We start from the raw sequence: 57279 nt of genomic DNA on the forward strand, positions 1-57279 counted from the left end.
GGATGCATGTCGTAAGGAGAAGGTGAAAGCGCTGTTCCTCACGCCCACCATTCACAATCCCACAACTGGTATAATGCCGGAGCAGCGCAGGAGGGATTTGGCAACGATAGCGCGAAAGTACGGGGTGTCGATTATCGAGGACGACGTTTATGGATTGCTTCCTCCGCAAGCTCCACCGCCGTTCGCATCTATAGCGCCCGATATCACCTGGTACGCTACCGGCCTCGCTAAATGTGTGTCGCCTGGTCTAAGGACGGGATATCTTGTCCCTCCAGACGATGACGCCCATCAGCGATTGTCGAATAGGTTCCAGGTTACGACAACATGGCAGGTCGCACCGCTTTCGGCCATGCTTTCCAACCGCTGGATTGAAAACGGTGTGGCGAAGCGTATCCTCACTGCGGTTCGTCAAGAGGCGCAGGCACGACAGAACCTAGCTGCCGAACTTCTCGCAAATGCGTCGTTTCGGACTAATGAGAGCGGGCTACATATCTGGCTTGATCTTCCTGGACACCTGACAGAGTCGAACTTCATCGACGCTGCTTTGCAAAAGGGCGTTACGCTGCGTCCAGGTTCCATGTTCTCGGTGGTTGGAGAAAGGGCACCTCATTGCATTCGAGTTGTTCTCGGCAGTCCCGAAACACGGGATGAGCTGGCATTGGCGCTTGGCTGCCTCTCAGAAATCATAGGTGTGGGCGCGCAGGCGTCCGCTCATTGAGAGCAGAGACGAAAAGCTATCGCTTTACATCAGACGCGTTGAATACACAGGCGCCAAGAACTGCCATTCGGGACTATCGAACGGCGGAGCGGGTGATTGCGTCCGGTTAAATAAGCAGGATCAATCAATTCTGAGCTAAAGGAAGAGGAGAATGAATATGCCGATTATGGAAGACTTCAGTATGATCGATAATAGTGGATTCGGCGCCGATTTGAGTGATCACTATGCACGTGATCTTCTTCAGAGAAATGAAAACGATGCCAGGCGCTCTCTACGATCGTTGCTGGATCGTTTTCTTCTTGTGAGGGTCGTTCAATCGACGTTCACGTCCGAGGAAGCAATTCAGTTTGCTGCTATCGTCGGTGACATACTCGGCGACCGCGAGGTCGGCTCCACTTCGATCGGAACGAAAAGTACCGAGATGAAGGTACTGTCGAGTGCGCGCACCAAAAGTGGCACCTCTATCGGTGACAAGGGTGCGGACGCTCAAGTATGGCACACCGACGGATCGCAGAGAAACCAACCGAACTTGTATACGATCCTGTTTGCAAAAAAGATTCCCCCGACCCCACCAAAGACATCCTTCCTGAGCGCCTATTCGCTATACGAGACGCTGCCATTGGAGCTCAAACGCACCATCTGGAAACTTAAGGCTGTGCATAGCTTGCACAACCGTTCGCAAAGCGTCGAGTCGTTCTTCGAAGGAGTGGTCGCACCGCTTGAGCAGAGGTCGGAAGGGCCGCGCCATCCGCTCGTTCGGCGGCATCCCAACACAAATCGCCCGCTTCTCTACATGCCGCGCCGGCGCGATGCGCTTATCGAAGGGATGAGTGAGGCTCAAAGCCGAGAGCTCTTAGAACGCCTGTGGGCCCACGTGCTCGTCCGCACCGATTTCCATTCGATCGCCCTCGAAGAAAATGATCTCGTGCTCTTCGATAATTGCGCACTTCTCCACAACCGCGAGGGCTGGGATCCAAAGTACGATCGAACAGTGTTGCACTTGGCTATCGAAGGTCAAGGTCCCGAACCGATGTACGGGTGATGTGCAAAGGATCCTGACAACAGCCGATTGTGGGCATGACGCCGCGCAGAAGCGAGGAGGTAGGGGCCTTGCTGTAACACTGGTAGCGCTCCAGCGTTCCGGCGAGCTGAATCATACGGCCGGCCGTACGGACCGCGTGTCACCTGGCCGCGTCATCTGAAGCAATAGGCTGATTGCTGCCGACAAAAACAACAGAGAAGCTATTCCAACGAGGCGATATTCGAGAAGTCCCGCCAAAACTGCGAATAAGCTTCCTGTTGCCATTTGCACGGCTCCATATGATCCTGCGGCCAGGCCGACGTGTCCTTCTGCCGTCCCGATCGCCGAAGCCAATACCATTGGTGACACAAAACCGACTGTGCAGGCGAATGCAAACAAAAGCGCCATGGCGACTTCGGGCGAGTGCAATAGAAGGGAACATGCCAACAAGAGGGAGGAGATCACTAATATCATGATCGTCCCGCCAACAATTGCTCGGTGCCGCGGCCACCTCGTGGCTTGGCGAGCAGTAAACACACTGCCGAGCATCATTGCCCCCACAAAGCCAGAGAGCACGAATGGCGGGACCACCTTATCCATGGAGTACTCCTCCAGCAAAAGGGTCGGAAGCGAGACATTCACTGCGTATATGGACCTGAAGCTCTGTGAGCTTTGCAGCGCGACATTGCGCATTTCTTCTGACGGTTCGATAGCAATAATGCGCGCCTGGGCCGGCAACACTGCGGCGAGTAGGCGTGTAAAAATACCGGTTCCCGCCCCGATTTCCACAACCGTCGGGTCTCGCGAACCCGAGTCCTCCAGGAGTTGCGCGACATCAACTATCATCTCGTCTGGATACTTGGGACGAGAGTTGTACTCGCCTGCCAAGACACCAAACTCTGACCATTGATCGCTGTGTTCCGCGGTGCCAAAAGGACGTGAGCTGGACATTTCTTGCCTCCTTTTCACGCCATGAGCCGGTCATGGCAAAGCCTGCGATGCGATTGTCTCTGATAGCACCAACAAGGCATGCTCAAGGTCATCTCGGTTCTCTGGGCTTCCGATGACGACACGAAAGCAATCAGTGGTCGTTTTCGGGTTGACAAAAAACATGTCACCGGGCCGCAGGAGAATTCCCCTGCTCTGCGATACTTCCAGAACCCGATCGGCAGATACGCCCTGCGGCATACGCAGCCACTGGTAGACGGATTCGTGATGTGTAGAGGCAATCCAAGGTTCGAGAATACGCTTCGCTATTGCCTGCCGAATCACAATCTCTTCCCTCACGGCCACAAGGATGCGGGCGAGAACTCTTCGCCTGATCCAATCGGCCATAATTGCAGAAGATAGGGGGCTGGCGTGCCAGGTTGAGATTGTCTCGAAAACCTTGATGGCTCGCGCTGCATCCTGGGGAGTTGGAGCCACGAGGTACCCGATCCGCAAGCCGGGCCCCATGCACTTTGCGGGACCGGTAGCGTACCATGTGATGTCCGGTGCAATAGCAGCAATTGGAGCCGGCGCGTCTGACGGTAGCACGCCATACACGTCGTCTTCGATAATAGCCACTCGCTTCCGCCGCGCGATTTCCGCAAGTTCTCTTCTTCGCGGTGTCGACATCGTTATTGAGGTTGGATTATGGAGCGTGGGTTGTAGAAAAACCGCTCCTGCCTTGAATTGATCGCAACGATCGACGAACTCTTGGGGTGAAGCTCCGTCTTCGTCAATCTCAATAGCTTTGACGTCGATGTTCAACATCGAGGCAATGCGTCGTAAGCCATAGTAACTGATGGACTCGGTCAGTAACGTGCCGTTCGTGCCGCAGATCGACCGTAGTGCGATGTACATCGCGTTCTGCGTCCCGTTGGTGATAATGATCCGATCTGGATGCGGACGGCTGCCGAGTCGTTCTGCCAACCAGTCTGCAGCAACTTCCCTGTCAGCCTTTGAACCGTGAAAGGTGTGACTTCGAAGAATATTTTGGTAGCTTGGATTGGTAACGATGTGTCGTAAGGACGTTTCCAGTTCTTGGTCCATCCACAGCGGTGTCGGTGGGGTGCTGCGAATGAGGCTCACCTCTCGAAAGTTCTGTGGGTTTTTCCGCTGGAAACGTGAATCAATGTTCATTGCACTTCTCCGCGCTGAGGAGAGATGTCCGCAAGAAATGCCAAATCGGCAGCCTCTCCGAGTGTTAATCGATACTATTTGCAGCAATCGCGTCGTTCTTCTTGGTCCCTGTGCATTGTTATGTGCATGCAGTTAAGCCCCCATCGACATGGAGGATCTGGCCGGTCGCAAAGCGGGAAGAAGAAGAAGCAAAGAAAAGCACCGCCCCGGCCACGTCTGAGGGAGTGGCCAGCCGTCCCAGCGGTATATCTGCAACCGTACGTTCCCAAACTTCAGGCGATTCGAATGACTTTTCGTTCTTTCGGGTGAGTACGAGACCCGGCACCACCCCATTTACCGTGATGCCGTGTGGCGCAAGTTCGGTCGCCTGCTGCTTAATCAGCGCCGCCAAACCGCCTTTGGCGGCGCAAAACGAGCTATATCCACGATTTCGGAATCCTAAGAATGATCGAATCGAGAGAAGGTGGATCTGGCTGCCTCCCTTACCGGTGCGAACTTGTTCTGCCCCGACAGCTTGGGACAAAAACATCCCCGGCCGTAGGGTCCGCGAGTAGACTTCGTCAAATGCCTCCTCTGTCACTTCGAGGAACGGCTGCTCCTTGTTGTATCCAACGCAGTTGACGAGAATGTCGACAGAGCCAAAATGCTTCGCGATCCTTGCGACGCCATCGCGTACATTGGCCACGTTGGAAGCGTCGAGTCCAAGACCCTCGGCCCTATTCCCCTCACGCGCTATCTGGTTCGAGAGCTCGCTTGCCAGCTTTTCATCACGCCCCGCAATTACAGTCACAGCGCCGGCCCTTGCCAGGGTCTCGGAAATCGTAGTTCCGATCGCACCATATCCGCCGACAACCAAGGCAACGCTGCCCGCGAGCGACGTAAAGCCAAGAGGCATTTGTCCGTTAGCTTCGTTCATCTTGACCTCCCGAGCAGCGGGTTGTTCTTGCCGCTTCTGCCCCCTGCCGCATTCGACTTGCATCCCAATCAGCGCAACCAAACTGTCCTTTGAAAACCGGCCCAAGATGCTCCTTGGCGGTGCCACCTAAACGGACGGTGCCGATGAGCGATCCGTCGTCAGAGACTTCACCGTCGAAGCTGTAGAACAGCCAGATCGGTATCCGCTCATGGGTGGCCTCGAACCGGACCCGGCGCCCGCGGACTTCTCCCGAAATGATGCCAGTCGTCTCGTTGGTCCTATGAGTCCCCTGGAGCAGGTTTCCGGTTTGGCGAATGTCAATTTGTTGGGTGGTCGCCCCATGGAGGAACCTCATATCCAGGTGCCAAGCCCCGGAAATGTCTACGGCCGCTTCCAGTGGGGTATCCTGCGTCGCGATCGAGGCCGGGCGCCGGAACGCTTCTGCGAGCGCTCGCCCGACTATCTCCGCCTCATCGTCCGTGAGGTTCACCGGATCGACGATGATGGATGTCGGCGTCGACCAGAAATCGTGGAGAAGGATTCTCGGGCGTTGAGCGAGCAAAGCGAGACGGAGCATCTCAGCATCGAATGGGGTGGTCGCAAGGTCCCAGGCGATCTTCAAGCGGATTGCGGTGACCGATCCAGCCCAGGACATGACCTCGGTTGTTATGTCAGAGATCTCCGCTAAATGTCGTTCTATGATGCGCAGACGCGGCAGCCACTGGTCGCGTTCTTCCTTTGCCGATTGGGCATTGATCCATCTGTCGAGCGCGACAACCGCCCCAACGACCTCCTCCTTCCCGACCTTCATGGACCGGCCGAAGGCCTGGTGTGGAGCGCCATTCCACCAGATCGCCTGGCACAGGTTCTTTCTGCCTAAAACGACCGCTGTGGATTGTGGGGCCCGGAGGTATTTCCCGCCTGCATAGACGACAAGATCTGCGCCGCTTTCGGTCCACCGATCTGGCTTGGCCGGCGACAGCCCGGCGGCGTCGACCAGTATAGGGACACCGGCCGCGCCAGCGATCGGGGCGATCTCTCGGAGCGGTAGCGGCGATTTTCCGTCCAACCGGCCAACCAGGCAGATCATCGCGACGCTGCCATCAAGCGCGGCCGACAGTTCTTCCATCGTTGCCACGCTCACGATTTCCGCGCCAGCAATCCGGATGGACTGCTCGTAGGCGAACCGCTGATCGGCTGGTACGATCACCTTGTTGGCCAAGCCCGTGGTATCCGGCAGACGGAGCATCAGCTCCGGGTTATTGCCAGCAATGCAGGCGGCCGTTGCTAAGGCGAGGGTCGCTGCCGTCCCGGCGGTGACGACGCCCCATTCCGCGCCCGTGAGCGCAGCCATTCTTGCTCCGACAGCATCGGCGAGTTCATCCATGTCGACGAAGGCTTCAGCCGCCGCATTCATGGCGGCAATGACTTCCTCGCTTGGGTTGCTTGCGCCATAAATAGTGCGGACCCCGGCACATTGAATAAAGGGCTCTACGCCGAGTTCACGGTAAATCCAGCCGACCTCTCTCAGGCTCGCTGAGGGTTCCCGATTTGAACTGCGAGACGGTTCTGCGCTCATGACAGCCCCCTGGAAGCTAGAATGACGGACAAGGCCACGCAAAACAGCGTAACCACGATGTACATGACACCCGCAGTCTTCGGGACGCGGAATGGGGCGACGTGGAGAACCGCGATCGCGCCAATCCCGAGAGCCAAGGCAAATGGAAAGGTCTGATCTGGAAAAAGGGGACGGACCAGGAAAAGGATTGCGGTTAGCGGAACAGCATAGGTTGTCGGTACGCCGATGAAGCGCCCCCCTGGCGAGCCGAACACATTGAAATAGCTCAGGCGAAGAGCGCTCGCGGCGGCTAGGAGTGCAGCGACCGCAACGAACAGGGCTGCACTGCCCCCCACAACGAGCAAAACGATACCCGGAAAAACACCAGCGCTCACAAGGTCAGCCAAAGAGTCTAGGTTCTTGCCGACCTCCCCTGCCCTCTCCGCGCGGGTCGTCAAACGTTGCGCCACGACTCCATCGAGATGATCTGCCAGCAGAGCCCATAGCGCGACCGCAACACCAAGTTCGACACGACCTGAAAGCGCAAGGCTGATCGCGATCACGGAAAGCACAAGGCCGGCTGCCGTGACCGCATTCGCCGGATCAAACAATTGACGGATCATCGCGTTCCTCCTCCCTGCGTGTGCCTTTAGTGAGCCACCCGGAGCTGCAGCCCGCGTTCTTCAGCAAAAATCCCCTCGGCGATCCGGAGATCATCGGCGCTGTCGATCTCGTACCAGCGCAGCTCATCACAACGGACTGCGGCTAGCTGCAGTCCGTGACGATCGATCAGATGACCGAGAAGCTCCTCTGTGTAGGCCTTGGTCGCGCCTGAGCCGATCATGTCGTTCAGCACGGGAACGATGACACCGCGAAGAGCGGTCGCTGAGAACCGGAGCAGGTTCATCGTCTTAAAAAGGGCAGGACCCGGAACGAGAAGGCTCTCGGCGGTCTGCTTGAGCCGGACCTCCGAGATGAGGCCCTCGTCCGACAGGATGACAGCGGAGCCCTCCATGGCGGCATCGAACGGTGCTACGGCAGCCGCGTTGGGCGCTGGGCAGCGCGCCAGTTCCCGCAGCGCCTGCTCTTCGAAGAAGACGTCTCCTTCAAGAAGATAGCAGTCCCCGGAAATCAGCGTGTCGCGGGCGAGCCAGAGCGAATAGGCGCTCCCCGTGCGGTCGAATACGTTGGATTCGACATAGTTGATTTGGAGATTGCCGAACTGGCTGCCGCAGGCATATTCAATGGCGTCCTTGCGATAGCCAACAACGATCGTCACCTCTGTCACGCCGATCGCGTCCAGGTTTCGGAGCGCGTTATGAAGGATTGGCGTTCCGTTGACCTCCACCAGAGGCTTCGGGCGGAGGTCCGTGAACGGACGCAGTCGGGAGCCGAAGCCGGCGGCAAGAATTACTGCACGTGTAGGCATCATTGTCATCACAAGTCTCCACGCAAAGGGCGCCAGCGCCCGCTCAAATAGCCTTGTTCAAAGTGTCGACGAGCTCGCGAAGTCCGCGCTCGAGCTTGTCCCGATCGGCTCCATAGGAGAGGCGCATTCCGAACGGATCGCCGAAGGCGCTCCCTGACACGGCGGCCACCCCAGCCGAACCGAGTAAGGTCGTGACGACGTCATCGGCCGTACGCGGCGGACCGCCATTGGTTGCCGCCGCCAGAACCTCATGCAGATCCAGATAGAAATAGAAGCCGCCCATCGCGGTGGGAAATGGCACGCGCTTGAGATCGCCGAGAATTTCGAGTCCCGCCTGTCGGGACGCGATCAATCGCGATTTCAGTCCGGCTTCGTAGGAGCCGTCACCGGCCTGAAGGTGATGAAGCACGGCGTATTGCGCAATGACGTTCGGATTCGATGTCGAATGCGACTGCAGCGCCTTGACTGCGGAAATCACCTCCCTGGGTGCAGCGAGGTAGCCGATACGCCATCCAGTGAGCGCCAGGCTCTTGCTGAATGCATTGATGATGATGGTTCGCGATCTGACTTCAGGCACCAACGAGACGATTGGATGGTGCCCGCGACCGTCATAGGTGAAAGGGCCATAGCATTCGTCGAAGATCACCCAGAGGTCATGTTCGATCGCGAGGCCTGCAATTCCGATGAGCGTGGCGTCATCATAAACAACGCCTGTGGGATTGCCTGGTGTGTTGACCACGATTGCCCGCGTGCGGCTAGTAATCGCGTCTCGGATATCCTCGATGCGGGGAACATAGCCATTTTGCCGTGTGTCGACGTGGATCGGGGCACCGCCAGCCACGAGCACCTGCGCGGGAAAGGTCGTCCAATAGGGTGCGGGAATGATCACCTCGTCGCCCGGATCGAATAACACCAGAGCGGTATTGAACAGTGCCTGCTTGGCACCGGTGGTCACGGCGATCTCGTCAAGGCTCCAGCTTTGCACCGTTTCGGACGCAACCTTCATTGCGATCGCTTCCCGGAGTTCCGACAGACCGACTGTATCGGTGTAGCGATTGACGCCACGCTGGATTGCTTCGATGGCGCCGTCGCGGATGGTCGGGGCGAGGTCAGCCCAGATTTCTCCGGCGGTCAGGTCGATGATTTCCTTACCGGCATCCGCGGCTGCTTTTGCCGCGGCACGGGCTGCAGCAGTTCCCGATGACTTGAACAGACTCGTCCTGTGCGCAAGCATGTGCGCCTCCTTGTCGACCCGACTGGTAGCGTGTTCTGGCGGCCCTTTCGGGATCAGCCGTGTTTGGGCAGATATCGCTCTTCCGCGGCCGCCAACTCGTCATATCCGAGAAGGCGGAAAACCTCGTCGAGCGTTGCAACATCCGGTTCGATACCGGCGATGCTTTCCTCGGCGATGATCCGGCCGCAAATCTGGCGCATGCCGGCGACGGCCGCGCGCATTGCATGGTTCGCCCAGATAACTGTCGAGATGGCGGCGTCGCGGTAGGCTGCGACTGGCGTCTTGTAATATTTCGTCGGGACGATCACGACCGGCAGCTTGTTCTGCCACTGGTCGGCGAAGGCCAGGATCTCGTCGGGAACACTCTTGCGCGAATGGATCAGGATCGCATCAGCGCCGGCTGCCGCATAGGCCTCGGCGCGCGTGAGTGCTTCCTCGAGGCCGTAGCCCGCGATCAGCGCCTCGATCCTGGCAACCAGTATGAGATCGTCTCCGGTCGTATCCTTCACCGCCTTGAGGCGTCCCGAAAACTCGTCAATGTCCGCGAGGGGATGACGATCGCCGACGAACGAATTCATCTTCGGGAAGCCCTTGTCTTCCAGGCATACGCCGGCCGCACCCCGCTGGAGGAGCTTTGCCGCCAGCAGACGGGCATTGTTGAAATTGCCAAAGCCGCTGTCGCCATCGACAAGAATCGGCAATCCGCTGGCATCGGCCATGCGACTGACCACCTCGACGACATCGGTCCAGCTCGCCTCATTGGCGTCCCGGTAGCCAAGGCTCGCCGAAATCGAAAGTCCAGACGCCCAGAGCCCGGGAAACCCCGCCTGTCGTGCAATCGCGGCCGACAGACCATCGTGCGCTTCCATCAGGAATGACAGGTCCGGCGATGTGATCAGCTGACGCAACGCGTCGGTTGGATCGTCCACGCGGCCGACGCTCTTCGGAATAAACGCAGCGATCCCCGATGCTGCTCGCGCATGCCGTTCCTCCTCGGCAAGCGCGCCCTTCGTTCCCTGTGGCGGAACCTCTCCTGTTGAAGAATTCAGCATTGTCACACCTCCTTCATAGAGAGAGGTTCTAATAAAACATTGAGATAATCAAGAGGAACTGGAATATATCGCGAAATGTATTCCGTGTACAGCGTGAGTAAAGTCGATGTTATTGCTATTGCTGGTTAATCAATCTGTATTTCAGAATATAAGGCGGAGTATATTTATCGATATATTCAGATGTGGCGTTTTCTTCGTGTTAAGCACTGTCCGCGCGATGGCGGAGGCGGGGTCAGTGGAAGATGCGAGGAGGCTTTTGTATGCTTGAGGAAGGACCTGATGCGCGTGATAGTGACACGGGGCAGAACAGTAAGGCCGGTCAGCTATACGGGCAGCTGAAGTCGTTGTTCGTTCTTCAGAAGCTTCCTCCAGGCACACGATTGGAAATGGCGAGCGTCGCAAAGCGGTTCGGGGTCAGCATCACCCCCGTCCGGGAAGCGCTCATCCTGCTGGCCAATGAGAGAATTATCGCGAAGGAATCCAACAGAAGCTACGTCACCCGTCCGCTGGTGGCCCAGGAAGTCCGGGACGACTATGAGGCTGCGTTCATGACCGCCCGCTACTGTATCGAGAACCGGACAGCGCACTTCGAGGCGACGGGCCTGAGAATTGGAGGTGCGCAGGCGGCCTCACAATGGGGTGTGTCCGACAGATTGCGCTCAATATGCCAAACGATCGAATTGCTCTACGAGCGCATCGCCGGCCTCACCGGCAACGAGCGCCTGGTGCGGCAAATGATGGAGTTCAACGATCGTACGCATTACGTGAGGCAGCTCGACATGCGTAACGAGGAACGGCATCAGGAAACAGCGGCAGCAATGAATGAACTGGTCACGCTGCTTGAAGCCGGAGACGCCCAGACAGCCGTCCACAACCTCAAGCAACAGTTCCATCGGAAACATGAATTGATCCCCACTCTCGTAAGAGAAGGGAACCTTGCTGCCCTGGAGAGTGTTAATTTGTTCGCCGAGTAACTGGAAATACCGAGCTCGACAACGAAAGTACAAGGAACTTCTATCGCGATGAATAGCGAAACTGACCCGATGCCCAGACCACTGGCCACCTGTCTCCGGGACGAGTTCGGGATGGCGCGGGCCATTCTCGAACATAGCCTCCGCGAGAATATAGCCGGGTTCACGTTGTCCGGGCTGAAGATACCACGCATTCTCCAAACTTGGGGGCCGGATTCAGACTTGCCCCCTGCGGATGAGTTCGCCCTTGAGGTTGCCATCTACCAGGAGCATCTGGTGGATCGGATCGCGGCCCTTTCCTGCAATCGGAAAATGCTCCAGGAGATTTGGCGCTTCAATGAGGTCACGCGAGAGTTCCGCGAACTCGAGTTGACGATGCCTGAGGCTGCCCGGGACATTCTGGATCAGCTCGCGAATCTCGTGAATGCGCTTTTTGATCAGGATAAGCCGGCCGCACTCAAGTCCCTCGCACATTGTCAGAACCGCCGATATGATCTTGCCGAGGACATCGCTCATAGACTGTCTCCCGCAGAGGCCATGCACGCGTGACAAATTAGAGCTCGGCCTGCGGGGCGGGCCGATTTACATGTGCGAGAAACGGAAAAGCGCGGCGCTCGTTGAGCGATATGGGTATTCTGTAGATATTGTCGCCGACGGGGACGATGCCTTTTATGACGACAGGTCCGATCTCCCTTGTGTTTCGTACATGAAGACCATCGCACGTCAGCCTGCCGAAATTGCCGATCTGAACCATTCGAAGAACGCCGGGCCGCCCCGGCCATGAAAAGGGCTGCGATCGCTCATCGAGTTTGATTTCTTGGGCAGCCGCCCAGCTACTCTCGACCGGAAGGTGCTTGTCCACCAATCTTTGCACCTGGTGCTGCAGCAACGAAGTACTCATAGCCGTGCTGTCGACCAGGAAATCGATGGTGCCTTCGCCAGGCCCGACGCGTCCTCCGACAATTCTGAACGGAAAGGCTGCCGAAACGGCGTGCAAGGCCGTATGGGTTCGCATGATCGTGTGACGGCGCGACCAATCGATTCTGACAACCACATTGTCCCCGTGAGCCAGACCATGCCTTTCGTCCGAAAGGACGTGGCCCAATTCGAGGGCATCGGACTGCGTCCAAACACCGCCGACAATGGAAAATGAAACGCCGTCAGATCGGATTAGCGAGGCACAGTCGCCCGGCGTCACGCCGATCCCGGGATAAAACACGGTTCGGTCAAGGACGATGAGATTGCCGAGGATCGATTTTATCGTCCCACGAATTTCTGTTTGATAGGCATCCGTGAGAAATCGCAACTCCGTGGCCATCCTGTCCCCTCCCGACAACCGACCACAATGCTCCACCGCGTCCACAGGACGCTTTCCGACGACAAGGAAGCGATCCGGATTCGTATGACGGCATTCAGTCAGACCTACAACGCTAAGGCATCAATCTGCCTTCGAACAAGTCCGGTTCCCAGCACCATTGATGCACGTTCCTCAAATCGCCGTGATGGGAATCGGCATATCGATGACGCCTGAGTCATGGCTGATCGCCGCACTGAGCCCCGTCGGGGCAGAGTAGCTGACGAAACCGCGGTAGGACAACCTGTGGTTTTTCACAGATTGACAATCGGGGCTTGATCCGCCGTTTCATGAGTCGGTGCCCGTTGCCGTTCTGCTCGAGAGGCGAGCAAGATCATGCACCGGTTCTGGGCCTTGCTGCGGGCTTCCGTCAGCGTCACCAGATCGACCTGACTATGCGAGACCCTCTGAGCCTGCCAATACGTCCTTCTCGGTGATGCGCAGCGAAAGGTCTTTCATGTCTTGCGAAGACGCGAGAAAATGTCCCGAGCGGGTCGAAGCTCCTGCTTTCGCAACTGTGCTACGAACAAAGATCCCGCTCGGGACGTCTTTGATGTCTCTGCCCTTTCCGACTGCTGTGCCGGTTAATCAGTTCCCGATCCTTGGCCTCGCCCCTGTCTGGCAATGACCGCATAGAGACTTTCATCGTCCTGGCCCGGATACCGGCCCAGATTCGCATAGTACCGGCCATATCCGGTTTCGAGCGAGATCGAGAAATACGGCTTGTCCTCCCGGTTGAGGTTCTGCCACAGCGCACCGACTTCGATGCTGCGGCCCCGCGGGCTCTTGGCGACGAGCCGGAACTTCGGTGCATCTGGATTGTCGCTCGAGACAGGCTCCCCCTTGAAATCGATGTCGAAAGCAAGCGTTGCCACATTGCCAGACAATTTGTCGCCATCGATGCTGACGTAGTTGGTAAGGTCCTTCATATCGGTCTCCTTGTTTTGACAGCCGTGCAGGAAGGTGGATGTGCACCACGGCCTAGTGCGACGCTCCCGGAAAAATGATGTCCTGTTCGACGAGGACGTTGAAACGGTAGCCGGGCCGGATCTCCAGGGTTGGCTGGACATTGAGATTTCTCGAGACGGTCTGTTCGGCCATCTGGCCAAACGTCTCCGCAAAACTCCTGCGGGCCGCGTCCTCGGCGCTGTTGGATTGGCCGAAGGCGTTGCGATCCTGTGGGATCAGCATTTCGGTTCCCGCGCCGATCAACGCGACCAGGATCGCCGAGCCGAACGTGCGCAGATAATGATTGTCGACCCGATCACTGAATCCGCCATAGCCGGCGGCGTCGACGCCAGGCATGCCGCCAATCTGCAGCGTCGAGCCGTTGGGGAAAATGAGGTCGGTCCAGATCACCAACACACGGCTCTGACCAAACACCACCTTGGAGTCATAGCGCCCGAGAAGCTTCGACCCTTGCGGGATCAAAACGTGGCGACCCGTGGCGCTGTCATAGACATTTTGGGAAACCTGCGCGGTGATGCGGCCGGGAAGATCCGAATTGATGCCGGTGACGAGTGTTGCCGGGATGACAGACCCGCGCTTGAGCTCGTAGGGCGATTGCTGTGGTACGATCGGGTTCGGCAGGTAGCCGAGATCCCGGATGTCCTGATTGAAGAAATTCTCCTTGGCCGCCTGCCCGTTCGGATCGTTGTTTTGTCCCAGCATGCCCGACTGCATCGCTGCGGCATAAAGATCCAGCGCGCCCGCGGGTCGGGCGGCACTGCCAGAAGACGGCAACCCTGCGGTTTGCGGGTTCTGGCCCTGGGCGTTCAGGTCCTGCAGACTGACGGCGATCGGGGAGTTGAACGCGGCCTCATCGGCCTGGATACTCGCCATGCGCTGGCGATGAAGTTCACGCAGTATCTGTTCTTGCTGCTCACGCTCGATGCGCGCCCGCCAGACCGCTTCCGGCTCAAGGCCTGTGGCCTCGTCGCGAACCGCGCTCTGTTGCTCCGTCATCGATGACGGGGCGGAGTCTTCGGTAATACGCGTTTCCACCGGTGTCGGCTGCAGCGGCGTTGCCCGCACCGGTTCACCGATAATCCCGTCCGACACACCTTGCTTCAACTGATCGGCATAGGTCGATGCCGGCCGGGAGCCCGAATTGGTATCACCTCCTTGTCGATCACCAAACACCAGTCCGCGGTTGGCCAACCCATAGATGATGACCCCGAAGAACAGCACCACGAGCCCAATCGCGCCGAAGATCGGCAGCCGGTTCAATCGCCGGATGTTGGAGTTCTTTGCCGACGGCCGTTCTCCACCGAGCTTGAGGGCTTCGCTCACATCAGCCCCCCTGCCCTGCCGTCATGACGGACAAAGGGCTCGTTGGCATCGCACCCGTCGAGGTGATCGCATAGATGCGCGTCAGCGTGAGGCTTTCGGTCGACAAACGGGCCAGGACGCCGTTGTCGAAGCTGTCTACGACATAGGCGAGCGGGACGACGTTGGTCCCCTCGGCTTTCTGATCCGTCGCCACGGCGTATCCCCACCCCTTCAGCGAATGCTCGAGTGTTTGGCCAAACACCGAACCATCGGGTCGCAACTGGATCGTGGTGGTTCCCGGCCCAACATGCTCGGCCAGCCGTCCGACCATGTCACCAGCGATCGCATTGGCGGCTTCCGGCGACAGGCCGCCATAGGCCGAGCTGGCGATCAGTCCCGAACCGCCAAGTGTCTGGCAGCCGGCGAGGGCCACTACGCAGAAAAGTGCTGCCAGAAAGCGCCGGCCGGGTATGGTGACCGCCATGCTCAGCTCCTCCGCCTGATGATGATCTTTTCCTGGGAGCGGCCGACACCTGAGACGAGGATGGCGTGATCGATGTGGTAATCCACCACCATCATCGTCCCGTTGATCCGGTAGTTGACGATGCGGTTCTCGCCGCCCGAAACGACGAACAGCACCGGCGCGTCCCGGCCGGCCAGCGAACTCGGAAACTGGATGTAGGTCTTGAGCCCATCCGAGTAGATGCGGGTCGGCCTCCAACCGGCACTGCCACTCACCGAGAAATTGAAGTTCAGCTGATCGGCCGGCACGCCGGCGCCTGGCACGATGCTCGCCTCCATGCGCGCATTGATCTCGGCCAGGCGGGCATTCACGTCCTCCGGATACTCGAACCCCACGCGCGCCATATACTGACTGTGATGGGATTTAAGCTGGATATGGTAGGTCCGCCGCGATGTGGTCACCACCATTGAGGTCACAAGACCGGCTTCTGCCGGTTTTACGATCAGATGAACCGCCTGCCCGCCCGGGGCGCCGGATGTGGCGGGCTCCACCTTCCATCTGACTGTATCGCCGACCAGCACGTCGCGGACGACTTCGCCAGCCTGGAGCTCGATGTCGCAGACATGCAGAGGCGAGCACACGATGGAAGGCTGCACCTGCCCGTAGAGGAACACGACCTGTCCGTCCGGGCCGCGTGTTACGACGCCGGTGCTTTGCTGCCATTGGGTCGAAAGCGAAGTGCCGCGTGTCTCATTGGCCGTCAGCTGCTGTGCGATCGCTCTATCGCAGAGGGCCAGCCCGCCCGCCGCGACGATCAGGGCAAGCAGCGCCCCCCGGCTTGTTCCAGCCGTCATTATTGTTGCCCTCCACTCCATTACAATTGGGCCGTCCACTCGAAGTCGGTCAGATAGAGCCCGAGGGGGTTGAGCCGGATGACGGCTTCGTCCTGAGGCGGCGTCAGGGTCACGGTGGCAATCCCGCGAAACCGCCGCGTCGCCAGTTCCCTACCCTGCCGATCACGTTCGAATTCGGTCCAGTCGATCTGATAACTCTGGTTCGACAGCGGCACGATGTTGGTGACCTCGACCGATACGGTCATCGTGCGCGCGCGATCGAACGGCGAGCTGCCCCGGAACCAATTGTTGATCTTTTCGGTTCCCGGATCGGAGGTGCGCAGCATCGCGTAGGTGCGGTCGATATATTGTTTTTGCACCACGGCGTCGGGTGTTACGGACCGGAAGTTGGAAACAAAGGTTCCGAGCGTAGCGCGCACTACACGGGGATCGGCATATTCGATCTGTTGCGGAAAGCCGACATTGGCCGCTGTGCCGAGCCGGTCGACCTCCACGATATAGGGAACGAGCTTGACCTGGGTGCTCAGATAAAGCGCGTAAGAGAACCCGATCACCGCCATTACCATCCCGGTAATACCGACGATCTTCCATGAGCGAGCGGCATGAATAGCCGAGCCGTACCGCTCGTTCCACTCCTGACGCGCTGCGATATAGGGGTTGTCCGGTGCCGTCTGCCTCGCCATGCTTTCCCCTTACGCCTTATCGTCTTGCGAGGGTTTGCTGGACGGCCGTCCCTGGCTTGCATCGAGCTTGGCATTGGCCAGCCCGAGGGTCGAAGCGCCCCACGTGCCTGGCACGCCGATGGCCTTGTCTCGCGCGGCGGATGCGGCGGCTCCGCCAGCGGCGCCAGCCCCAGCAGCCATGCCCTTGAGTGCCGCGGCTCCGAACGAGCTGCCCGAGGCGCGCGCATCGGAATAGGCCGCAGCCCCTGCCCGCGCGCCACCCACCGCCAAAGCCGCGCCGCCTGCGGCAAAGCTTGCGGCCTGGGCACCGTGCCGGATGGTTTCCATGCCGCCCGTCACCGAGACGCCCTGCACCACACCCTGAATGATGTTGGGGACGTACATGGCGATCACGAAGACCACGACCGAGATCCCGCCAATCGCGAGCGTCGTGAGAAATTCCTCATTCTCCGATGTCGTGTCGGCCAGATTGATCAGAACCTCGGATCCGATTCGCGCGATCATCACCAGCGCCATCAGCTTCATGCCGACGCTGAAGGCATAGACGAGATAGCGAACCGCAAAATCCTTGGTGAAACTGCTGCCGCCGAGGCCGAGCATGATCATGCCGGCCAAAAGGCCCACATACATCTCGACCATCACCGAAACGAAGATCGCAGCCACGAGCGAAAAGCAGATAACGACGATCACCATCGCGAACACGGCCGCGATCGCCAGCGCATTGTCTTCCCATATGCCGAACTTGGCTTTTTCCGACATCGAAGCGGCGACGTTGATCCCGGCATTGAAGACGTTCGCTGGCGACGCTGATCCGCCATCCGCGCCGATCTGGAAGAGACTGTCGACGACTGCCCGCGCAAAGTCGGGCCCCTGCTCGAGAATGAAAACGAACAGTCCAATGAACAGGATGCGTCGAACCAGCTCAGCGAACCATGTATCGAGCGAGGCTGCAGCCAAAGCCAGCCAGACGGCGGCAATCCCCACCTCGATGCCTGCCAGAATCCAGAACAGCGACCGCGCCGCCTGCATGATCGTGGCTTCCCAGCCTTGCGCGGCCGCGGAAACCTCGTTTTCAAGTGATGTCAGGAGAGAGCCATCCTGGGCAAGCGCTGGAGCGGCAACGCTCAAGGTTGCCGTCAGCGTGGCAAGGAGAAGACCAAAGGGGCGCGTCATTCCCCCTCCCCGGCCGGTTCGGACCAGCGTGGCTGCATCTGCTGGCCGCCTGTCGTGTCCAGCGGCTGTCGCGCCGGCACCTCCGGGGCAGCCGCATAGGGCGCAGGCACGTCCCGGATCACCCAGATCACCACACAGGTCGCGAGGACAAAACTGAGAGCGATGATGACGAGCAGGTTCCTGTTCACCAGCGAGGCTCCATGACTTGACCGCCTGAGGTGGAGGGCGCGTTCGAATTGAAGAACTGCTCACGCTGGGTCTGGGTGAGATCGCGAGCGGCCTGCTCGGATTGGTACCATGTGGCCATCATAGTGACTTGCTGGGAGACGAGACCACGCAGCTTTTGCGATTGTGCGACCTGTTGGGCTGCGATCTGATGGCCGACCTGAAGAGCCTTCATCTGCCCATCCGCCGATTGCGACATGGAGCGAAGTTGATCCATCGTCGCCTCCTCGCTGGAAAACTGGTCGGCGGTGAGACCCGCCGCCCGAAGGGTCGAGGCGATGGTGTCGCGGTTGGTGTCCGACCAGCTTTGGTAACTGGTCGAAAAACTCTCTCCATTGGCGAGACCGGTCTTCAATTCGGAGAAACTGGCAAAGCGCGATTTGAGCACGTCATCGATATTGCCCATCGAAAACGCCATCCCCTGCCCTTGCTGGACAAGTCCGCGCAATCGGTTGAGGTCGTTTTCCACCTGACCCCAGATATGATTGGGCAACTGCGCCGTGTTCTGGAGCATATTTTCATAGATGCGCAGCTGGTTCTGAATCTGTTCAGCCAGTTGCGTGATCTGGGTCACCTGGTTCCGGATCTGCTCGGCCGACTGCCCGGTGAGCGCGATCAATTCGCTGTTGTTGAGCAGCTGCGTCCACTCGGTGGCCTGGCCCGTTACCGCTCCGGCCTGAAGCTGGGTCGGAAGCAGGGTCAGGGCGACGAGCGCGCCGGCCGCCACTTTCTGCCTGGGCGAGAATCTGAGAGGCATTGCCGATCCCCCTTTCATGAAGCCAGTGGACAGGCCATTCACGATCGAACTGGCCTTCGAGCTGGCGGATGCGCTTGAGGTCCTCTTTTCCCGATGCCCCGACAAATGACAGGGTGACCGGACCAAGCGCCATGTCGAACAATCGTCTGCCTTCAGGACTTGCGACGTAATACTCACGCTTGGCCGTGGCCGATGCGACGATCTCGATTTGACGCTCGTTGAAGCCAATGCGCTCGTAAAACGTCCGCGTATCCGGTTCGCGCGCCGACCCGTTCGGCAGACAGATCTTGGTCGGGCAGCTCTCCTTTAGGACGTCGATAATGCCGGAGCGCTCGGCGTCGGAAATCGACTGGGTGGCGAGCACGACAGCGCAGTTTGCCTTGCGCAGCACCTTGAGCCACTCGCGGATCTTGTCCCGAAAGGTCGGGTGACCCAGCATCAGCCAGGCCTCATCGAGGACGATCAGGCTCGGCGCGCCGGTCAGGCGCTTTTCGATCCGGCGGAAGAGATAGAGGAGGACCGGCACGAGATTGCGCTCGCCCATATTCATCAACTGCTCGATCTCGAAGGTCTGAAACGACCCGAGCGACAAGCCATCCTCTTCCGCGTCCAGCAACTGCCCCATCGGGCCGTCGACCGTGTAGTGGTGAAGCGCCGTCTTTATATCGCGCAGCTGGACACCTGATACGAAATCGGAAAGCGACCGTCCCTTCGATTGCGCGAGCAGGCTGATCTGGCGAGAAATCGCATTGCGGTGATCGGCCGTAATCTGCGTGCCTTGCATGGCCACCAGCGTTTCGATCCACCCACTTGCCCAGGCCCGGTCGCCCTCGCTGTCGAGCTCGGCCAGGGGGCAAAAGGCCAACGATGCCCCCTCCCCGCCGACATCATAGTGATCGCCACCTGCCGCAAGCGTCAGCGGAAGCATGGCGGCGCCCTTGTCGAAGACGAAGATCTGGGCATTTTGATACCGCCGGAACTGGGCGACGATCAGCGCCAGAAGCGTGGATTTACCCGATCCTGTCGGACCGAACACCAGCGTGTGTCCGACATCGTCGACATGGAGGTTCAACCGGAAGGGGGTGGAACCGGAGGCAACCTGCATCAGGGGCGGTGCCGCGGGCGGATAATAGGGGCATGGCGCCGTCGGGCTACCGGACCAGACGGAATTGAGCGGGACGAGATCGGCGACGTTACGCGTGTTGATCAGCGGTTCGCGGATGTTTGCGTACCAGTTTCCCGGCATAGAGCCGAGATAGGCTTCGGTGGCGTTGAGCGTCTCGATACGAGCGCCGAACCCTTCAGCCTGAACCAGCCGGCGGACCGCCTCGGCCTTGTCCTGCAGACGCGTATGATCCTCGTCGAACAAGATGATGACTGGCGTGTAATAGCCATAGGCAACCAGTTGTGAGGCCGCCTGGGCGATCGCATCTTCGGTTTCGGCGACCATGGCCATCGCGTCCTGATCGAGCGACCGGCTTTGGGTCTGGAATAGTTGATCGAAGAACGGCCGGACCTTCTGCTGCCATTTCTTGCGCGTGCGCTCGAGCTTCTGGCGGGCCTCCTGCTCGTCGAGGAAGATGAAACGGCTCGACCAGCGATAGGTCAGCGGCATCAGATCGAGCGAGTTGAGGATACCTGGCCAGCTTGCAGCAGGAAATCCGTCGATTGCGACAACGGCAAGATACTTGCCGTCGACCATCGGCGACAGGCCGTGCTGGTATTGCGCCGTTGCCAGCCAATCAAGATACATCGGCACATCGGGCAGTTGCACCGGATGGTTCTCGCCGCAGATGCAGAACCGCACGAATTGGAAGAGTTCGTCATAGCGGGCAAGGCGGAAGCCGTTTTCGTCCTCTGCCTCGCGCGTTACCATGCGCCGGATCGACAACACATTGCCGAGATATTGCTCGATCTCGCGGATCGAGTTCCTGAAACTGTCCAGCACGGTATCGGCATAGTCGGCGCGGCGGCTTTCATCGTCGGAATAGATGTAGCGGACTAGGCCTGCCCGGCGCCGCTCCGGCGGCCGATAGGTCAGGATCAGCGCGTGCTCGCTTTCGTAATGCCCCCTCTCGCGCTCGAAATGATCTCTGCGCTCTTTGTCGATCGCGCGCGTGACCGGATCGGGGAAGTGGCAGTCCTCTTCGGGGGGATAGGCCGTGCTCGGAACACGCACCGCTTCCACCTGGATCATCCAGCCGGAACCGAGCCGCGCAAAGATCGCGTTGATCTGGCGCACGACGTCGTTGCGTTCGAGATTGGTCGAGCTCTCGCTATCCGGCCCGGCAAAATACCATCCCGCCATCAGGCTCCCGTCCTTGAGCAACATGATGCCGTTGTCGACCAGGCCGGCATAGGGAAGCAGGTCGGAGAATGAAGGGCCCGCGTGGCGGAAGGAGCGAAGCGCGACCATAAGTGCTTACACCTTTCGCCAAGGCGTGGACGTCGCGCGATAGATCGGCCGGTAGCGGATATGTCGGACGTAGACTTTCCGCATGAGAGGATCGGCTTTTGCCATCATGCGCAGTGCCGCCACGACGCCGATCCAGATCGCTGCCCCAAACAAAGCCGAGAACCAGGTCAGCACGACGAAGATCAGGATCACCGCGGCCAGCGCTGTGAGCAGCACGAGCTCGCGATCCGCGCCCATCAGCAGGTTTGGTCGCGACAGGGCACGATGAATCATCGACATCGCGAGAGGGGATGATGTCTCAGCCATGCCCCCTCCCCTCCTCGACGATTGAAGGTGTCGACGGGAGTCTGGCTTCCATATCGCCGATCGAGGCGCCCGAGGCTCCAAACAAGCCAACAATCTGGGTCGCGCCGAGCAGGATGCCGGCAACCAGCACCACATACATCAGCCGGCGCGCGAAATCGTTGAGTTCGCCGCCGAAGATCAGCATGCCGCCGGCAACCGCGACGGCCGCCAAGGCGATGAACCCGGCGACCGGCCCGGTGATCGACTGCTGGATCTGCTGCAGCGGTCCCTCCCAGGGCAAGCCGCCGCCGCCGCCCGCGAGAGCGGGTTGGCTCGCAAGAACAAGGAAACAAGCTGCAATCAGTGCGATTGGCCCCAGCACATTACGCGACATGGCGATCCCCCTCCTCCCGTGTGACCGGCTCGATCTGATATTCTCCATCGGCGAACCGCTCGACATGGATGATCTCGCGCACCATTCGGCCACGGCCGCGCGGTGTGCGCTCGATGGAGACGACCAGATCGATTGCTTCACCGATTACCTCGCGCATCGGCTGCTGGCTGACTTCTGCGGTCAGCTGCTCCAGACGGCGCAACGCCGATTTCGCATTGTTGGCGTGGATGGTGGTGAGCCCGCCGGGATGTCCGGTATTCCAGCCCTTGATGAGCGTGAGCGCGGCGCCGTCGCGAACCTCACCGACGATGATGCGGTCGGGACGAAGGCGCATGGTCGACTTGAGAAGCCTGGCCATATCGACACTGTCGGAGGTGTGCAGCGCCACAGCGTTCTCGGCCGAGCACTGAAGCTCGGCCGTATCCTCAAGGATCACCAGCCTCTGGTCTGGTGCTTCATGTGCGATTTCCTGGAGGATCGCATTGGCAAGTGTGGTCTTGCCGGACCCGGTTCCCCCGGAGACGACGATATTGAGGCGGGACGACACCGCATTCTGGATGGTGCGCGCCTGCTCGGCGGTCATGATCCCGTCGCGCACATAGTCGGCAAGCGGTATCAGCCGGGATGCCCGCCGTCGGATCGTGAAGGTCGGGGCAGCGACGACCGGAGGCAAAAGACCCTCAAAGCGGTGACCGTCGATCGGCAACTCGCCTGATACGATAGGCCGGTCGTCGTCGACCTCGGAGCCAAGAGCGTGGGCGACACTGCCGATGATGATCTCGGCCGCGCCCGGTGTCATCGCCCCCGCAGAAACGATCCCCTGCCCAAGCCGCTCGATGAACAGCCGACCGTCCGGGTTGAGCATGATCTCGACCACGCTCGTATCGGCGAGCGCAGTGCAGATATCTTCCCCGAACGCCTCTTCCAATTTACGCACGAGGCGGGCATGAGAGCGCCGGTCAGCCATGGCCCGCGCCTCCGATCCGAGCAGCGTGCAATCGTACTTCGCAATTCGATGGAAGCCTGGCTCCCCGCATCATTTCGAGCTCCCCCTGAAACAATGCGGGGGAACATTTCAGCGTGAGGGATGATCGTCACCCTATCGAATCTGACAGGGCCGCAAGCGGGTGATTCTCTCATGCTGATGTGGCGCGGCGGCAAACCATGCGTGCGTTCTCATGCGAGACCCTATCGAATCTGATAGGTCCACAATCACACAGGTCGCAAAGCCGTGCGATCTAACCTATTGAAATAACGCCAAGAACGCAGGTCAGCGAGTTTCGCGATTTCACTCGACAGGCAACCGTAAACTTTTGATTAACCTTAATCTCGTTGCCCGCATGCCGGAATCGTGCCATCACGTTCAAGACGGAAAGAATTCGTCTAACGCTATTAAAGCGTCTCGAACACAAGGCAAATGGCACAGTGACGGCATCGGAGCACCATATCGAGACCACTTCAGGTCGAATCTCGCGCCATGCGGATGCCCTTTCCGTTCGTCTGCGCGCAGTCGCCGAACGCGTGTTTGCACCCACCTCTGAAAAGACATTGCGGTCTTTCTCGTCCGGTGAGGTGGCCGATATCGTCGGAATTTCGGACGGATATCTCCGGCAACTCTCTCTCGACGGACTGGGGCCTAGTCCGCAGCTAGGGCCGAGCGGACGGCGGTCTTACACTCTTGAGCAGGTCAATGAGTTGCGACAGTATCTCGCTGTGGCGCGGCCGAAAGAGGCGCTCAAGTTCTGGCCTCGACGGCGCGATGGCGACAAGCTGCAAATCCTCACGGTCGCCAACTTCAAAGGCGGGTCGGCAAAAACCACCACTTCGGTTTACCTGGCCCAAGGTCTGGCTTTAGAAGGTTTGAGGGTGCTTACGATCGATCTCGATCCGCAAGCCTCGTTGTCTGCGATGTTCGGACTTCAGCCTGAGTTCGATATTGGCGAGAACGAAACGATATATGGCGCGATCCGCTACGATGAAGAGCGGGTGCCGATGAAGAATGTCGTTCGTCGAACCTATTTCGATGGGATCAGCATCGTTCCCGGCAACCTCGAACTTATGGAATTCGAACACCAGACGCCGCGGTACATGATGGCGACGCGCAGTAATCCCGAGGAGATTTTCTTCCGGCGCGTGGCAACCGCGATACGTGAGGTAGAAGACGATTTCGATGTGGTTGTAGTGGACTGCCCTCCCCAGCTTGGCTTCTTGACAATGGGCGCGCTAAACGCGGCGACCGGAATGATTGTCACGGTGCACCCTCAGATGGTGGATGTCGCCTCGATGAGCCAATTCCTTCTGATGACTTCCGATCTGGTTTCCGTCATCGAAGACGCCGGCGGAAGGCTCGACTATGAGTTTTTGCGATTTCTCATCACGCGGCACGATCCACGCGATGTTCCGGAACAAGAAATCGTGGCCCTGCTCAGGGACGTTTTTGAAAATGACGTGCTTGCTGCAACCGCGTGGAAATCGACCGCGATTGCGAACGCCGGGCTCACCAAGCAGTCGCTGTTTGAACTCACACGCGGCGCCGTGGGGCGCTCGGTCTATGATCGCGCAATAGAGTCTATCAAGGCGGTCAACGGAGAGATCACTGATCTCGTGTTCAAGGTATGGGGGCGGTCATGACGCTACGCATAAATGAGTGTTGTCCGCAGACAACAACTCCCCTGCCCTATCCTTGGATGTTGGTGCTGACCACGTCCGCTGAGATTGGGCCATGTTGTCTGCAGACAACAAAAACGCAAGCCAACGCGCTCGCCAGCTTCGAGGGGATAGCGGTTCAGCGAAGTAGGAGTGGCTGGTCATGAGCAAGCGTACGCAGTCCATCCGATCAATGTTTGCTGCCAAGGATGATGTGTCGTCTACAGACAACACGCCTCGCACGCCGCGCGTGGCGTCGGGGGCAATTCGCTCTGTTCGCGAAACGATCTCCGAAGTCGAGAAGGACTATCAGCTTCTCAAGGAGCAGCTTTCGGCAGGCGCAGTAGCCGTCGACGTCGATGCTAACTTGATCGACCCGTCGCCCTTTGCCGACCGATTTGTCGACCAGGATGAGGCTGCGTTTCAGGCGCTGGTTGAGTCTATTCGCGATCAGGGTCAGGAAGTGCCTGTGCTCTTGCGCGAACATCCTACGAGCCCCGGACGCTACCAAGCCGCTTACGGACATCGGCGGGTCAAGGCGCTTCAGAAGCTCGGACGCCCGGTCAAAGCTTTCGTAAGGGATCTCACCAACGAGAAGCTGGTACTGGCGCAGGGATTAGAAAATTCTGCCCGTGAGGATCTGACATTTATCGAGCGAGCGACCTTTGCCGTAAAGCTGGAAGACAGTGGTTTCGACCGGTCCGTTGTCCAGGTTGCTCTCGCGATTGATCGCGCCGAAGCGTCGAAACTCATAGCGGTTGCGCGCCAAATTCCTGCTCACTTCGTTGACGCTATTGGGCGCGCCCCGAAAATCGGGCGCGGCCGCTGGCAATCGTTCGCCGACGCCCTTAGCGACGAGGGGGCGTTGGAAAGGGTCAGAATCGCCGTGGCCGAGCCCGCATTTAGGAATCTAGGTTCGGATGATCGTTTCCTTGCCGTATGGCGATCAGCGACTGCAAAGCAGCCGATCTCACCGGCGGCAGAGGCGCCAGTCATAGCAAAGACGGAAACCGGTCGTGAGTTTGCTCGGCTCAAGATGTCGAGCCGAGCGTACAAGATAGAGATCGATAAGAAGGAGGACCCCAGGTTCGCCGTCTTCCTCATGGAAAAGCTACCGGATCTCTATCGCGAGTACATCAATGACAAGAAACAAGGAGAAGACTGACAGTCCATAAGCAAATCCAGGCGCAAAGAAAAAGGCCTCCGAAACGAATTCCAGAAGCCCTTCTCGATCTTTGGCGAGTTTGAGAATCGCATTTCCTGGAATCACAGTCAAGCACTCAACGCGAGACACTTGATGTTTCTGCGGCCGGATTTCTTTGCCTAACTCGAAGGTAGAGAAAAATGCAGACACACACCACAACGACGCCCTTTGGGCGGCGGCCGATGTCACTCGGCCAGATTTTAAACCAGGCTGTGGCACGCGAGATGCCGAAGGATGCTGTTGTCCAGAAGTGGCAGGTGTTCCAGCACATCCGCGAAGCGAAAGATCTCCTGGGCGCCACCGACCGATCGCTCGCGATCCTCAACGCGCTCCTGTCCTTCCATCGCGAAGGAGAGCTGTCGGCCGCCGGCGATCTGATCGTCTGGCCCTCAAACGAACTTCTCTCGGCTCGGGCAAACGGCATGCCGCCCACTACGCTACGCCGCCATCTGGCTGTGCTCGTCGACTGCGGCCTGATCATTCGTCGAGATAGCCCGAATGGGAAGAGGTATGCACGCAAAGGCCGAGGCGGGCAGATCGAACAGGCCTTTGGTTTCGATCTCTCGCCGATTGTGGCACGCGCGGAAGAGTTCGAGGAACTTGCCGCAACGGTACAGACCGAGAAAAAGGCGTTTCGCGTCGCCAAGGAGCGTTTAACGATCTTGCGCCGGGACGTCGTCAAGATGGTCGACACCGGCATCGACGAGAATGTGCCTGCGAACTGGGGCAGGGTACAGCAAGCCTATCAGGCGATCATTGGACGCCTCCCCAGGACGGCGCCGCGGCAATTGCTCGAGGCTGTTTGCGACGAGATGCAGGAGCTTTGGACTGAGGTCCGTGACGTATTGGAATCCTTTGCGAAATCACAGAATCCGGACGCCAATGAGTCCCATTCTGGTCGTCATATACAGAATTCAAACACAGAACCTACCCTTGAATCTGAACAGACCGTTCGAGAAAAGAATGAAGTGGGCGGCAGCGCCGCGGACACTCATAACGTCCGGAGCCTGCCGAGGCGAGATCTCCCACTGGGAATCGTGTTGGATGCTTGCCCGGATCTGCACGAGTTGGCGAAGGGGGGCGCGATCCGAAACTGGCGCGAGCTGATGGCAACAACGGAAACCGCCCGGCCAATGCTGGGGATTAGTCCCAGCGCGTGGGCCGAAGCGCTGCAGGTGTTGGGTGAGCGCGACGCCGCCATCACTTTGGCTTCGATTTACCAGAGAAGCGGCCAAATCAACAACGCCGGTGGCTATCTGCGTAGCCTGACGCAACGGGCGCGCGACGGGAAGTTCTCAACCTGGCCCATGGTGATGGCGTTGCTGCGGGCAAAGCTCGATGAAGGCAAATTGGCGCGCTCGGCCGAACGGGAAATGGAAGCGACAAATGCCGGCGAAGGCGGGGGCAGCGGCGCGGCGCTTCAGGTGTCAGCGGCGCTCCTGCGGAGCCTTGGAAAGGATGGTGGAAAGTGAGCCTGGCTACACAGATGGGCCATTACAGCCGCGGAAGGCGCAAGGGTGTTAGCGGTTGCGCCTTCCCCTCCAATCGCCAATATAAGCGAGTGAATGAACCAGAACCTCGGCTAGGGAGCTGATCATGTACTCTTTTCTGGCACGCACGCTTCGTTTCTCGCCGAAACCACTAACCTGGGCGGAAAGTCTGCTCATGGTGGCCTATGTCGTTGCCAGCGTCCTAGTTGCGGCGAAAGTGCAGGAGCTCTTCTTCGGGCAAGAGTTCTCCCAGGTGCCTTACACGATCGCCTTCGCTGCTTTGATCACTTTCTTGCCGTATGTTGGGTACCGGACGATCTGTGCGGTCAGGCATATGCGTGAGGTCCAGCGGGAAACGAATCATCGAGACTGATCCGCTACAGCGCTCAAACGAAGTCCGCCGTATGGTAGGCGGCTGGGGAATATGGGCGTCGTCAATTCGATGAAGGAAAGACCCTTGCGGGAACTCCGGGAAATCCGTATATTACGGAATAAAGGAGAGTCCGATGACGTCTACAGTGACTGCTGCTGAGGTATCCAAGAACTTCGGTGCCTACCAGGACGCTGCCGTTCGGGATCCTGTTATCATCACCAAGAATGGCCGGCCCAGGACGGTGTTGATGGCCTATGAGGATTTTGTCCGCTTGTCGAAGCGGGATCGCCGCGTTCAGCTGACGAATGAACTGAGCGCAGCCGAGATCGCTGAAGTCGAACATTCGACAATGGCGCCTGGCCACGAGCATCTGGACGACGAGCTCGTGACGCATGCTGCCGACTGAAATCAAAGTCGGTTACATCTTCCGCTATTCCTACCTTTGGCAGTGGCAGCATCTTCAAGGACGTGAAGAGGGCGACAAGGATCGCCCGTGCCTGGTGTTGGCCATCGTCACGGCGGAGGAAGACGGCTCGCCGGTCGTCCGGGTACTGCCGGTAACACACACTGCGCCTGATGATCCCGGAGGCGCCGTCGAAATCCCGCAGCCAGTGAAGAGCAGGTTGGGACTGGATGATGATCGTTCGTGGATCATACTGACCGAAAGCAACCGCTTTGTCTGGCCCGGCCCGGACATTCGGCCGGTCACTACCGAGACCGGCTACTATGGCGCAATTCCCCCGGCGTTGTTCGAAAAGGTGAAGCGCAGGTTCGTTGAGCTTGCCCGGGAGAGGAATCACACCAGCGTGGGCCGCACAGCGTAAGCAAAATTGGTCTGCTGCCGATCCCGCACCGCGCGTTCGATAGGGGAGGGGGCTTTAGAGTCCCGAAGCCTTGGTGAGGTTTGTCCGGAATCGATCGCGCCGGCGCTGATATTTGCGCGTCATCTCCGCCGACGCATGGCCGAGCTGCTTCTGGACGTAACGTTCCTCAATCTCGGCCGAGGAGGCGAGGCCCGCGCGCAGTGAGTGCCCGGCGAACAGCAATACCCGCTCTTCTTCCGGAAGGTCGGAACGGACACCGGCGGCCAGCACCGTCTGTTTGACCAGGCGGGCGACATGCTTGCTGGACAGCCGCTCGACGTCGACCGTCTTGTTGTCCTTGAAGATGCGGCGGAACAGGGGGCCACGCGCGATGCGGCCGAAACGGATCCAGGTCTCGAGGGCCGCGACCGGGCAGGTCTGGTCGGAGGCGCCGCGGCCGACCTCAACCTCGCGCCAGCCGGTCTTGCCACGCAAGGTCACCAGCACCCCCTGATCGCGATAGATCTCGATCCAACCGGCGCCGTCGCTGTTATCGTCACGGACGACATCGAGGCCGGCGATCTCCGAGCGCCGCAGTCCCCCGGCGAAACCAAGCAGCAGGATGGCTCGATCGCGCAGGCCCCTCAGATCGTGCCCGAGGGTGGCGACCATGGCCTTGACGTCGTCGCCGAGCACGGCCTCCTTCTGCCGCGGCGGCCTGGCGTGCTTGCGGCGGATGCCGGCGAGCACCGTGGCGATGTGCCGGTCGTCGCGGTCCATGGGTTGGCCGCGCTGGGTGAAATTCCAGGCAAGGCCGGAGAGACGCCGCTCGATCGTCGAAACCGAGAGGGCAGGGCGGCCGTGTTTCGGATCGCCGGCCGCGCAGGCGCTGATATAGAGGCCGATGACCTGGGTCGAGGGCGGCATAGCCTCAAAGCCCTCGCGGCGGCACCACGAGGTAAAATGCCGCCAGTCGCCGGCATAAGCTTCGCGGGTGTTTTCCGAACTGGCCGCCTTGGCATAGGCGGTTGCCGTCTCGATGAGCGCTTCCAGGCGCGCTGGCGGCGGCGCGGAGCCCATTTCCATGATGAGATCGACGACGTCGGGGAGATCGTCGGCACTTGAAACGTCGATCTTGGACGTGTTTTCCGGGGGATTTGCCATGGTTTTGCAGCCTATCAGAATACGTCCAATAAGGCAAGATTATCGGACATAAAACGAGATCGACAGGCGCGGCGGTTAATGGCAACTAATGCAGATAAAACCGCCGCGACATGTTAGGCTTTTGCATGGCCAAATCACCGCGAAAAGCGATTCCCACACCGCCTTCCTATCCACCCGTGCCGGCGGCGCTGCGTCTGCGCGCTCTGCCGGAAGGCCCGGCCGACGCCGGTTTTGCAGCTGGCGCGGCGCTCGCCAGCCTGCACGCCATGGCCATCGACGAACACCCGATCGGAAGTCTGTGGCGCGATCGCCTGGCGCTCACCAACGCCGCTGCCCTGATGGGCTTCCTCGGCCGCGCGGAAGACGAGGCCGCGCTCCGGGACGCGGTCAAGCTGACGCGGCCGGGCGACGATCCCGGTCCGGGCGGCAAAGTGCTGCTGGCGTGGCGCCGGCTGGTCGAGCGCCGCACGCAGCTCGCCGACGACTGGTGGCTGTCGGCATCGGCGGTGCTGCAGCTGTCGGTGGATGAACCGCTGAACAACGTCTATGCGGTTGCCGAACGCCTGGCCAAGGGGGAGGGGAATCCAATAGCCGCCGCGGCCGAGATCGTCGCGGTGACGATGAAGTTCCGACCCGATGCTGAATTTCTCGCGCTGTGGTTGGCGGATGCGATGATCGCGGCGCGCCTCAAATGGCCGCGCCCCGTACCGCTGCTCGCCAGTCAGATCAGGCGCAAGGATCTGCGCGATGCTCCAATCCATCTCGAGGGCGACGGGCGATGGCTGATAACTTGCGCGACTGCCTATGCGCGTGCCGCGGCGCGAGCCTCGGATCTCCATGCTGAGCTTTGCCGGAAAGCTGTCCGCCTGCTGGAAGTAGCGCCGAGGTTGCGCACGAAACATGCCGATACGGTCCTGCTTGTGCTGCTGATGGAGGATGCACAGACCGCGCGCTCGGCCACCGACGCCATCAGCGAGCGCTCCGCCCGCCGGCTGTTCGAACGCCTCGAGGCGCTCGGCGCCGTACGCGAGCTCACCGGCCGTTCCACCTTCCGGCTTTACGGGCTCTGACCATGGCGCGGGCGCCAAAGCAGCCGGAGATATTTGACGCTGAGCTCGACCATTTGCCGGCGGATCTGCGCTGGCGCGAATGGATGGGCCGGGTCGAGGCGGTGATTTTTGCCGCGTCCGAGCCGGTGACGCGCGACGTGCTGGCCCGGGTCGTCGGCAAATCCTGTAGTCTCGATCTGATCATTGACGACATCCGCGAGGAATTGCGCGGCCGTCCCTATGAGCTGGTGTCGGTCGCCGGCGGCTGGCACCATCGGACGCGTCTGGCCTTTGGTGACGCGATCCGGGCCGCCGTTGGGATCAGCGATGCCGCGGTCGCACTGTCGGAGGCCGAATCCTTGGTTCTGACCGCCATCGCTTATTACCAGCCGATCACCCGGGCCGAGCTCTCGACCTTCTTCGGGCGTGAGATCTCGCGCGATCTGATCGGCCGCCTGCGCAGCGTCGGCTTCATCGCCTCTGGTCCACGCAGTCCCCAGCCAGGTGCACCCTATACCTATGTGACGACGAAAGAATTTCTGTCGCAGTTCGGCATGAACAGTCTGCGCGATCTGCCGGACATGGAGGCGCTCGAGGACGCCGGCCTGCTCAGCAAGGAGAAGCTGCTTGCCGGTGACATACCGGTCGCGGGCACCGATCCCGACCCAGACACCAATTTGTTGGATGACGCTGCCGAGGAAATCTGACCTTTTCTCTTCACCCACGCGGTGCCCGGAGCCAACGTTTTAAGAACAGGTATTGTCGGGCATTCTGCAGCGTCGGATATCGACCGCGACCATCATCGCGGAGGCACCCTCAAATGTACCCATAATGGTCATGGCTGCACCTGCTTCGCCGCATCACGTATGCGTTTGATGGCGTCGCTAAGATCATTCCCTCCAGTCAATCGCAGGATCTCGGCGACATAGGCTTTTGTCAGCGGTGTTTCGATGCCGGCCTCTACAGCAGCCTTGAGGTAAGAAATGCCGTCGCTCCCATCGCCCAGCTCTTTTGCGCTGGCCATTGCCATCTCGGCAAGGTCGATCGCTGTCGGAAAGGCGATGGTCGCGCCGATGCGGGTGTAGAATACGGTTGCTACGCCTTCGAAATCTATCAGGTGCTCGATGATGATCGAGTTGGGCGTCGTCTGCCTCGGTGGCGTATAGCTTTTGGTCGAACCAACTTTGTGCAGTTCCCTTCGATAAAGACGGTCGACCGCCTCTTTGGCATCGAGCTCGACCACAAGTATCTCGGCTTTCACGGGGCAGCCCAGTTCGCTAGGGACCAGCGTTGGCGCCCCCTTTCTTGTTCGACTCTGCCGCGCGAACTCCACGGGAAACGGTGTTTGACAGACAATGCGCGAGGTAATGAAGGGCTCGAGTTCGTCACCAGGGTCGCCGATCAGCGATCCATATGCCAATATGCCGACCGTCCCAACCATGCTTGAATCCCCCAGTTCACGATTGCCGACCTTGATTTGTGGCAATCTGCCGTCTATATATACGGCAAGTTGCCAATAACAACAAGGAGGCTGCCATGTCGGTTGCTATTGTCGAGGAAGTCGTACGAAAGCTCGGCGGTCAGAGCGTGCTAGGTCAGGTCGTGCGGTCACAAGCTGACTTGGCACTGGCGGTTCGCAACAGGCTCCCACTCTCGGCCCTCCGGGGGCTTAGCCAGGCCGGAATGACTGAGCGGGAAATTGAGACATTTGTGATCCCGCAACGCACTCGCCGTCACCGCGCGGACAAGCAGCAGCCATTGACCGTGGATGAGTCGGATCGCACTGTCCGGTTCTTGCGCGTCCAGTCTCTGGCCGAGCAGGTCTTCGGTGATCAGGAAAAGGCGAACCGCTGGCTTCGTCGACCGCTCCTTGAACTCGGCAGTGAGACGCCAATCGTGGTGGCACAGACCGAAGCCGGTGCGCGCGTGATCGAGACCATCCTCGGCAAGATCGCCTGGGGCGCCGCCGCCTGATGTTGCTCTGGCGTCTGTCAGGCAAACAGTATGCTCGGGCACTCGACGGCGGTTATGGTCTTCATTTTGACGGACGCTGGAACACCGTCGGCCATGCGGTCACCTACTGTGCTACTTCTCCCGCCCTCTGCGTTCTCGAGAAGCTCGTCCATGTCGAGGATCCGGCGCTCCTGCCGGAATTCGTCATGGTCACATATGAGCTGCCGGACACGGTGACGATAGAAAGCCTTGAACTGTCGGATCTACCGCCGGACTGGCGTCGTTATGAGGCTTGGAGTCAGGAAAGGGGAGACGAATGGCATGAAGGGCGCTCCAGTCTTTTGTTGCGTGTGCCTTCGGTCATTGTGCCTGTCGCCAATTCCCCGGACGCAAATGTGCTGATAAATCATGGCCATCCGGCTGCAGCCGACATCCGGGTCGTCGGCCAGGAAGCCTTTTCGCTCGATCCCCGACTATTTTGAGCGCGTTAAACGCCTCTTCCAAATAGGCCGACCGTAATCGCCTATTACCAGTCAATCACACACGCGAAGCTCTCGACCTCCGTCGGGAGCGAGATTTCGTACAAGCGCCCCTCGCCGCGCGCGAAGTCACTTCTTCGGTTTCATCTGCGGACGCGCCGCCTCCGCCGCGTCACCCTCCGCCTTTAGATCGGCGATCAAGGTTTCAAGTTCAATGATATGTGCGGTGAATTCGTGGGGAGCCGGTACTGCGACCGTATCAGCAGCCGGATTGTCGTGACTGTGGGTGTTCGCCCTGGTCATGCCCTCATGGAAACGGATGGCCAATTCGTCTGACAAACGGACGTAACGAAGCAACTGGGTTTGAACGACGTCTACGCCGCGCCGGACAATGTCACGGAAAATCACCTCCTCGACGACGCGTTCATAGGTGTCGCGCAACCGGCCATATAGGTTCTTAACCTCTATCTCGTAGTCGGCTGGGCTCGCAGCATGAATCTTGGCCAGCGGCACTGCGTCGTTCTTTATCCGCCCAATTCGCTTAGCGACATTCAATCCCTTCCAGACCATACCGGCGTCATCTACCTTGCCGGCGGCAACCTTGTCGCTGAAAAGGGCAACGGTGACAGGCTCAATGCCTACTGCGTCCGCGGTCCGAGAGAGTTCATTGAAGAAAATGATGTCGTGGGTAAACACAATGACCTGTCGCTTCGTTGCCTCCTCCGCTATCCGCTCGGCCACTTTGGAGCTTCTGTTGCGATCGAGGGAGGACACCGGATCGTCGATCACGATTGGGCCCGAGCCATCGGTCAGGGCGACCTCAGTCAAGAATCCAGCCAAGGCCAGGGCGCGTTGTTCGCCTTCGCTCAGGATCTCCGATGTCACCTTCGTCAGCTTCGTTTTGGGATCAACCTCGAATTCCGCCTTCGTCTGACCGCTCTTGCGCGCCAGCCCGACATTCAGGTGTGTAATATCGAAACGTGCACGCTCGTTGTCGAAGCGGGTGATCACAGCGGTCGTGAGATGCGTGTCCAGCAGCTCGTTGGCGCGCTGCGTGATTCCTCTCGTCTGGACGTCACCAAGAGCCTTCGCATATGCATCGTCTAGGACGAGCAAATCGCGACGGGTAACGAGTTTCGACTTGTTCGCGGCCAGCGTCTTGCAGTCTTCGAGATTTGCTTTTTCTGAGGCGAGCTTGGCGCGCTCTTCGGTGTTACCGGCCTGCGCCAGCCCTTCCTTCTCGGTTTTCAGCTTGAGTGCGAACGCCTTCACCTTCTCCGTCGAGATGACTATCGGGGGGACCGCATCGCTCTCCTCGCCGCGCAGCCGAGCGAGCGCGATGCTGCGGCGCTTCACGGCCGATGCCTGAAAAGTCGAGAGTGTGTCAGCCAATGCTGCATCACGTTTTCGTACCTGCTCGAGGCGATCCGCAAAGTCCGCTGCGCGAAGGCAGGTCAGTTCGTCTATTTTCGCGAGCGCGTCCAAGGCTGCCTGCTCCGCCGTCATCGCAGCGGCATCAAGCGTGTCGTCCATGAACTTTTGAAAGCGCTGCATCCGACTTGCACCATCCGGCAGCAGTGGCTGCTGGCACAACACACAAGCTGCCGCGCCGTCATCGGCCACCAATATGGGAAAGGTCTGTCCCGTGTAGGCTTCCTTCACGGAGTAATCTCTTGCCGCAGCCCAGAGTGCCCGCCAGGTGTCACTGCCGACACCCGGGAGCGGCTCGTCGGTGAATAATTCGCCCGCAGCAAGTGTGGCCGCCTGACGCGCCGCAACCGAAGCTGCGCGAAGGTTTGCAAGCCTCTCCAATGCAGTGTCGATGAACGCAGTTCCGACGACCTCGCACTCCACCACAAGGGAATCTACCCATTTCGAAAGCGCGTTTACGTCGGCGGCGGCCGCTACGCCGGCAGACAAGGCGGCCGTAATCTCGTCGAGGCGTTGTTGATCCCCTTCGCTGAATGCCGCGGCCGCATCGATCTGGGCGTCGGTCGTGGATTTGCTCAGGGCCTTATCGAATTGCTGGGCTGTGGTCTCGCGCTGGGGGGAGAACGCGATTGTCGTCAGGCTGACCTTGTCGCCGACTTCCGCAGCGCGTTCACTCTCCAGCTTCTCTTTCAAGCCCAGACAAACGGAATTGAGGCGATGAGGCAGAGCGAGCCCAAATGGCAGGAAACGTATCTGGTTTCCGCCATCGACATAGAGTTGTGCGGACGCGGTATCGAAGACGGCAACTTGCATGAGTTGCGGCGATGCGTTTGCTCCCGGCGACCACGGGATCGTGGTGTCGCCGGTGCCAGCGTCGATCACGATCTCGGCCGTCTGTGGGCCGGCCACATCCCCATAGACGTCGGCCAAAACCTTAAGCTTCGCCGGATTTTCGACGCGGGTTCTGCAGGCAGTTCGCAGGATCCGCACAAAGCCGCTCTTTCCGCTTCCGTTTCGGCCATACACTATTGTCAAAGCTTTCGGGCAAAACGTCAGTGACGCATTTGCCGTCAACCGATTCACATTCTGGACGTTCGCGATGCCCTTCAGGATGATCGGCTGGTGCTTTCCCCCGCCAAAATGAGCCTTCGTGAACGGGACAGCTTTCGGCGCCGCGACGGAAAGCTTGAATCCGGCCGCTGATTTGACCATTGTAAGCAATTCACTGACATCAGCCTCGGTCAGGTCGTTGCTGGTGGCGAGGCGTCTTAAAGCGTCCTGCTTCCAGGGAGAGAGCTTGTTTGACCATTCCAGAACGTCGTCGATCGGCTCCCCAGCCATAGTCTTCCCCCCAAACGCGATTCTTTATTCTTCCTGCTAATACTCTGATTGCATCTACACAACTCAATATCATGCCTGTCACTCTACATGTAAACGCCAGTTACAAGATGTACTCGCCCTAAGCAATTTCATGAATTTTCACTGTCGGCACAACTTGCGCAGCAATCTCGCATAGATGCCGATGATGGGTCAGGTAAACCACCTGTCCGACTTGAGCCATTTGTCCGAACAGTCGTAACACCTCCTCGGAGCGCGGCTCGTCGAAGGTTTCCATGATGTCGTCCGCGATGAAGGGAACCGAGGGGCGCGCCGTCGCGAACTCCTCGTAGCCGGCCAGGCGCAGCGCCAAGTATAGCTGGAACTGGGTACCCTTGGACATCTCGACCGCCAGCTTGGAGCCTCCATGCCGCGACAGGCCGATCAGAGCTTCGCGATCCTTGTCGGGCCGGGTGGCAAGGCCGGTATATTCGTTGCGGGTGATCAGCCGGAACGCTTCGGATGCCCGGTTCATCATCGCGCTGCGGTGTTTATCGCGATAGGCGCGAATGCCGTGCTCAGCGACGAGGCTTCCGCTTTTGAGGCGAAGATAGCGCAGCGCCAGGTCCTCGATTTCCAGAAGCGATGTACGCCGGGCCGCCTCAAGGCGGGCAGCGGCATCATCGCCGTCGATGGCGGTCAAGCGATCAGCAGCACGCGCTCTGTCCGCGAAAAGGTTCTTTGATCGGCCGTCGAGATCTTCAATTCGCGTGATGAGCTCGGCCTGTTCCCGCTGCAGTTCTGCCAAATCGACATCAACAAGGTCGGCCATGGCAGCCTCCAGCGATAGCAGTTGCATGTCGCCAACAATCTGCCGTTCGAGCCTGCCCTGATACTCGACCAGTTCGTCTCTTTTCCGGCAGCGTTCGAGAGCTTGCCGAACATCCGCAAGGGTGTCGGTCTGGAAGAAGTCGGTCAGTTCCTTCCTGTGTGCGGCATGGACCGTGATATCATCGTCAAGCCGCTCACGTTCGGTCGCGAGTTCGACAAGGGTCTGGTCCCGTTCCAGCCGCTTCGCTTCGACCCGTTTTGCTTCCTCACGCCGTCGGAGCATGGCCTTGGCGGCGTCAAGCGGAGCGCTGCCGTCGAATGTGTCACCGAGAGCGTCATGCAGCAGGGCAACGGATTCAACGAAAGACTTCCGGTCGACCTCCATGGAGTCGATGCGATGAAGCAGATCATCCTTCTCGCGTAGGGCTTCCGGCAGGCCGGCGAGCGCGTCGAGAAGCTCACGGACGGCGCCGACATTTCCTTCTCCGTTGAACCAGGTGTTTTCGAGAGCGGCCGACCAATCTGTCAGCCACACATCGGATGCAGCGATGGCTTCGTCGAGCTCCGTCTTCCGTCGAGCTGCGGCAGTTTCCAGTTCACTGACGCGCTTTTGGGCGTCCTGCCGTTTCATCTGCATCGCAGCATGGTCCGCAAGGATGGTGTCGGCGGCCTGCATCAGAGCCGCCACGTCCAGACCATCGACATCAATCCCGACGCTGATCAGGGTCGCCAGAAGCGTATCCTGCCCCCTTGCGAGCGTAGCTTTGGCGTCTTCGGCGTCAGTCAAGGCCTGGCGCAGATCATCCCATGCGGTCAGCGCCGAGGTACGGGCTTCAGCCCATCGGTTGATCCTTGTCAGCCATGACGCGACGGACGCATCATCATCCAGATCGATTTCCGGTGGCGTTTCGGTTCTGATCTCGCCTCGCAATGTCTGGAGTTCGTCGTCAACGTCCCGCAGCAACTGACGTTGCCGGTCGAAGCTTGCCCTATTTACTGCCAGCCCGGCGGTCAGGGAGCGCAATTCCTCGAGTTGCCTGGCGCTATTCAGACGCGCGGCCGCAGCTGCGTCGGTCGCTCGCATGCGGATATCAAAGCGATCAGCCGTTTCCCGGTCGAGCACCGACAGGTGCTGTGCCCAGGCGTCATCTCGTTCCAGAAGGGCGGCCTTCGCCTCCTCATCATCCATGATGTCGATCGTGTCGCGGAGTGTAGCCAAACGTGCGGTATCTTCTTCCTGCTTCGTCGAGAGCTCTCGATCACGCTCTGCGATTTGCGAGCGACGCTTCTCCAATTCGCTGTAAGTCAACCTCCAGGATTCGACGCGATCAGTAGCGGGCGGCGAGATGCGCCGGAGAGCGTCACCGTCACCGGCCCATGGGTGCATTTCAATCGCGGTATCATCGAAGGCTTGGCGTTTTGCTGGGACAGCCCGCTCGGCAAGTCTGAGTTCGGCAACAAGGTTGCCGTCGCGCAAGCGGCGCAGCACCGACTGAAGCTGGGCTATCTTGCCAGCATCGATCGGGGCGCCCTGGCCATCGAGCGCCTGCCTGTCGCGCTGCTCTTTCTCAACAGCCTGCCGGGCCGTCTCATGCTCTCTTTCGGCAGATTGCCGTGCGACGTCGACGCCGGACTTCGCGCTGATCAGATCACGCAGAGTCCCGATCGTCGCCGCCGGTATCAGCAGTGATTTCGGATCTTCGATATCTGCCTGACCGAGAGTTGCCAGGATGAGATCGATCTTGCGGTCCGATTCCGACAACGCCTGCTTTCGCTTCGGCAGATCTTCCTGGGCGGTCGCATAGCGTGCGGCTGCTTCCGTCAGCTGATCGAGCTTGTCCTCCATCTCAAGCAGACTATCCTCGACTACGAGGCTTTCGAGATCCTTCCGGATCTTCTGCTCGCGCTGCTTAATACTCGACAGCTCAGTTTGCAGACGCGTCTCTTCGACAATCAGGTCGGGAAGTGCGGATGCCCACTCGGCAGGCGGATGGGGGAGGTCCGCATATTCGGAAAGCTGCTCCTCTCCTCGACGGTATTCAGCCGCCAAAGGGTGAGCCCGCAGGACGCGTGTGATCTCGTTGTGACGGGCCTTTGCCGTCCCGATCTCCTTCATGACGGAATCATAGGCGGCTTCAGCTTGCTTGAGCGCGGACGTCAGCGTTCTGTAAGCAGAGGCCTGGACGTCGATATCATCACGCTGCGATTTGAGATCCGCGATCTGGCGCTTGAGGGCGGCGATCTTGGTCGAGCTGGCGCGCTTCCGAAAAATGCCATCAGCCTCAGTGATTGCCGCCTCAAGAATGGAACTGATGCCGGCGAGGCCGGCGCTTGCCGAAAACAACAGCTCCCCCAGATCGCCCTTGCTCTCCAGAATGGCGTTGCCGCCATCTTCCAGCGTCTGATCGTCGAGAGAAAACATCATTCGATAAGAGTCGCGTGTCAGCCCGGCGAGTGGGACGCTCAGCAAGGCCTCGTTCACCGGCTGACCTCGCTCGTTCAGTAGGGAATTGCTGCGCTGCTTGACGCGCTTGAATTCATGCACCTGCCCGTCAAATTCGAGGCATGCGCCGATTTCCATCGCCTTGCCCTGATGCAGGAAGCCGTACTTCGTCCGCTCCTCGATTCCGAACAGCAGGTCGAGATAGGCTGACAGCGAGGTGGATTTGCCCGCCTCATTCAGTCCGTAGACGATGTGCAGATCCGGGGTGCCAGCGACGTGCTCCCCGAAATCGATCGAATAATCGGTGAATTTACCGTAGCGGGTGAGATCGAGCCGGCGCAGGCGCATCAGTTGATCTCCGACGCTTCCGGCTTCAGCCGTGCCAGCATGTCCTCGCTGCCCTCCGTCAACAGATGGTCGACCAGGGCTTCGAACGCGGCCTCGTCATCTCCGCTGAAACCGCGCGCATCCGGTGGCAAGTCATCGCGCAGGTCCTTGACCAAATCACGCACGGCCTCACGAACACCATGCTGGTGAATGATGTCGCTGCGTATCAATTCGCCGAGTTCCAGGACCGGGTCGGCGGAAGCTCCTCCAACAGGTGTGCCGGTCGGCGCCGTGGTCGCGATCTCGATCTTTTCGATCCAGGTCTTGCCCAGACCCTCGGCGCGTTGCTCGGTCTCCGCCAGCAGCAGATCGTGGTCACGCCGCAGTTGCCACGACAGAGGCGTCGCACCCGTCAATCGAAGGCGGCCAACAAGATGGGGCGAGCGTGTCCCGTCGCGTGCGGCACCGATGCTTTGCTCGATGAGTTCGGCCGCCTCTCGCCAGGTTGTGGCAGATGAAAGGTCGACGGGAATACGTTCGAATTGGGCAACGCTCGTCGCGCGCTCTTCTATCGTGAGACTGCGGTCGTCATTGACCGTGACGAGGGTGACGGTCTTCTCGCCAGCCTCGTTGATATCGCGCCCTTGCGGCATGCCGGGCATGATCACCATTCGTTCGCCGGTATGTTGGGAGCGAACATGGACGTGCCCCAGGGCCCAGTAGTCGAAGCCCCAGCCATGAAGGTCGGATGCCTTGCAGGGTGCATACAGGTCGTGGCCGGCTGCTCCCGCCAGGCTCGTATGCATGATGCCGATATTGACACAGTCGGGAGTGGGGCGGTGATATTTTCCCAGCAGGCTTTCCGGGGCATGAGTATTGGCGAAACTCAGTCCGTGAACGGAAATGGCGAGGTCGCCTCGGGAAAGATTGATCGCCTCGGCACGCCCGCTGTATTTTGTGACCGATGGCGGCAAGATGAGTTCATGGGTGATCCGCGACATAGCGTCGTGATTGCCGCGGATGATGAAGGTCGCAATGTCGGCTTCATGAAGCCGCTGCATCTCACTTGCCAGGAACCGGGCGGTCTTCATCGACGTCTGATCGCCATCGTATAGATCGCCGGCGATGATCAGTGCATCGACCTGTTCATCGATGCAGAGATCGACAATGGCGATCAGGGCCTGGCGCGTCGCGTCGCCAACCAGCTCGGCGAGATCACCATTGCGCATTGCCAGCGAGCGCAATGGGGAATCCAGGTGAAGATCAGCTGTGTGAATAAATCGAAAGGGCATGGGACGGTATGTGGCTTCAGGACGCGTTAATCGGCGATAGTCTATCTTATCTTCGCCATTGCCAAGCGTTTGGAGTACGATCGCGGTTTGGTCCCGTACTTGTCCACGCTCTAAACATGTTCCGCGCTCCTGGCGGATGAATACTTGTGCATCCGACAATTGTCCGGCGGATATTATGGATGAGGTAATGTCTTGCGGCTGGCAGGGGAAGATTCTTTGTGACGAAAGTCGTGCCCCTGCTATAAAGTATGAAAAAGCTGGTCGCCGTAGGGGGGGAAGGGCGTCTTGGAATGGCTTATCATTATTGTAGGGCTGGTTGTCTGGCTCATTTACAGGGGCGCAAAGGCTGGTAAGCTTAAAGAGCAAGGACGTTCTCAGCGTGCTGCTCCGTCAGTTCAATCTGATCGTGGAGAGGCGTATCGAACTGGACCATGGAGCAGCGCGAGACAGAGCTTTCAATCAAGCCCGCGCTCGAGGAACAGTTCGCCTGCCCGGTGGGTGCAGTCTGGTGAGAGCGTAGTTGTTGGGGGCTTTTCGCTCACGGATGGCTTGTTCTACCTCGGCGGTCTCCTTCCCGGACAGAGCAACGGGTCGTGTGGCAACTGTGTTGTAGACCCCGAAGCGAGAGTTGCGTCGGGAGGCGAAGACCGCGAAGGGCGCACGATTCCCTATTGGCCATCGTATCAGTCGATCTCGCCCGTTGCCCGCAGAACCTATTTGTCGTGGCTGGCAGCTGGGCGGGACGATCCCTCGATCGGGATCGGCTACGTGTTTCTGTACTTCTACGGCATCGAGCGGAGGATGTTCGTAGACCAAGCGTCGCATGATGCGCCGGTTCTCATCGCGGAGGTGCGCCGGCTTCTCGATATTTATGGCAGCAACGGATCGTTCAGGGGCTACGCATCGAAATTCCTCGATGCCGCCGAACTGGTTCAGGGTCCCGAAATCTATCGTCCGCCGCTACGGGCGGATCTGCGAAACGGATACGAAATTCCTCTTTCCGTCCGGCTTCACTTGGGGAGGAAGCTCGCAGCGAAGCAGCCGCTCGACGGCACCGACGCACTGCTGTGGCTGCTGTCCCTTCCCGACACCAATCTCCGTACCCCGGCGACTCGCTGCTTCGAGGAGTTGGCCGAACTTTGGGCTTCCCGGTTCACAGCCCGCTACCCTGCCGGTCTGAAGGTGAACGCGCCGAAGACCCGGCTCAAGCTCGACTACCGCGCCGCGAGCGGTGGGTTCGAATGCCGCATCGACATGAGCGACGGGACCGGGCCTCTGCCGGACATCGCGGCGGTCTCTGCACCGTTGGACAGCCTCCGGGACATGCTGAACGCCTGCACGGAAGAACTGGCCCCGTACAGCCGTCTCCTTGGCAGGAACCCCAACGCCAAAGGCACCATCGAAGCGACCTTCCTTCTGCCTCCGGAACTGCTCGCATCGCCAACAGCAATGGGAACAGCGCTTCTAACGAAGATCGAGCAGATATTTGGCGACCGCAAAGTCGCCGGTGTCCGGGTCACCCAACTCGCGAAAGCCCTCTCGCTCGACGTCGAGCCTAGTGGAAAGTTGCCCTCCGGACTGTGCAATCAGATCGGGGCCTTCCTTGATCGGATCGACATCGGGATGGAACCGGACCGGAGATACGGCTCGCGAAACCTCGAAGCTGACGGATATGTCCTGCTCTTCAGGGCACCTGGAGGTGCCAAAGTCGACGGAGATGCCCCGGCATATGTGGCTGCGAAGGCCATGGTGGACGTCGCGGTGCTTGCGGCTGCTGCCGACGGCAACATCGAGGCGCCCGAGTACGAGTCCATCAAGACCGAAATCCGCGCCATGCCGGATCTGGGCGGGATCGAACGTGCCCGTCTGATCGCATACGCGAGCACCCTTCTGAAGGATGTCCCCGGTCAGCAGGGCGCCCTCAATAAGATGAAGAAGCTCGCCCGGCCCGTTAAGGAGGCGGTCGTGAGGTCAGCAACGGCTGCGATCCTCGCCGACGGTCATGCTGGTCCGGACGAGGTGAAGTTTCTCGAGCGGCTGTATCGGACGCTGGGATTCCCGATCGAAGGCGTATACGCCACGCTTCACCGGGGCTCGGTCGTGATCGATGAACCGGTGGCGGTCGCGGCCGAACAGCGCGCACCGGGCGTTCGTATTCCGCCACCCCCGATTGAGGCTGGTCCAGCCACAGGGGTGAAGATAGACCACGCGCGTCTTGAGCGGCTCCGGTCAGAAACCGCGGCCGTGTCGGAGCTGTTGGCTAGCATTTTCGTCGAAGAAGCGCCTGCGTCCATACCAGAGCCGACGGTTCTTGCACCAGTTGGGGAAAGGCCCGTGCGGTTTCCGGGACTGGATGCCGCCCATGCCGCCTTGCTCGACCGACTGCAAAAGAGCGAGGGCATGGATCGTTCGGAACTGGATAATTTCGCCAGGGACCTCCGGCTGTTGCCTGACGGGGCGATCGAACGGATAAATGACTGGGGCTTCGATCGATTTGATGAGGTCCTGATCGAAGAAGACGAGCGGGTGACGATACCAGATCATCTCCGTGAGGCATTGCGAGAGGCAGAAGCAGCAGAATGACCAAGGCCGCTCCCATCAAGCCCCGCGACCGTGACGTCATCCTCCAGGCGCTGGCAGCCGGAGTGGTGCCGCGAACTGGGTTGAGACACGTGCAAGTCGGCCGGGCGGACGAGGTAGGTGCACTCGTCAGGGACATTGATCGCCTCGCCGATGGGGGATCAGCGATCCGGTTCGTCATAGGTGAGTACGGCGCCGGGAAGACCTTCTTTCTGAACCTAGTCCGACTTATCGCTCTTGAGCGGAAGTGTGTCACCATTCACGCGGACCTCGCTCCCGACCGCCGCATCCACGCGTCTGCGGGACAGGCGAGGGGCCTTTATGCTGAGGCGGTTCGTAACATGGCGACCCGGACCAAGCCGGACGGCGGGGCACTGGCAAGCGTCGTCGAGCGTTTCGTCACGGACTGCATGAACGAGGCCAGTCAGAAGGCGCGGCCCGTGGAGGCTGTGATCGATGAGCGGCTGGCGCACCTGCAGGAACATGTCGGCGGCTACGACTACGCGACCGTGCTGAAGGCCTACTGGCGGGGAAGCGAAGAGGGCGACGAAGTTCTCAAGGCAGCGGCGCTCAGATGGTTGCGCGGCGAGTTTTCTACCAAGACGGAGGCGCGCCAGTCGTTAGGAGTGCGTAACATCATTGATGACGACGGCGTCTACGACGCCCTCAAGCTCCTCGCGGCCTTTGTGAAGCTCGCCGGTTATTCCGGCCTGCTGGTCGTCTTCGACGAAATGGTGAACCTGTACAAACTTCAGAGCAGCCAGGCCCGGAACCAGAATTTCGAGCAGATCCTGCGGATGCTGAACGACGTGTTGCAGGGCAATTTCGGGGGGATCGGATTCGTTTTTGGCGGCACGCCCGAGTTCCTCATGGACACGCGCCGCGGGCTGTACAGCTATGCGGCGCTTCAGTCCCGTCTTTCCGAGAATGCCTTCGCGCAGGGCGGGCTGATTGATCTTTCCGGCCCGGTTCTCCGGCTTCAGAGCCTCACACCTGAAGACCTGATGATCCTCCTGTCGAACATCCGACTTGTCTTCGCATCCGGCGACCCTGCTGCTCATCTTGTGCCCGATGAAGCGCTTCCCGCCTTCATGGACCACTGCAACCGCCACGTCGGCGAAGCATACTTCCGGACTCCCCGGAACACGATCAAGGCGTTTGTTCAGTTTCTGGCGGTTATCGAGCAGAATCCGGGCACGCAGTGGCACGATCTCATCGCGCGAGTAGAAATAGCTCCTGATGCCGAGGCTGGCGGGCAGGGGGATGCAGAACAGACGGGTGACGGCGGAGACGACGAACTTGCCTCAATCCGGCTCTGAGATGTCCGGATTCGACAGGCTGCACCCTGAAATCCGGCGCTGGATATGGGAGCAGAAGTGGGAAGAACTGCGGGACGTCCAGGATCGCGCGATCTCCGCAGTCCTCGACACCGAAGCGGACGTTCTGATCGCTGCCTCGACAGCTGCGGGCAAGACCGAGGCGGCGTTCCTTCCCGTGCTTACGAAGGTCGCCGATCGAAAGGGCCGAGGTTTCTCGGTCTTGTACGTCAGCCCGCTCAAGGCCCTGATCAACGACCAGTTCCGGCGGCTGGATCAACTGGCCGAGCGACTGGAGATCGATACTGTCCGCTGGCACGGCGACGCGCCGCAATCGGCAAAACAACGCGCGCGACGTGATCCGCGCGGAGTGGTCCTGATCACCCCCGAATCCATAGAGGCCATGCTGATCCGTCGGCCTGGGGACGCGAAGGCCATGCTGGGGTCGCTGGACTTCATCGTCATCGATGAGCTGCACGCCTTCCTCAAGGGTCCTCGGGGGCTCCATCTGGCGAGCCTCCTACGGCGTATCGATGGACTGTCTGGCACGCCCGCGCGACGGATCGGCCTGTCGGCAACCATAGGCGACCTTGCCGTCGCCGCCCGCTGGCTCAATCCCGGTCAGCCGGATAACGTGAGGGTGGTGGAGTCGTTAGCGGACTCCCCGGAACTCAGGCTGCAGGTCAGGGCATATAGCGACCCCGAAGGGGTCGAGGATGCCGACGGGCTTGAGGCCGAAGAGCGGCAGGTCGCGCTGGACCTGATTGCCGATCACATGTTCTCGGTGCTCAGGGGGGCGAACAATCTGGTGTTCGCGGGCTCGCGAAAGCGGGTAGAGGCGCTGGCGGACCGTCTTCGCACGAGATCGGAAAATGCTTCGGTTCCGAACGAATTCTATCCCCATCACGGCAGCCTCTCCAAGGAGCTTCGCGAAGAACTGGAAGACCGATTGAAGAAGGGCGACCTGCCGACGACGGGCGTCGCGACCACGACGCTGGAACTGGGCATCGACATCGGGTCGATAAAGTCGGTGGCGCAGGTGGGTGCGCCGCGATCGCTTTCCTCCCTGCGACAGCGCCTTGGCCGAAGCGGCAGAAGACGCGGGGTTCCCGCCGTTCTCAGGATTTACGTGCGGGAGCACCTTCTTAGCAAAGGGTCCGACCCGGTAGACCATCTGCGCCTTGAGACCGTTCGAGCAGTTGCGGCCGTTCGCCTTCTGGTAGAGCGTTTCGTCGAGCCGCCATCGATCGATGCGGCGATCGCCACCGTTGCGCTGCATCAGACCCTTTCGGTGATCGCGCAGGAAGGCGGAGCGAGGGCCGGCGCACTCTATCAGGTCCTCTGCTCGTCCGGCCCGCTGTCGGCGCTGACGAAAGCCGATTACGCCCAACTCCTCCGCGGGATGGCCTCCATGGAACACCGGCTTGTCGAGCAAGCTCCCGACGGGACAATCATGTTGGGCGAACAGGGCGAAAAGCTCACCGCTTCACGTGACTTCTACGCCATATTCTCGACCGATGAAGAGTGGCGCCTGGTGTCGGCAGGACGCACGCTCGGCACCATTCCGATCTCCAACCCGGTTGGCGTCGGTGTCGTCATTGCCTTTGCGGGACAGCGCTGGCGGATCGAGACAGTGGATGACCGTGGGAAGGTCCTCGAAGTCGTGCATCACCGCTCCGGGAAAATTCCCAAGTTCGATAACGTCATGAACGAGCCCGTCCACGATAGGCTCTCGGCAGAGATGAGAGCAGTCCTGCAGGACACGTCGCTTCCCAGCTTCCTGGACCATGCGGCGAGGGAGTATCTTTCAGAGGGCCGGGTGGCGTTCAGACAACTCGGTCTTGATTCCGGGAGCCTGGTTTCCGCTGGGAAGGACACGCATGTCTTTACATGGCACGGCACCGACGTGAACGCAGTGCTCGGGTTCGCCTTCGGGTCGGCTGGGCTCGACTGCGCGATCCTCGACGTGGGCGTGACTGTCTTGGATACCCAGCCGGACGTAGTGCTGGCGATCATGAAACAGACCGTGGAGAGACCGCCTGATATCGATTCGGTCGCCGAGTTCGTCGAGAGCCTTCAGTCTGCGAAGTTTGATGAAATGGTGCCGGACACCCTCCTGCGACGACTTTGGGCAAAAGGCAGACAGGGCGTTTCTGACCGAATGGTAAATGTAGTTCGGGAGATAGTGCAAGAAGGGCGACTGCGTCATCGGTTGCCTTGATCGTCCTTTCGACGGGGCCGAAGCCATCACCGTCTGCGTCATGCACATGGGTCGGTTCCTCCCCCGGCGCGTAATAGAGCGGACATTAGCTTCGGCTGTTACAGCCGTCCTGAGGGCGGGACCGGCACGCGCTTTGGAAGGTTCCTCCGCCTGTATTCGGGCCACGGGGACATTTATACGCGAGATCTGTACCAGCATCCCGATATTCGCCTGGCCATAATCCTGAGATGACTATCCCAGAAAATGGTTCTGCGAGTGCAAATCAAGTACATCGCGCTCCCGGCGTTCCGGCACCATGCGACCGATCTCTGGCGGCGGATGCTTCGGCGGCGCCGGTGTCAGCGAACGAAAAAGTCCTGAACATGTACCGTAAAACCATCCTCGGTCGCGACGACAATCGCATAAGCCTGCTGCTCGAAACTCACCTCATGGGGCCCGCTGAACTTCAGCGCGGTCTGGTGGTTCGTTCCCCGCAAGGTAGTGCAGGGGATGCCGTGCCAACTGCCATGGCTCAAGCGATGGACATGGCCCGCGAAGATGTGACGGACGTTGCCGTGGCGGTCCAGAACTCGCAGTAACGCATCCGGATTGGAGAGCCGGCATTCGTCCAGCGATTCGATGCCGATCGCATGCGGCGGGTGGTGCATGACGAGCAGCGCGTCCCGCGCGCCGGAGAGCTGGCGATCGAGCCATGCCAGCCGCGCGTCGCACAGCGTTCCGGCGACATGGCCCGGCCACAGCGTGTCGAGCAGGATCAGCCGGGTTCCATCGAGATCGGCCGACGAATGGATGAACCCGTCATCCGCTGCAGTATCCGGGAAGGCGGTGAGGAACGCCGCGCGGTCGTCGTGGTTGCCCATCATGAAGCGGTGCGGCGGCATGAGCGTGTCGATCCGCCGGGCCAGCGCCGCGTAGGCGGCAAGCTCGCCGTCATTTGCAAGGTCGCCCGCGAATACGACCAGATCCGCGTCCGGCTGCTCGCGGTTGATCGCGTCGATACAGGCATCGAGACCAGCGAGCGGGTCGAGGCCGTGAACCCGTTCTCCGGGGGTGGCGAGATGAAGGTCGCAGACGATCACCAGTTTCATGCAGGACGCCCTTTCTCGCCTTCGATGAGATCGAGCAGCGGCGCGCGGAGTTGCGGCGCACAGGCGATCACCCTGCCTCCGGCCAGCAGGTCGCTCTCGTCGAGGAAGTCGTTTGCCCAGCCGCCGGCCTCGCGCACGATGCACTGGGCCGCGAGGCAGTCCCATGCATTCATGTGCGGTTCGTAATAAGCGGCGAGGCGGCCGCAGGCGACATGGGCAAGGCTGAGTGCGCCGGAGCCGCTGCGCACGAACATGCCGCCGGCCCCAAGCAGGCGTTCGACGAAGCCCGATATGGCCTGAGGCGGTACGCGCGCATTCGCGCCGACAGATGTCAGGCCATGCTGGAGATCCGTCGCAATGTCGACCGAGATCGGGCGGCCATTGAGGAACGCGCCGTCCCCCGCGGCGGCGGTGAACAGCTCACCGGAGGTGGGGTCGAGTATGAGTCCGGCGGCGGTCTGTTTGTCCTTTAGGAGGGCAAGCGCGACGCACCAGCTGCGAAGGTCGTGCAGGAAGCAGCTGGTTCCGTCGATGGGATCGACGACCCATGTATAATCGGACGCGCCCGGTGTCAGGCCCGTTTCCTCGCCGAGGAAGCCGTCCTCGGGAAACGCGGCAGCGATGCGTTCGCGCACCAGCTTCTCCACCGCACGGTCGGCCTGCGAAACGACATCCTGGCCGTTGGCCTTGATCTCGACCTGCAGCGCCGACAACCGGCCGAAATGGTCCAGCGCGAGCGCGCCGGCATCGCGGATGACGGCGCGGGCGGTTTCGAGGCGTGCCTGGAGAGCGGTGTCGGGTAGCATTTCCTATCCTTTCAGGGCGGCGCTGTCGCGCCGGATGAAGACGGGCTGCAGCTGGACGATCGAGGGCGGGGCGGCCGGATCGGCCAGCCGCCGTTCCATCTGGGCGATCGCCTGGGCAGCCATCTCGTCAGGGTCCTGGCGGAATGTCGCCAGCCGATAGGCATCCCAGGAAGCCTCAGGAATGTCGTCGAAGCCGATGACGGACAGGTCGGATGGCACACCGACGCCGCCGCGCCGCGCCACATCGATCAGGCCGATGGCGATCAGGTCATTGACGCAGAAGATCGCCTGCGGTCGGTGGGGACCGCCGAGCAGGACGGAGCCGGCGGCCTGGCCTCCGGCATAGTCGGCATCGGCTCCCCGCGCCTCGGCCACGCTTGCACCCAGCCGGTGGGCCGCCGCGATAAAGGCGCGCTCACGTTCGACGATACTGGGCGTGGCAGAGGCCGAGCCGGCGAGGCCGAGCCGGGTGTAGCCGCTGCGAACGAACATCGCCGCGGCCTCCGATGCCGCTTCGGCGTTGTCGAGGCGAACGTGATCGCATCCGGGTTCCGACCGCCCGATCATGACGAGCGGCTGGCCGTTTTGACGGGCCAGCTCGACGAAGGACGCTGGCGGCGAGCCCGACAGGATGATGGTCGCCTCCGCGCGGTAGCCGAACAGAGCACTGTGGGCGGCTTCCATTTCCTGCGCGTTGCTGCCGGTATTGATGAGAAAAGGAATATTGCCGCGCCGGATCAGGGCACGGGTGAGTGAAGCCACGAGATGCGCGCGAAATCCAACCTCCGGCCTGGTCACCACCAGCCCGATGAGCCGGCTACGGTTGGCGAGCAACCCGCGCGCGAGGTCGTTGACCTGATAACCGAGTTCGACCGCCGCCTTCATGACCCGCTCGCGGGTCTCCGGTGCGATGCTGGCGCCGGGCGTGAATGCGCGCGACACGGCAGAGCGGGAGACTCCAGCGCGTTTCGCGACCTGCTGGGCGTTGACGAAACCCGGGGCGGTTGGTCGGTCCTGCGTCTTCAATGCCCCACCTTTGAAAGCACGTCGGATTTCAGGAAGCGTTCGACCACCAGCATGAAGCCGACGGACGGGATCAGAAGCAGCAGCGCTGTGATGGAGGCGATCTGGTAGTTGCCACCGGCGCTAGCGGTATAAAGAAGAAGCGGCATCGTGTTCACATCCGGCGCGCCGACGAAGTAGCTGCCTGTGAATTCGTCAAGGGATTCGAGAAACACGAAGATTGCACTGGCCAGCAGGCCGGGAGCCGCCAGCGGCAGCGTCACGTCCCTGAAGGCGCGCAGAGGCCCCGCGCCGATCGAGCGCGCCGCGTCCTCGAGTTCCCGGTCGATGGCGGAGAAGGCGGCAGTCGCGATCCAGACCGCATAGACGAGCCCGTGCGTGACATGCACCAGCACGACGCCGGTGACCGTGCCGTTCAGGCCGATCTGGTAGAACAGGCGCGCGATGTTGACGTAGACCGGCAGGTTCGGGAATGCCTGCGGGATTAGGAAGGCAAGCAGGATCAGCGCGCGAAAGGGCAGCTTCAGCCGCGCCAGCGCATAGCCGGCTGGCACGGCGAGCGCCATCGCGACGAGGACGGTCAGCATCGCCACCACCACGCTGTTGGTAAGCGATTCCATAGCCGTGCCGCGCGGCGAGAACACGCGTGCCCAATAGCTGAAACCGTATTCCAGCGGCAGCGTGTGGGGGAAATACCAGCGCTCGGTGAATGTCCACAGCAAGAGGTTGGTCAGCGGCCCAAAGATGGCGAAGGCGAGAAGACCGAGCACGACGGCGCGCGGTATCCACCACAGGTCGATACGGAACGCCTGGCGAGCGGGAGCGTGGGAGATGGTGCTCATGACCGTTCCCTCATGGTCTGGCGCAGGTAGAACCAGCCGACGCAGGCGGATGCGGCAAGCGAGATGAGTCCGAGCGCGTTGGCCACGCCATAGTCGCCATAGGCGTTGATGCGGAAGGCGATGTCGGCAGTGATCATCGTGGGCGACTGTGCGTTGATCATCAGCGGCACCGACAGCACTGACATCATTGTGACGAAGGAGAGCACGAGCCCCACCATCAGCGTCGTCGCCACCTGCGGCACGACGATCTCGACGAGAATGCGCAACCGGGAGGCGCCAAGATTGCGCGCGGCCTCGATGTTACTGCGGTCCACCGCCGCCATCGCACCGGACACCAGCAGCGCCACGAAAGGCGTCTGTTTCCATACGAAGGCGATGACGATGCCCCGCCAGTCAAGGAAGCTCAAGGCCTGCAACGGGGTGATCAGGCCGATCTCGATCAAGATGTTGTTCATCAGGCCGTTTTTGGCAAGGAACGTTCGCAGGATCTGGCCGACGACGATAAACGGGATGAACAGCGGCCAGCGATAGAGCCAGCGCAGGATGGCGACGGCGCGCGGGTTTTCGCCCAGCACCAGATAGCCGCCAATGGCGACGGACATTACGCCGATGATCGCAGTCGAGAGCGAGACAATCACCACCGTGAAGACGATGTCGGACGTATAGAGCTCGAACGATTTGACGAAATTGCCGAGGCCGAAACCGCCGTCGACCTGAAACGCGCCGACGACCGAGGTGGCGAGCGGCACCACGAATAGAAGCACGATCACCGCCAGCGCGGGCAGCACGAGCAGGAGGCCGAAAAGGCGGGAGGTCGTGGTGTTGGTCATGTCGGTCCCGTGAGATGAGAGCCGCCCGGCGCGTGGCGGGCGGCTCTCATGATTGGTCGGCTCAGTTGGTGACGTGACGCTCGTAGGCTTCGAGGATCGCGTTGTTATAGGGCGCGATCGGGAAAGGCTTGCCGAGCTTGGCCAGATCATCCGGGGTCACGTCGGTGAACAGCTTGTTCCAGGTCGCCTCGTCGAGCTCGGCCTGAACGTGCTGGGCGTCGATGCCCGGATACCAGTTGAAGCGCTTGACGATGCCCTCGGCCTGCACCTTCGGGCTGGTCGCCAGCTCGACAAACTTCTCGGCCAGTTCCTTGTTCGGCGCGTGTTGCGGGATCACGTAGTGCATCGGCTGGCCGGGCATGCCGGGGGTCGGCAGGACCAGCTTGAATTCGGGTGGCAGCTGGCCGTTGGCTTGCCAGGAGTAGAACATGTCCACCCAGACCGGGCCGATGGCGATCTCGCCGCGCGATAGCAGGTCGAGCGTGCCCGCATTGCCCGGCGTCAGCGTCGCGTTGGTGGTGAACTCGGCGAGACTGTCGAAGGCGCCGTCCCATTTGCCGGTTTCTGCTTCCTCGAAGGGGCCGTTCATCAGCTTGTCGGCGTCGCCGTCGCCGAAGGCGTAGATCCAGCCCATCACGAAGCTGACGCCCGACGCGCCGCCCTTGATGCCATTATAACCGAACTGCTTCGGGTTTTCCTTCGCCCAGGCCGCGACTTCCTCGTAGCTCTCTGGCGGGTTGGGCAGCAGCGCCGGGTTGTAGGCAAGCGCCGCCTGGCTGTTATACATGGGCATGACATAGCCCTTGACGTTAGAGCCCAGCGCCATGTCTGCATTGGAACGCGTCACCAGCTTGCCGGTGGCGATGCGGTCGCGATAGGCGCCGAGATAGGCGCCCTCGATCATCGGGCCGACGAACTTCTCATGCACGATGGCGACGTCGGTGTCCCAGATCTGGGCGTTGGCCTGCTTCTGCGCTTCGAAACGCTCGACGATCTTCTGCGAACCCGCATCTCCGGGGCCGGTACCGACCGCGCGGACGGTGTTGCCGGGATTCTGCTCCTCGAAGAGCGGTCCGAGATATTCGTTGATGTAGTCGACCATGTTCTGGTCGCCGGCGGTGAGGACGGTGAGTTCCGCTGCCGAAGCCGGCGCGGATGCAAGGCCGAGAACCAGCGTTGCCTGAAGGACTTTTTTCATCGGGAGTGTCTCCATTGGACAGGTTTCATGCGTGGGATTCTTCCGCGACCCGTACGGCGCCCATCGGGTTCGGGGAACTTTGCGAGGGCGGCGCAATGCGGCCCGGAAAATCGAAGATGAACAGGTTGCGGGCAGGGATGCGGATTCGCACCACCTGACCCTGCGCGTGCGGCTCGGCTGCATCGGCAAGCAGGATGTCGTCGCCCACTCGCACGGAATGCCGCCATGCGCCGCCGGGGTAGCTCGCTGCCTCAACATGGCCGATCAGGTCGAGCGCGTCTTCTGCCAGAGGGGGCGCATCGTGCGCAATCAGTTCCACGCCTTCCGAACGGAAGCGTGCCTCGAACGCGCCGCCAATCAGGCTGCGCCCCTCCAGTGGCAGCACAGCCGGGGCGTTGATGGCGCTTGCTTCAATCGCCACCTTGCCGCCTTTCACCGAACCGTGCAGCGCAACCACATTCTCGGCGCCCATGAAGGCGGCGACGAAGGGCGAGGCTGGACGGTTGAAAACCTCTTCCGGCGTGCCCTGCTGCGCGATCGTGCCGGCATCCATGATGACGATCCGGTCGGCCATGACCATGGCTTCCTCGCGGTCATGGGTGACATGGACGGCTGTGATACCCAGCCGCTTCTGCAGGGCGGTGATGTCGTGCCGGACCTTCAAACGGATGCGGGCGTCGAGGTTCGACAGCGGCTCGTCGAGAAGCAGGATCGCCGGGTCAACGGCGAGCGCGCGGCCGAGCGCGACCCGCTGGCGCTGCCCGCCGGAGAGCGCGCCGGGCTTGCGCTGCCCGAGGCCGGACAGGCCGAGCAGGCCCTGCAGGTCCTCGACGCGCCGGGCGATGTCGGCGCGCGGCAGGCCGCGCAGCTTCAGTCCGTAGCCGATGTTCTGCGCCACCGTCATGTGCGGCCACAGCGCGTAGGACTGGAACACCAATGCCATGCCGCGCCGGTCCGGCGGCATGGTGGTGACGTCGCGTCCGTCGACGCGGATGCTGCCGCTGGACGGCTTCGCAAAGCCGGCGATCGTGCGCAGCAGTGTCGTCTTGCCACAGCCGGAGGCTCCGAGCAGGGCGACGAACTCGCCCTTGCGGATCGACAGGTCGAGCCCCTTCAGGACAGGCGTTGACCCGTAGCCGACCGAAATATCCTCGATGCTGAGAAAGCCGCTTTCGTCCATTTTTCCTGCCTTGCACAGCTGTGCAAAGGCGGTCGCCCGCCTCTTCGATGCGGAACGTTTAGTGGCGTTTCATAACGCCCGGATGACAGGCGGCCGCGCAGAGGCAATGAGAGTGTCATGAAACGTTGGCACACGACCGGCATGACAGAAATCCGCATACGGGGCGCTACGCTGATCGGTCACGTGTGCTGGAAAGCTACCGCCGGGGCCATGACTGCTCGACGTAACCCCCGAGGGGAATACGGTCATGCAGTTCGTACTCTGGGGCGCCCTGATGGTCGATGCCGCCATCCTTCCTCGCCGTGCTCGTCCAGACTGTCCACGGCACGCGTATCCACCTCGGCGAGGACGCAGGCAATGTCCATTCATTCACATGGCTCGAACTGATGGACGCCAGTGAGGGCGGCTGCCGTTTGTCTTGCCGTGCTGGCGTTGATCGCTGCCGAGGGGCGATCTTCCTTCAAAGATCGATGACGTGGCCGGGCCAGGGATTGCGGCCATCGCGCAGCCACATCAGCGTCTCGAGCCAGAAGCCGGCAGCATGGGCGTCATGGAACAGGCCGAAATGACCGATGGCATCGCAGCCATAATCCTCTGGGCGTAGCAGGACCGCCGTTCGTTCGGCGCCGGTGTAGTAACCGAGCGTGCGGCGGATGGCGGCCGGTGTTCCAAGTTCGTCATCGGAGACGGCCACCGCCAGGATCGGCGCCGTGACGCCCGACATGCGCTCCAGTGCGCCCTGCCGCTCGGCGCGCGGATGGCTCCTCTCGAAACGCGACTTGCGAAAGCTCCATTCATGAGCGACGCCGGCCGGCAGATCTTCCAGCCAGCCCAGTCTGCGGCCGGGGAAATAGCCGCAGGCGAAGGTCAGCGCCGGCATCGCCACATGCCATTTGAGGAACAGGCGTAATCGACGCTGTGCGGCGTAGTCGCCCCACCAGGCATATTGCGCGCCGACGGTCAGCATGCGCTCGATCCGATTAGTACTTTCGGCAAGACCCGGCAGGAACCCGCCAATGCTGTGCCCGACTACGAGCAGCCTATCGCCTCGGCCTTGCTGCTCGACGAACCTGACGGCAGCCTCGAAATCCCGCTCACCCCAGTCGCGCCAGCGATAGCCGCACCCCTTCATCTGATCGGGCCGCGACAGGCCGATGCCGCGATAGTCGTAGGTGAGCACGTCAAACCCATGCCCGGCGAGGAAGCGGGCATAGCGATGGTAGTAGCGCGCCAGCACGCCCGTGGCGGGATTGACGATAACGGTGCCAATGGAATCGACGTTGCTCGCCTGCCAAAAATGGCCTCCGAGCCGCACCCCGTCAGAGCTGGAAAACTCGACCGGTTGCTCCTCGATCGCCGTGAGATGCGATGAAAAGTTGCTAATGCCGCCATGTTAGGTGCGGCGGCGGATTGAGTATACTCACTGGTCGGTATACATTCATGTATAACCAGAGCTAATGTCCCTACACGCGAGCGCATCATCGAAGCAGCCGGCAAGCTCTTCCACGCCGAGGGAATCCGCGCCGTCAGCGTCGACGCCGTTGCCGAAAAGGCGGGGCTGACCAAGCGGACGCTCTATTACCATTTCCGTAGCAAAGACGACCTGATCGCGGCGTATCTGGAAACGCGCGACCAGCCGAATCTGGCGCTGTTCCAGCGCTGGTTCGCCGAGACGGAGGGCACGACAGCCGACAAGGTGCAAGGCATCTTCCGACAGCTTGCCGCCTCTGCTCAGCATCCCAGATGGAAGGGGTGCGGCTTCTTGCGGACCTCTAACGCCGGACCAAGCGCGGCGACTTGCGCGCCAAATCCTCCTCCTGCTTGATGGTGCATTCGCCGTGGTGCTGCTACATCGAGACGCGAGCTATATGGAGAGTGCTGGCGAGGCGGCGGCGCAATTGGTCCGAGGTTAGCGCGAAACCCTCTGCCAAACTTTACACATTGCGAAGCGTAGCAGATATTTCCACCGATCTCTCGATGGGCCTCCGTTCGACTTCGATCAGGATCTGGTACTCGACACCAACAAATTCGTACGAAACCCGACCACACCGATATCGTGGATGAAAAATCTGCGATTGCCGAATCCGATCGGCGTCAACGACCAGCAATGGCTGATGACGCACACCGCTACCACGGCAGGTTCTGCCGGGGGCTGGGTCATGGTGAAGGTTGCGGAGAACACGCACGAAGCAGTCCGTCCGCGCTGGAACCCGGCGCCTACTTCGGGTCGCAAGGCCCGGAAATCCGCCATGTTGGGATTGGCGGCGACTGGCTGAACGTCGAGACCAGCCCCGCTCCCATCTGTGAGCGGGGCCGTCAGCCGGCTATGACGAACTGTCCCCCCAGCCTCTCGGAGATATTTTCCGGAGGTTGCGTCTCGGTCACGAAGACAAGGGATTTCGCGCCGGCCGCGAAACGCACCACGGCGGATTTACGGAATTTCGAGCTGTCGCCGACGATGAGCGTATGACTGGACTGGTCCATCGCGGCCTGCTTCACCGCAACCTTTTCGAGATCGTAATCCATCAGCGCGCCGTCCCGGTCGATGCCGGAAAAACCGATCACCGCATAGTCGAAGCGGAACCGTGCGAGCATGGACAGGGTGGTTTCGCCGGCGACCGATCCGTCCAGGCCGCGCACGAAGCCGCCCAGCACGAAAAGATCGATGCCCGACCGGCCCGAAAGGATACTCGCTGCGGCCAGACTTGCGGTGAAGACACGCAGCCGCTGCTTCTCCCTCAAGGCATGAGCCACAGCCTCGACAGTGGTGCCGACATCGAGAAAGACCACGCTGCCTTCCGGGATAAGCAAGGCTGCTCGCGCGGCGATGCGCTGCTTCGCGTCGGTCGCGAGGGTGCGTTTTTCCGCATAGTCCATGCGAGCCGACGTCTCGCGAACGCCGACGCCGCCGTGGAAACGTTGCAGGAGGCCTGCGCCGTCGAGCCTGATTATGTCGCGCCGCACGCTCTGGGTGGAGACGCCAAAATCCCGCGCCAGCGTGTCGATCGTCGCAAAACCCTGTTGGGTCACAATCTCGACGATCCGCGCCTGCCGTTCGGTGATCTTGTCCTTTGCTTGTGCATCCATCCGTCGGGTCCTCAGCCGGGCACTTCACAATATGTAAGATATCTTCCATATTCTGCGTCCGCAAGATATGCCCTGTGACAAGAGGAGAACAATCGTGAACACGCAGTTTTTGTGGTCGGCGTCCGCAACGACGCTTTTCGGGCCGGCCGGTCGCTTCGATGCCTGGTCGCTGGCCTGGAAGCCGGCGCAGGCACCTGCAGACGCGCATGAGGTCTCGCCTCTGGAAGCCCTCGGCGCGATCGCCGTCAATGGCGGGATGCGGCGCGTCCCGGTCGGCATCATCGGCCCGAAGCTCGCAACCGACGACGAACTCGCGATAGCGGAACGCCTCGGCGGCGAACTCGCCCGCCTTGGCCTGCAATTGCTGTGCGGCGGCAAGAACGGCGTCATGGAAGCCGCCTGCAAGGG

At 60.5% G+C, this 57279-nt stretch carries 53 protein-coding genes and 2 pseudogenes (1 of these 55 only partly in view); 19 read left to right on the top strand and 36 right to left on the bottom strand.

Features of this window, described 5'->3' with window-relative positions:
• Together MIC97_RS20190 and MIC97_RS20195 are read left to right on the top strand one after the other, a co-directional pair.
• On the top strand, window positions 1-718 hold a 718-nt coding region (locus MIC97_RS20190), incomplete at its 5' end, for a PLP-dependent aminotransferase family protein (RefSeq protein WP_239801761.1).
• A gap of 151 nt (window positions 719-869) precedes the next feature.
• A complete protein-coding gene (locus MIC97_RS20195; protein WP_239801762.1) occupies window positions 870-1760 on the top strand; it encodes a TauD/TfdA family dioxygenase in 891 nt (296 codons plus the stop codon).
• A gap of 111 nt (window positions 1761-1871) precedes the next feature.
• Here MIC97_RS20195 and MIC97_RS20200 read toward each other — a convergent pair whose 3' ends face one another.
• The 8 genes from MIC97_RS20200 to aepX form a co-directional block, all read right to left on the bottom strand.
• Window positions 1872-2690, bottom strand: coding sequence for an MFS transporter (locus MIC97_RS20200; RefSeq protein ID WP_239801763.1), 819 nt, complete (start codon window positions 2688-2690; stop codon window positions 1872-1874).
• A gap of 30 nt (window positions 2691-2720) precedes the next feature.
• Entirely contained in the window at window positions 2721-3863 is a 1143-nt protein-coding gene (locus MIC97_RS20205; RefSeq protein ID WP_239801764.1) for a PLP-dependent aminotransferase family protein, read from the bottom strand.
• A 118-nt stretch (window positions 3864-3981) separates the two neighbouring features.
• The gene (locus tag MIC97_RS20210; protein ID WP_239801765.1) at window positions 3982-4779 is read right to left on the bottom strand and encodes an SDR family oxidoreductase; all 798 of its coding nucleotides are present in this window, start codon (window positions 4777-4779) and stop codon (window positions 3982-3984) included.
• Window positions 4766-6358 (bottom strand): hypothetical protein, encoded by a 1593-nt coding sequence (locus MIC97_RS20215; RefSeq protein ID WP_239801766.1) that lies wholly within the window; start codon window positions 6356-6358, stop codon window positions 4766-4768. The genes MIC97_RS20210 and MIC97_RS20215 overlap by 14 nt, the downstream gene beginning before the upstream one ends.
• The gene (locus MIC97_RS20220; RefSeq protein WP_239801767.1) at window positions 6355-6960 is read right to left on the bottom strand and encodes a CDP-alcohol phosphatidyltransferase family protein; all 606 of its coding nucleotides are present in this window, start codon (window positions 6958-6960) and stop codon (window positions 6355-6357) included. Before MIC97_RS20220 ends, MIC97_RS20215 begins: the two co-directional genes overlap by 4 nt.
• A 26-nt stretch (window positions 6961-6986) precedes the next feature.
• Window positions 6987-7775: a phosphocholine cytidylyltransferase family protein gene (locus MIC97_RS20225; RefSeq protein ID WP_239801768.1), complete on the bottom strand. Its 789-nt coding sequence runs from the start codon at window positions 7773-7775 to the stop codon at window positions 6987-6989.
• A gap of 34 nt (window positions 7776-7809) precedes the next feature.
• The gene (locus MIC97_RS20230; RefSeq protein ID WP_239801769.1) at window positions 7810-9000 is read right to left on the bottom strand and encodes an aminotransferase class I/II-fold pyridoxal phosphate-dependent enzyme; all 1191 of its coding nucleotides are present in this window, start codon (window positions 8998-9000) and stop codon (window positions 7810-7812) included.
• Between the two features lie 53 nt (window positions 9001-9053).
• Window positions 9054-10052, bottom strand: a complete 999-nt coding sequence (gene aepX, locus MIC97_RS20235) for a phosphoenolpyruvate mutase (RefSeq protein ID WP_239801770.1) — start codon at window positions 10050-10052, stop codon at window positions 9054-9056.
• A 260-nt stretch (window positions 10053-10312) separates the two neighbouring features.
• Between aepX and MIC97_RS20240 the strand changes: the two genes are divergently transcribed.
• Window positions 10313-11026 (top strand): GntR family transcriptional regulator, encoded by a 714-nt coding sequence (locus tag MIC97_RS20240; protein ID WP_239801771.1) that lies wholly within the window; start codon window positions 10313-10315, stop codon window positions 11024-11026.
• A 213-nt stretch (window positions 11027-11239) separates the two neighbouring features.
• Here the strand turns inward: MIC97_RS20240 and MIC97_RS20245 are convergent, their stop codons facing one another.
• The 14 genes and pseudogenes from MIC97_RS20245 to trbB all read right to left on the bottom strand — a co-directional run bounded on the left by MIC97_RS20245 (window position 11240) and on the right by trbB (window position 22865).
• Window positions 11240-11539: a hypothetical protein gene (locus MIC97_RS20245; RefSeq protein WP_239801772.1), complete on the bottom strand. Its 300-nt coding sequence runs from the start codon at window positions 11537-11539 to the stop codon at window positions 11240-11242.
• 37 nt (window positions 11540-11576) lie between these two features.
• The gene (locus MIC97_RS20250; RefSeq protein WP_239801773.1) at window positions 11577-12341 is read right to left on the bottom strand and encodes an alanyl-tRNA editing protein; all 765 of its coding nucleotides are present in this window, start codon (window positions 12339-12341) and stop codon (window positions 11577-11579) included.
• A gap of 620 nt (window positions 12342-12961) precedes the next feature.
• Complete coding sequence (locus tag MIC97_RS20255) at window positions 12962-13306, bottom strand: DUF736 family protein (protein WP_239801774.1); 345 nt, start codon at window positions 13304-13306, stop codon at window positions 12962-12964.
• 52 nt (window positions 13307-13358) lie between these two features.
• On the bottom strand, window positions 13359-14669 hold the full coding sequence (gene trbI, locus MIC97_RS20260; protein ID WP_239801775.1) for an IncP-type conjugal transfer protein TrbI: 1311 nt from the start codon (window positions 14667-14669) through the stop codon (window positions 13359-13361).
• Window position 14670: 1 nt separating this feature from the next.
• A complete protein-coding gene (gene trbH / locus MIC97_RS20265; RefSeq protein WP_239801776.1) occupies window positions 14671-15132 on the bottom strand; it encodes a conjugal transfer protein TrbH in 462 nt (153 codons plus the stop codon).
• Between the two features lie 2 nt (window positions 15133-15134).
• Window positions 15135-15965, bottom strand: coding sequence for a P-type conjugative transfer protein TrbG (gene trbG / locus MIC97_RS20270; RefSeq protein WP_239801777.1), 831 nt, complete (start codon window positions 15963-15965; stop codon window positions 15135-15137).
• 20 nt (window positions 15966-15985) lie between these two features.
• Window positions 15986-16648 (bottom strand): conjugal transfer protein TrbF, encoded by a 663-nt coding sequence (locus MIC97_RS20275; RefSeq protein ID WP_239801778.1) that lies wholly within the window; start codon window positions 16646-16648, stop codon window positions 15986-15988.
• Between the two features lie 9 nt (window positions 16649-16657).
• The gene (gene trbL, locus MIC97_RS20280) at window positions 16658-17821 is read right to left on the bottom strand and encodes a P-type conjugative transfer protein TrbL (protein WP_239801779.1); all 1164 of its coding nucleotides are present in this window, start codon (window positions 17819-17821) and stop codon (window positions 16658-16660) included.
• Window positions 17818-18009 (bottom strand): hypothetical protein, encoded by a 192-nt coding sequence (locus tag MIC97_RS20285; protein ID WP_239801780.1) that lies wholly within the window; start codon window positions 18007-18009, stop codon window positions 17818-17820. The genes trbL and MIC97_RS20285 overlap by 4 nt, the downstream gene beginning before the upstream one ends.
• Entirely contained in the window at window positions 18006-18803 is a 798-nt protein-coding gene (gene trbJ, locus MIC97_RS20290) for a P-type conjugative transfer protein TrbJ (RefSeq protein WP_239801781.1), read from the bottom strand. Before trbJ ends, MIC97_RS20285 begins: the two co-directional genes overlap by 4 nt.
• Window positions 18799-21219: pseudogene (locus MIC97_RS20295) on the bottom strand (conjugal transfer protein TrbE); the annotation flags it as partial. The pseudogene MIC97_RS20295 and the gene trbJ, both read right to left, overlap by 5 nt.
• A gap of 6 nt (window positions 21220-21225) precedes the next feature.
• Window positions 21226-21525, bottom strand: a complete 300-nt coding sequence (locus tag MIC97_RS20300) for a conjugal transfer protein TrbD (RefSeq protein WP_239801782.1) — start codon at window positions 21523-21525, stop codon at window positions 21226-21228.
• Window positions 21518-21898 (bottom strand): TrbC/VirB2 family protein, encoded by a 381-nt coding sequence (locus MIC97_RS20305; RefSeq protein ID WP_239801783.1) that lies wholly within the window; start codon window positions 21896-21898, stop codon window positions 21518-21520. The genes MIC97_RS20300 and MIC97_RS20305 overlap by 8 nt, the downstream gene beginning before the upstream one ends.
• Window positions 21888-22865 (bottom strand): P-type conjugative transfer ATPase TrbB, encoded by a 978-nt coding sequence (gene trbB, locus MIC97_RS20310; protein ID WP_239801784.1) that lies wholly within the window; start codon window positions 22863-22865, stop codon window positions 21888-21890. The genes MIC97_RS20305 and trbB overlap by 11 nt, the downstream gene beginning before the upstream one ends.
• A 458-nt stretch (window positions 22866-23323) precedes the next feature.
• Here trbB and repA point away from each other — a divergent pair, with 458 nt between their 5' ends.
• The 6 genes from repA (at window position 23324) to MIC97_RS20340 (ending at window position 28435) form a co-directional block, all read left to right on the top strand.
• Window positions 23324-24529 carry a plasmid partitioning protein RepA gene (gene repA / locus MIC97_RS20315; protein WP_239801785.1) on the top strand — a complete coding sequence of 402 codons (1206 nt, stop codon included), beginning with the start codon at window positions 23324-23326 and terminating at the stop codon, window positions 24527-24529.
• A 178-nt stretch (window positions 24530-24707) separates the two neighbouring features.
• Window positions 24708-25709 (top strand): plasmid partitioning protein RepB, encoded by a 1002-nt coding sequence (repB, locus tag MIC97_RS20320; RefSeq protein WP_239801786.1) that lies wholly within the window; start codon window positions 24708-24710, stop codon window positions 25707-25709.
• Window positions 25710-25888: 179 nt separating this feature from the next.
• Complete coding sequence (repC, locus tag MIC97_RS20325) at window positions 25889-27220, top strand: plasmid replication protein RepC (protein WP_239801787.1); 1332 nt, start codon at window positions 25889-25891, stop codon at window positions 27218-27220.
• Window positions 27221-27344: 124 nt separating this feature from the next.
• On the top strand, window positions 27345-27611 hold the full coding sequence (locus MIC97_RS20330; RefSeq protein WP_239801788.1) for a hypothetical protein: 267 nt from the start codon (window positions 27345-27347) through the stop codon (window positions 27609-27611).
• Window positions 27612-27744: 133 nt separating this feature from the next.
• Window positions 27745-28017, top strand: a complete 273-nt coding sequence (locus tag MIC97_RS20335; RefSeq protein ID WP_239801789.1) for a type II toxin-antitoxin system Phd/YefM family antitoxin — start codon at window positions 27745-27747, stop codon at window positions 28015-28017.
• Window positions 28004-28435 (top strand): plasmid maintenance toxin (PemK-like), encoded by a 432-nt coding sequence (locus MIC97_RS20340; RefSeq protein ID WP_239801790.1) that lies wholly within the window; start codon window positions 28004-28006, stop codon window positions 28433-28435. Before MIC97_RS20335 ends, MIC97_RS20340 begins: the two co-directional genes overlap by 14 nt.
• Before the next feature lie 54 nt (window positions 28436-28489).
• Here MIC97_RS20340 and MIC97_RS20345 read toward each other — a convergent pair whose 3' ends face one another.
• Window positions 28490-29578, bottom strand: coding sequence for a tyrosine-type recombinase/integrase (locus MIC97_RS20345; protein WP_239801791.1), 1089 nt, complete (start codon window positions 29576-29578; stop codon window positions 28490-28492).
• A 125-nt stretch (window positions 29579-29703) separates the two neighbouring features.
• On the opposite strand from MIC97_RS20345, the gene MIC97_RS20350 reads away from it, so the two are divergent.
• The gene (locus MIC97_RS20350) at window positions 29704-30648 is read left to right on the top strand and encodes a DUF1403 family protein (RefSeq protein WP_239801792.1); all 945 of its coding nucleotides are present in this window, start codon (window positions 29704-29706) and stop codon (window positions 30646-30648) included.
• Window positions 30649-30650: 2 nt separating this feature from the next.
• Entirely contained in the window at window positions 30651-31334 is a 684-nt protein-coding gene (locus tag MIC97_RS20355; protein WP_239801793.1) for an SMC-Scp complex subunit ScpB, read from the top strand.
• Between the two features lie 128 nt (window positions 31335-31462).
• On the opposite strand, the gene MIC97_RS20360 is transcribed toward MIC97_RS20355, so the two are convergent.
• Window positions 31463-32113: a hypothetical protein gene (locus tag MIC97_RS20360; protein WP_239801794.1), complete on the bottom strand. Its 651-nt coding sequence runs from the start codon at window positions 32111-32113 to the stop codon at window positions 31463-31465.
• A 50-nt stretch (window positions 32114-32163) separates the two neighbouring features.
• On the opposite strand from MIC97_RS20360, the gene MIC97_RS20365 reads away from it, so the two are divergent.
• Together MIC97_RS20365 and MIC97_RS20370 are read left to right on the top strand one after the other, a co-directional pair.
• Window positions 32164-32601 (top strand): antitoxin Xre/MbcA/ParS toxin-binding domain-containing protein, encoded by a 438-nt coding sequence (locus MIC97_RS20365; RefSeq protein ID WP_239801795.1) that lies wholly within the window; start codon window positions 32164-32166, stop codon window positions 32599-32601.
• Window positions 32601-33062, top strand: coding sequence for an RES family NAD+ phosphorylase (locus tag MIC97_RS20370; protein WP_239801796.1), 462 nt, complete (start codon window positions 32601-32603; stop codon window positions 33060-33062). The genes MIC97_RS20365 and MIC97_RS20370 overlap by 1 nt, the downstream gene beginning before the upstream one ends.
• A gap of 126 nt (window positions 33063-33188) precedes the next feature.
• Here MIC97_RS20370 and MIC97_RS20375 read toward each other — a convergent pair whose 3' ends face one another.
• From MIC97_RS20375 to MIC97_RS20385, 3 genes are all read right to left on the bottom strand, one after another.
• Window positions 33189-35831 carry an AAA family ATPase gene (locus MIC97_RS20375; RefSeq protein ID WP_239801797.1) on the bottom strand — a complete coding sequence of 881 codons (2643 nt, stop codon included), beginning with the start codon at window positions 35829-35831 and terminating at the stop codon, window positions 33189-33191.
• Window positions 35832-35949: 118 nt separating this feature from the next.
• Window positions 35950-39429, bottom strand: a complete 3480-nt coding sequence (locus tag MIC97_RS20380; protein WP_239801798.1) for an AAA family ATPase — start codon at window positions 39427-39429, stop codon at window positions 35950-35952.
• Entirely contained in the window at window positions 39429-40700 is a 1272-nt protein-coding gene (locus tag MIC97_RS20385) for a DNA repair exonuclease (protein WP_239801799.1), read from the bottom strand. Before MIC97_RS20385 ends, MIC97_RS20380 begins: the two co-directional genes overlap by 1 nt.
• Before the next feature lie 498 nt (window positions 40701-41198).
• Here MIC97_RS20385 and MIC97_RS20390 point away from each other — a divergent pair, with 498 nt between their 5' ends.
• Genes MIC97_RS20390 through MIC97_RS20400 form a run of 3 tightly spaced genes read left to right on the top strand, consistent with a single transcriptional unit; the run spans window position 41199 to window position 46817 of the window.
• Complete coding sequence (locus tag MIC97_RS20390) at window positions 41199-43283, top strand: TerB N-terminal domain-containing protein (protein ID WP_239801800.1); 2085 nt, start codon at window positions 41199-41201, stop codon at window positions 43281-43283.
• Window positions 43280-44599 carry an ATP-binding protein gene (locus MIC97_RS20395; protein ID WP_239801801.1) on the top strand — a complete coding sequence of 440 codons (1320 nt, stop codon included), beginning with the start codon at window positions 43280-43282 and terminating at the stop codon, window positions 44597-44599. The genes MIC97_RS20390 and MIC97_RS20395 overlap by 4 nt, the downstream gene beginning before the upstream one ends.
• 1 nt (window position 44600) lies before the next feature.
• Window positions 44601-46817 carry a DEAD/DEAH box helicase gene (locus MIC97_RS20400; protein ID WP_239801802.1) on the top strand — a complete coding sequence of 739 codons (2217 nt, stop codon included), beginning with the start codon at window positions 44601-44603 and terminating at the stop codon, window positions 46815-46817.
• 338 nt (window positions 46818-47155) lie between these two features.
• On the opposite strand, the gene MIC97_RS20405 is transcribed toward MIC97_RS20400, so the two are convergent.
• The 8 genes from MIC97_RS20405 to MIC97_RS20440 form a co-directional block, all read right to left on the bottom strand.
• Complete coding sequence (locus MIC97_RS20405; protein ID WP_239801803.1) at window positions 47156-47905, bottom strand: phosphodiesterase; 750 nt, start codon at window positions 47903-47905, stop codon at window positions 47156-47158.
• Entirely contained in the window at window positions 47902-48711 is an 810-nt protein-coding gene (locus MIC97_RS20410) for an inositol monophosphatase (RefSeq protein WP_239801804.1), read from the bottom strand. Before MIC97_RS20410 ends, MIC97_RS20405 begins: the two co-directional genes overlap by 4 nt.
• A gap of 3 nt (window positions 48712-48714) precedes the next feature.
• On the bottom strand, window positions 48715-49737 hold the full coding sequence (locus MIC97_RS20415) for a LacI family DNA-binding transcriptional regulator (RefSeq protein WP_239801805.1): 1023 nt from the start codon (window positions 49735-49737) through the stop codon (window positions 48715-48717).
• A complete protein-coding gene (locus tag MIC97_RS20420; protein WP_239801806.1) occupies window positions 49734-50576 on the bottom strand; it encodes an ABC transporter permease in 843 nt (280 codons plus the stop codon). Before MIC97_RS20420 ends, MIC97_RS20415 begins: the two co-directional genes overlap by 4 nt.
• Window positions 50573-51406, bottom strand: coding sequence for an ABC transporter permease subunit (locus MIC97_RS20425; RefSeq protein WP_239801807.1), 834 nt, complete (start codon window positions 51404-51406; stop codon window positions 50573-50575). Before MIC97_RS20425 ends, MIC97_RS20420 begins: the two co-directional genes overlap by 4 nt.
• 61 nt (window positions 51407-51467) lie before the next feature.
• Complete coding sequence (locus tag MIC97_RS20430) at window positions 51468-52604, bottom strand: extracellular solute-binding protein (RefSeq protein ID WP_239801808.1); 1137 nt, start codon at window positions 52602-52604, stop codon at window positions 51468-51470.
• A 25-nt stretch (window positions 52605-52629) separates the two neighbouring features.
• Entirely contained in the window at window positions 52630-53784 is a 1155-nt protein-coding gene (locus MIC97_RS20435; protein WP_239801809.1) for an ABC transporter ATP-binding protein, read from the bottom strand.
• Between the two features lie 460 nt (window positions 53785-54244).
• Entirely contained in the window at window positions 54245-55138 is an 894-nt protein-coding gene (locus tag MIC97_RS20440) for an alpha/beta fold hydrolase (protein ID WP_239801912.1), read from the bottom strand.
• A 90-nt stretch (window positions 55139-55228) separates the two neighbouring features.
• On the opposite strand from MIC97_RS20440, the pseudogene MIC97_RS20445 reads away from it, so the two are divergent.
• Both MIC97_RS20445 and MIC97_RS20450 read left to right on the top strand, forming a co-directional pair.
• Window positions 55229-55697 (top strand): annotated as a pseudogene (locus MIC97_RS20445) (helix-turn-helix domain-containing protein).
• Window positions 55698-55844: 147 nt separating this feature from the next.
• Window positions 55845-56060, top strand: a complete 216-nt coding sequence (locus MIC97_RS20450; RefSeq protein WP_239801810.1) for a hypothetical protein — start codon at window positions 55845-55847, stop codon at window positions 56058-56060.
• 40 nt (window positions 56061-56100) lie between these two features.
• Here MIC97_RS20450 and MIC97_RS20455 read toward each other — a convergent pair whose 3' ends face one another.
• Window positions 56101-56871, bottom strand: a complete 771-nt coding sequence (locus MIC97_RS20455) for a DeoR/GlpR family DNA-binding transcription regulator (RefSeq protein ID WP_239801811.1) — start codon at window positions 56869-56871, stop codon at window positions 56101-56103.
• A 94-nt stretch (window positions 56872-56965) separates the two neighbouring features.
• On the opposite strand from MIC97_RS20455, the gene MIC97_RS20460 reads away from it, so the two are divergent.
• Window positions 56966-57279 carry the beginning of a TIGR00725 family protein gene (locus MIC97_RS20460; protein WP_239801812.1) on the top strand. 328 nt of this gene lie beyond the right edge of the window, so the window shows 314 of its 642 coding nt (coding positions 1-314); it begins with the start codon at window positions 56966-56968; the stop codon falls past the right edge of the window.

It is taken from the genome of Aquamicrobium sp. NLF2-7 (assembly GCF_022359935.1).
GTDB classification, from domain to species: Bacteria; Pseudomonadota; Alphaproteobacteria; order Rhizobiales; family Rhizobiaceae; genus Mesorhizobium; species Mesorhizobium lusatiense.

Coding starts and splice junctions, on each gene's coding strand:
- MIC97_RS20300 (WP_239801782.1), bottom strand. CDS start 21,525: ATGGCTGAGACATCATCCCCTCTCGCGATGTCGATGATTCATCGTGCC.
- MIC97_RS20200 (WP_239801763.1), bottom strand. CDS start 2,690: ATGTCCAGCTCACGTCCTTTTGGCACCGCGGAACACAGCGATCAATGG.
- MIC97_RS20450 (WP_239801810.1), top strand. CDS start 55,845: ATGAAAAATCTGCGATTGCCGAATCCGATCGGCGTCAACGACCAGCAA.
- MIC97_RS20420 (WP_239801806.1), bottom strand. CDS start 50,576: ATGAGCACCATCTCCCACGCTCCCGCTCGCCAGGCGTTCCGTATCGAC.
- MIC97_RS20245 (WP_239801772.1), bottom strand. CDS start 11,539: ATGAGCGATGTCCTCGGCAAGATCATATCGGCGGTTCTGACAATGTGC.
- MIC97_RS20385 (WP_239801799.1), bottom strand. CDS start 40,700: ATGCCCTTTCGATTTATTCACACAGCTGATCTTCACCTGGATTCCCCA.
- MIC97_RS20380 (WP_239801798.1), bottom strand. CDS start 39,429: ATGCGCCTGCGCCGGCTCGATCTCACCCGCTACGGTAAATTCACCGAT.
- MIC97_RS20375 (WP_239801797.1), bottom strand. CDS start 35,831: ATGGCTGGGGAGCCGATCGACGACGTTCTGGAATGGTCAAACAAGCTC.
- trbJ (WP_239801781.1), bottom strand. CDS start 18,803: ATGCCTCTCAGATTCTCGCCCAGGCAGAAAGTGGCGGCCGGCGCGCTC.
- MIC97_RS20220 (WP_239801767.1), bottom strand. CDS start 6,960: ATGATCCGTCAATTGTTTGATCCGGCGAATGCGGTCACGGCAGCCGGC.
- repB (WP_239801786.1), top strand. CDS start 24,708: ATGAGCAAGCGTACGCAGTCCATCCGATCAATGTTTGCTGCCAAGGAT.
- MIC97_RS20395 (WP_239801801.1), top strand. CDS start 43,280: ATGACCAAGGCCGCTCCCATCAAGCCCCGCGACCGTGACGTCATCCTC.
- MIC97_RS20350 (WP_239801792.1), top strand. CDS start 29,704: ATGGCCAAATCACCGCGAAAAGCGATTCCCACACCGCCTTCCTATCCA.
- MIC97_RS20230 (WP_239801769.1), bottom strand. CDS start 9,000: ATGCTTGCGCACAGGACGAGTCTGTTCAAGTCATCGGGAACTGCTGCA.
- MIC97_RS20340 (WP_239801790.1), top strand. CDS start 28,004: ATGCTGCCGACTGAAATCAAAGTCGGTTACATCTTCCGCTATTCCTAC.
- MIC97_RS20400 (WP_239801802.1), top strand. CDS start 44,601: ATGTCCGGATTCGACAGGCTGCACCCTGAAATCCGGCGCTGGATATGG.
- MIC97_RS20330 (WP_239801788.1), top strand. CDS start 27,345: ATGTACTCTTTTCTGGCACGCACGCTTCGTTTCTCGCCGAAACCACTA.
- MIC97_RS20305 (WP_239801783.1), bottom strand. CDS start 21,898: ATGTCGCGTAATGTGCTGGGGCCAATCGCACTGATTGCAGCTTGTTTC.
- MIC97_RS20410 (WP_239801804.1), bottom strand. CDS start 48,711: ATGCTACCCGACACCGCTCTCCAGGCACGCCTCGAAACCGCCCGCGCC.
- MIC97_RS20430 (WP_239801808.1), bottom strand. CDS start 52,604: ATGAAAAAAGTCCTTCAGGCAACGCTGGTTCTCGGCCTTGCATCCGCG.
- MIC97_RS20365 (WP_239801795.1), top strand. CDS start 32,164: ATGTCGGTTGCTATTGTCGAGGAAGTCGTACGAAAGCTCGGCGGTCAG.
- MIC97_RS20205 (WP_239801764.1), bottom strand. CDS start 3,863: ATGAACATTGATTCACGTTTCCAGCGGAAAAACCCACAGAACTTTCGA.
- trbG (WP_239801777.1), bottom strand. CDS start 15,965: ATGACGGCTGGAACAAGCCGGGGGGCGCTGCTTGCCCTGATCGTCGCG.
- MIC97_RS20210 (WP_239801765.1), bottom strand. CDS start 4,779: ATGAACGAAGCTAACGGACAAATGCCTCTTGGCTTTACGTCGCTCGCG.
- MIC97_RS20275 (WP_239801778.1), bottom strand. CDS start 16,648: ATGGCGAGGCAGACGGCACCGGACAACCCCTATATCGCAGCGCGTCAG.
- MIC97_RS20455 (WP_239801811.1), bottom strand. CDS start 56,871: ATGGATGCACAAGCAAAGGACAAGATCACCGAACGGCAGGCGCGGATC.
- trbB (WP_239801784.1), bottom strand. CDS start 22,865: ATGGCTGACCGGCGCTCTCATGCCCGCCTCGTGCGTAAATTGGAAGAG.
- MIC97_RS20250 (WP_239801773.1), bottom strand. CDS start 12,341: ATGGCCACGGAGTTGCGATTTCTCACGGATGCCTATCAAACAGAAATT.
- MIC97_RS20255 (WP_239801774.1), bottom strand. CDS start 13,306: ATGAAGGACCTTACCAACTACGTCAGCATCGATGGCGACAAATTGTCT.
- MIC97_RS20435 (WP_239801809.1), bottom strand. CDS start 53,784: ATGGACGAAAGCGGCTTTCTCAGCATCGAGGATATTTCGGTCGGCTAC.
- MIC97_RS20215 (WP_239801766.1), bottom strand. CDS start 6,358: ATGAGCGCAGAACCGTCTCGCAGTTCAAATCGGGAACCCTCAGCGAGC.
- repC (WP_239801787.1), top strand. CDS start 25,889: ATGCAGACACACACCACAACGACGCCCTTTGGGCGGCGGCCGATGTCA.
- MIC97_RS20240 (WP_239801771.1), top strand. CDS start 10,313: ATGCTTGAGGAAGGACCTGATGCGCGTGATAGTGACACGGGGCAGAAC.
- aepX (WP_239801770.1), bottom strand. CDS start 10,052: ATGCTGAATTCTTCAACAGGAGAGGTTCCGCCACAGGGAACGAAGGGC.
- MIC97_RS20225 (WP_239801768.1), bottom strand. CDS start 7,775: ATGACAATGATGCCTACACGTGCAGTAATTCTTGCCGCCGGCTTCGGC.
- MIC97_RS20335 (WP_239801789.1), top strand. CDS start 27,745: ATGACGTCTACAGTGACTGCTGCTGAGGTATCCAAGAACTTCGGTGCC.
- trbH (WP_239801776.1), bottom strand. CDS start 15,132: ATGGCGGTCACCATACCCGGCCGGCGCTTTCTGGCAGCACTTTTCTGC.
- MIC97_RS20355 (WP_239801793.1), top strand. CDS start 30,651: ATGGCGCGGGCGCCAAAGCAGCCGGAGATATTTGACGCTGAGCTCGAC.
- MIC97_RS20405 (WP_239801803.1), bottom strand. CDS start 47,905: ATGAAACTGGTGATCGTCTGCGACCTTCATCTCGCCACCCCCGGAGAA.
- MIC97_RS20425 (WP_239801807.1), bottom strand. CDS start 51,406: ATGACCAACACCACGACCTCCCGCCTTTTCGGCCTCCTGCTCGTGCTG.
- MIC97_RS20370 (WP_239801796.1), top strand. CDS start 32,601: ATGTTGCTCTGGCGTCTGTCAGGCAAACAGTATGCTCGGGCACTCGAC.
- trbL (WP_239801779.1), bottom strand. CDS start 17,821: ATGACGCGCCCCTTTGGTCTTCTCCTTGCCACGCTGACGGCAACCTTG.
- MIC97_RS20195 (WP_239801762.1), top strand. CDS start 870: ATGAATATGCCGATTATGGAAGACTTCAGTATGATCGATAATAGTGGA.
- MIC97_RS20345 (WP_239801791.1), bottom strand. CDS start 29,578: ATGGCAAATCCCCCGGAAAACACGTCCAAGATCGACGTTTCAAGTGCC.